The sequence below is a fragment of the Pontivivens marinum genome, from assembly GCF_900231835.1.
Classification (GTDB): Bacteria; Pseudomonadota; Alphaproteobacteria; order Rhodobacterales; family Rhodobacteraceae; genus Pontivivens; species Pontivivens marinum.
In genome coordinates this window covers 115,344-170,468 of the sequence record NZ_OCTN01000001.1, presented here as the reverse complement: position 1 = coordinate 170,468, position 55,125 = coordinate 115,344, and the positions used below count along the sequence as shown (strand labels likewise).

Annotated in this window: 58 protein-coding genes and 1 tRNA gene (2 of these 59 running past the window's edge); 35 read left to right on the top strand and 24 right to left on the bottom strand. The window is 59.7% G+C overall.

The window, feature by feature from the left end; genetic code table 11:
• Positions 1–656 carry the 3' portion of an NUDIX hydrolase gene (locus CR254_RS00810; RefSeq protein WP_097927911.1) on the top strand. Its footprint begins 10 nt before the window's first position, so the window shows 656 of its 666 coding nt (coding positions 11–666); its start codon lies beyond the left edge, outside the window; its stop codon occupies positions 654–656.
• 105 nt (positions 657–761) lie between these two features.
• Positions 762–929, top strand: coding sequence for a 50S ribosomal protein L33 (gene rpmG, locus CR254_RS00805; protein WP_097927910.1), 168 nt, complete (start codon positions 762–764; stop codon positions 927–929).
• A 180-nt stretch (positions 930–1,109) separates the two neighbouring features.
• Here the strand turns inward: rpmG and CR254_RS00800 are convergent, their stop codons facing one another.
• The 3 genes from CR254_RS00800 to CR254_RS00790 form a co-directional block, all read right to left on the bottom strand.
• Positions 1,110–1,895, bottom strand: coding sequence for a Bax inhibitor-1/YccA family protein (locus CR254_RS00800; protein ID WP_097927909.1), 786 nt, complete (start codon positions 1,893–1,895; stop codon positions 1,110–1,112).
• Positions 1,896–1,990: 95 nt separating this feature from the next.
• Positions 1,991–4,504: an ABC transporter permease gene (locus tag CR254_RS00795; RefSeq protein ID WP_097927908.1), complete on the bottom strand. Its 2,514-nt coding sequence runs from the start codon at positions 4,502–4,504 to the stop codon at positions 1,991–1,993.
• Between the two features lie 28 nt (positions 4,505–4,532).
• On the bottom strand, positions 4,533–5,222 hold the full coding sequence (locus tag CR254_RS00790; protein WP_097927907.1) for an ABC transporter ATP-binding protein: 690 nt from the start codon (positions 5,220–5,222) through the stop codon (positions 4,533–4,535).
• An 88-nt stretch (positions 5,223–5,310) separates the two neighbouring features.
• Between CR254_RS00790 and CR254_RS00785 the strand changes: the two genes are divergently transcribed.
• Entirely contained in the window at positions 5,311–5,919 is a 609-nt protein-coding gene (locus tag CR254_RS00785; RefSeq protein ID WP_245851331.1) for an arylesterase, read from the top strand.
• Positions 5,919–6,452: an RNA 2',3'-cyclic phosphodiesterase gene (gene thpR, locus CR254_RS00780; protein ID WP_097927905.1), complete on the top strand. Its 534-nt coding sequence runs from the start codon at positions 5,919–5,921 to the stop codon at positions 6,450–6,452. Before CR254_RS00785 ends, thpR begins: the two co-directional genes overlap by 1 nt.
• A 1-nt stretch (position 6,453) precedes the next feature.
• Here the strand turns inward: thpR and CR254_RS18340 are convergent, their stop codons facing one another.
• Entirely contained in the window at positions 6,454–6,633 is a 180-nt protein-coding gene (locus tag CR254_RS18340; RefSeq protein ID WP_425440243.1) for a DUF1127 domain-containing protein, read from the bottom strand.
• A 130-nt stretch (positions 6,634–6,763) separates the two neighbouring features.
• Between CR254_RS18340 and CR254_RS00770 the strand changes: the two genes are divergently transcribed.
• Positions 6,764–7,636 (top strand): LysR family transcriptional regulator, encoded by an 873-nt coding sequence (locus CR254_RS00770; protein WP_097927903.1) that lies wholly within the window; start codon positions 6,764–6,766, stop codon positions 7,634–7,636.
• 23 nt (positions 7,637–7,659) lie between these two features.
• Here CR254_RS00770 and CR254_RS00765 read toward each other — a convergent pair whose 3' ends face one another.
• A complete protein-coding gene (locus tag CR254_RS00765) occupies positions 7,660–8,619 on the bottom strand; it encodes an NADPH:quinone oxidoreductase family protein (protein ID WP_097927902.1) in 960 nt (319 codons plus the stop codon).
• 51 nt (positions 8,620–8,670) lie between these two features.
• Between CR254_RS00765 and CR254_RS00760 the strand changes: the two genes are divergently transcribed.
• Positions 8,671–9,705, top strand: a complete 1,035-nt coding sequence (locus tag CR254_RS00760) for a DUF2332 domain-containing protein (protein WP_097927901.1) — start codon at positions 8,671–8,673, stop codon at positions 9,703–9,705.
• Here the strand turns inward: CR254_RS00760 and CR254_RS00755 are convergent.
• Both CR254_RS00755 and CR254_RS00750 read right to left on the bottom strand, forming a co-directional pair.
• On the bottom strand, positions 9,702–10,283 hold the full coding sequence (locus CR254_RS00755) for a TIGR04282 family arsenosugar biosynthesis glycosyltransferase (RefSeq protein ID WP_097927900.1): 582 nt from the start codon (positions 10,281–10,283) through the stop codon (positions 9,702–9,704). The two genes, CR254_RS00760 and CR254_RS00755, sit on opposite strands and share 4 nt — an antisense overlap.
• Positions 10,280–10,963: a TIGR04283 family arsenosugar biosynthesis glycosyltransferase gene (locus tag CR254_RS00750; protein WP_097927899.1), complete on the bottom strand. Its 684-nt coding sequence runs from the start codon at positions 10,961–10,963 to the stop codon at positions 10,280–10,282. Before CR254_RS00750 ends, CR254_RS00755 begins: the two co-directional genes overlap by 4 nt.
• 74 nt (positions 10,964–11,037) lie before the next feature.
• On the opposite strand from CR254_RS00750, the gene ygfZ reads away from it, so the two are divergent.
• Positions 11,038–11,787: a CAF17-like 4Fe-4S cluster assembly/insertion protein YgfZ gene (gene ygfZ, locus CR254_RS00745; protein ID WP_097927898.1), complete on the top strand. Its 750-nt coding sequence runs from the start codon at positions 11,038–11,040 to the stop codon at positions 11,785–11,787.
• A gap of 4 nt (positions 11,788–11,791) precedes the next feature.
• Here the strand turns inward: ygfZ and CR254_RS00740 are convergent, their stop codons facing one another.
• From CR254_RS00740 to CR254_RS17975, 3 genes are all read right to left on the bottom strand, one after another.
• Positions 11,792–12,409: a type VI secretion system-associated protein TagO gene (locus CR254_RS00740; protein WP_097927897.1), complete on the bottom strand. Its 618-nt coding sequence runs from the start codon at positions 12,407–12,409 to the stop codon at positions 11,792–11,794.
• Positions 12,406–13,197: an inositol monophosphatase family protein gene (locus tag CR254_RS00735; protein ID WP_097927896.1), complete on the bottom strand. Its 792-nt coding sequence runs from the start codon at positions 13,195–13,197 to the stop codon at positions 12,406–12,408. The genes CR254_RS00740 and CR254_RS00735 overlap by 4 nt, the downstream gene beginning before the upstream one ends.
• A 141-nt stretch (positions 13,198–13,338) precedes the next feature.
• Positions 13,339–13,512, bottom strand: coding sequence for a hypothetical protein (locus CR254_RS17975; RefSeq protein ID WP_180955842.1), 174 nt, complete (start codon positions 13,510–13,512; stop codon positions 13,339–13,341).
• A 142-nt stretch (positions 13,513–13,654) separates the two neighbouring features.
• Here CR254_RS17975 and CR254_RS00730 point away from each other — a divergent pair, with 142 nt between their 5' ends.
• Positions 13,655–14,434: a YHYH protein gene (locus tag CR254_RS00730; protein ID WP_097927895.1), complete on the top strand. Its 780-nt coding sequence runs from the start codon at positions 13,655–13,657 to the stop codon at positions 14,432–14,434.
• A gap of 50 nt (positions 14,435–14,484) precedes the next feature.
• Here the strand turns inward: CR254_RS00730 and efp are convergent, their stop codons facing one another.
• From efp to CR254_RS00715, 3 genes are all read right to left on the bottom strand, one after another.
• Positions 14,485–15,048, bottom strand: a complete 564-nt coding sequence (gene efp / locus CR254_RS00725) for an elongation factor P (protein WP_097927894.1) — start codon at positions 15,046–15,048, stop codon at positions 14,485–14,487.
• Positions 15,049–15,130: 82 nt separating this feature from the next.
• Positions 15,131–16,855 (bottom strand): ATP-binding protein, encoded by a 1,725-nt coding sequence (locus tag CR254_RS00720; RefSeq protein ID WP_097927893.1) that lies wholly within the window; start codon positions 16,853–16,855, stop codon positions 15,131–15,133.
• An 81-nt stretch (positions 16,856–16,936) separates the two neighbouring features.
• On the bottom strand, positions 16,937–18,025 hold the full coding sequence (locus CR254_RS00715) for an Mrp/NBP35 family ATP-binding protein (RefSeq protein WP_097927892.1): 1,089 nt from the start codon (positions 18,023–18,025) through the stop codon (positions 16,937–16,939).
• Positions 18,026–18,374: 349 nt separating this feature from the next.
• Between CR254_RS00715 and CR254_RS00710 the strand changes: the two genes are divergently transcribed.
• Complete coding sequence (locus CR254_RS00710) at positions 18,375–19,628, top strand: DEAD/DEAH box helicase (protein WP_097927891.1); 1,254 nt, start codon at positions 18,375–18,377, stop codon at positions 19,626–19,628.
• Between the two features lie 108 nt (positions 19,629–19,736).
• A complete protein-coding gene (locus tag CR254_RS00705) occupies positions 19,737–21,728 on the top strand; it encodes a hydantoinase/oxoprolinase family protein (protein ID WP_219617965.1) in 1,992 nt (663 codons plus the stop codon).
• Here CR254_RS00705 and CR254_RS00700 read toward each other — a convergent pair.
• The gene (locus CR254_RS00700) at positions 21,725–22,876 is read right to left on the bottom strand and encodes a pyridoxal phosphate-dependent aminotransferase (RefSeq protein WP_097927890.1); all 1,152 of its coding nucleotides are present in this window, start codon (positions 22,874–22,876) and stop codon (positions 21,725–21,727) included. The genes CR254_RS00705 and CR254_RS00700 overlap by 4 nt on opposite strands.
• 219 nt (positions 22,877–23,095) lie before the next feature.
• Between CR254_RS00700 and cysS the strand changes: the two genes are divergently transcribed.
• Genes cysS through CR254_RS00680 form a run of 4 tightly spaced genes read left to right on the top strand, consistent with a single transcriptional unit; the run spans position 23,096 to position 27,659 of the window.
• Entirely contained in the window at positions 23,096–24,463 is a 1,368-nt protein-coding gene (gene cysS, locus CR254_RS00695) for a cysteine--tRNA ligase (protein WP_097927889.1), read from the top strand.
• Complete coding sequence (gene cimA, locus CR254_RS00690; protein WP_097927888.1) at positions 24,460–26,085, top strand: citramalate synthase; 1,626 nt, start codon at positions 24,460–24,462, stop codon at positions 26,083–26,085. Before cysS ends, cimA begins: the two co-directional genes overlap by 4 nt.
• A 33-nt stretch (positions 26,086–26,118) precedes the next feature.
• Positions 26,119–26,853, top strand: a complete 735-nt coding sequence (locus CR254_RS00685) for a class I SAM-dependent methyltransferase (protein ID WP_097927887.1) — start codon at positions 26,119–26,121, stop codon at positions 26,851–26,853.
• Positions 26,850–27,659, top strand: coding sequence for a phytoene/squalene synthase family protein (locus tag CR254_RS00680; protein ID WP_097927886.1), 810 nt, complete (start codon positions 26,850–26,852; stop codon positions 27,657–27,659). The genes CR254_RS00685 and CR254_RS00680 overlap by 4 nt, the downstream gene beginning before the upstream one ends.
• Here the strand turns inward: CR254_RS00680 and CR254_RS00675 are convergent, their stop codons facing one another.
• The gene (locus tag CR254_RS00675; RefSeq protein WP_097928849.1) at positions 27,660–28,883 is read right to left on the bottom strand and encodes an MFS transporter; all 1,224 of its coding nucleotides are present in this window, start codon (positions 28,881–28,883) and stop codon (positions 27,660–27,662) included.
• 82 nt (positions 28,884–28,965) lie between these two features.
• Here CR254_RS00675 and CR254_RS00670 point away from each other — a divergent pair, with 82 nt between their 5' ends.
• From CR254_RS00670 to CR254_RS00655, 4 genes are all read left to right on the top strand, one after another.
• Complete coding sequence (locus tag CR254_RS00670) at positions 28,966–29,607, top strand: HAD family hydrolase (RefSeq protein WP_097927885.1); 642 nt, start codon at positions 28,966–28,968, stop codon at positions 29,605–29,607.
• Positions 29,604–30,236 carry a DNA-3-methyladenine glycosylase family protein gene (locus CR254_RS00665; RefSeq protein WP_097927884.1) on the top strand — a complete coding sequence of 211 codons (633 nt, stop codon included), beginning with the start codon at positions 29,604–29,606 and terminating at the stop codon, positions 30,234–30,236. Before CR254_RS00670 ends, CR254_RS00665 begins: the two co-directional genes overlap by 4 nt.
• 21 nt (positions 30,237–30,257) lie before the next feature.
• Positions 30,258–30,905 carry an alpha/beta hydrolase gene (locus CR254_RS00660; RefSeq protein WP_097927883.1) on the top strand — a complete coding sequence of 216 codons (648 nt, stop codon included), beginning with the start codon at positions 30,258–30,260 and terminating at the stop codon, positions 30,903–30,905.
• A gap of 300 nt (positions 30,906–31,205) precedes the next feature.
• Entirely contained in the window at positions 31,206–31,793 is a 588-nt protein-coding gene (locus CR254_RS00655) for an HNH endonuclease (RefSeq protein ID WP_097927882.1), read from the top strand.
• Here CR254_RS00655 and CR254_RS00650 read toward each other — a convergent pair.
• Both CR254_RS00650 and CR254_RS00645 read right to left on the bottom strand, forming a co-directional pair.
• The gene (locus CR254_RS00650; protein WP_097927881.1) at positions 31,790–32,257 is read right to left on the bottom strand and encodes a disulfide bond formation protein B; all 468 of its coding nucleotides are present in this window, start codon (positions 32,255–32,257) and stop codon (positions 31,790–31,792) included. The genes CR254_RS00655 and CR254_RS00650 overlap by 4 nt on opposite strands.
• Positions 32,254–32,832, bottom strand: coding sequence for a YqaA family protein (locus CR254_RS00645; RefSeq protein WP_097928848.1), 579 nt, complete (start codon positions 32,830–32,832; stop codon positions 32,254–32,256). Before CR254_RS00645 ends, CR254_RS00650 begins: the two co-directional genes overlap by 4 nt.
• A 168-nt stretch (positions 32,833–33,000) precedes the next feature.
• Here CR254_RS00645 and CR254_RS00640 point away from each other — a divergent pair.
• Both CR254_RS00640 and CR254_RS18275 read left to right on the top strand, forming a co-directional pair.
• Positions 33,001–33,085 (top strand) — tRNA-Leu (locus CR254_RS00640).
• Positions 33,086–33,338: 253 nt separating this feature from the next.
• The gene (locus CR254_RS18275; protein ID WP_281252947.1) at positions 33,339–33,467 is read left to right on the top strand and encodes a hypothetical protein; all 129 of its coding nucleotides are present in this window, start codon (positions 33,339–33,341) and stop codon (positions 33,465–33,467) included.
• Positions 33,468–33,544: 77 nt separating this feature from the next.
• On the opposite strand, the gene CR254_RS00635 is transcribed toward CR254_RS18275, so the two are convergent.
• A complete protein-coding gene (locus tag CR254_RS00635; RefSeq protein ID WP_097927880.1) occupies positions 33,545–34,462 on the bottom strand; it encodes a LysR family transcriptional regulator in 918 nt (305 codons plus the stop codon).
• 98 nt (positions 34,463–34,560) lie between these two features.
• Here CR254_RS00635 and CR254_RS00630 point away from each other — a divergent pair, with 98 nt between their 5' ends.
• The 4 genes from CR254_RS00630 to CR254_RS00615 all read left to right on the top strand — a co-directional run bounded on the left by CR254_RS00630 (position 34,561) and on the right by CR254_RS00615 (position 38,337).
• Positions 34,561–35,340: a CmcJ/NvfI family oxidoreductase gene (locus tag CR254_RS00630; RefSeq protein WP_097927879.1), complete on the top strand. Its 780-nt coding sequence runs from the start codon at positions 34,561–34,563 to the stop codon at positions 35,338–35,340.
• Between the two features lie 59 nt (positions 35,341–35,399).
• On the top strand, positions 35,400–36,188 hold the full coding sequence (locus CR254_RS00625) for an SDR family NAD(P)-dependent oxidoreductase (RefSeq protein ID WP_097927878.1): 789 nt from the start codon (positions 35,400–35,402) through the stop codon (positions 36,186–36,188).
• Positions 36,189–36,299: 111 nt separating this feature from the next.
• Positions 36,300–37,214 (top strand): 2OG-Fe(II) oxygenase family protein, encoded by a 915-nt coding sequence (locus CR254_RS00620; protein ID WP_245851330.1) that lies wholly within the window; start codon positions 36,300–36,302, stop codon positions 37,212–37,214.
• Between the two features lie 136 nt (positions 37,215–37,350).
• On the top strand, positions 37,351–38,337 hold the full coding sequence (locus CR254_RS00615; protein ID WP_097927877.1) for a zinc-dependent alcohol dehydrogenase family protein: 987 nt from the start codon (positions 37,351–37,353) through the stop codon (positions 38,335–38,337).
• 64 nt (positions 38,338–38,401) lie between these two features.
• Here CR254_RS00615 and CR254_RS00610 read toward each other — a convergent pair whose 3' ends face one another.
• From CR254_RS00610 to CR254_RS00600, 3 genes are all read right to left on the bottom strand, one after another.
• Positions 38,402–39,850, bottom strand: a complete 1,449-nt coding sequence (locus tag CR254_RS00610) for a TRAP transporter large permease (RefSeq protein ID WP_097927876.1) — start codon at positions 39,848–39,850, stop codon at positions 38,402–38,404.
• 3 nt (positions 39,851–39,853) lie between these two features.
• Positions 39,854–40,645, bottom strand: a complete 792-nt coding sequence (locus tag CR254_RS00605) for a TRAP transporter small permease subunit (RefSeq protein WP_097927875.1) — start codon at positions 40,643–40,645, stop codon at positions 39,854–39,856.
• A gap of 92 nt (positions 40,646–40,737) precedes the next feature.
• Positions 40,738–41,790: a TRAP transporter substrate-binding protein gene (locus CR254_RS00600; RefSeq protein ID WP_097927874.1), complete on the bottom strand. Its 1,053-nt coding sequence runs from the start codon at positions 41,788–41,790 to the stop codon at positions 40,738–40,740.
• Between the two features lie 191 nt (positions 41,791–41,981).
• Between CR254_RS00600 and CR254_RS00595 the strand changes: the two genes are divergently transcribed.
• The 4 genes from CR254_RS00595 (at position 41,982) to CR254_RS00580 (ending at position 46,432) form a co-directional block, all read left to right on the top strand.
• A complete protein-coding gene (locus CR254_RS00595; RefSeq protein ID WP_097927873.1) occupies positions 41,982–42,734 on the top strand; it encodes a response regulator in 753 nt (250 codons plus the stop codon).
• Positions 42,735–42,868: 134 nt separating this feature from the next.
• Complete coding sequence (typA, locus tag CR254_RS00590) at positions 42,869–44,686, top strand: translational GTPase TypA (protein ID WP_097928846.1); 1,818 nt, start codon at positions 42,869–42,871, stop codon at positions 44,684–44,686.
• Between the two features lie 465 nt (positions 44,687–45,151).
• A complete protein-coding gene (locus CR254_RS00585; protein ID WP_097927872.1) occupies positions 45,152–45,535 on the top strand; it encodes a helix-turn-helix domain-containing protein in 384 nt (127 codons plus the stop codon).
• A gap of 87 nt (positions 45,536–45,622) precedes the next feature.
• Positions 45,623–46,432 (top strand): inositol monophosphatase family protein, encoded by an 810-nt coding sequence (locus tag CR254_RS00580; protein ID WP_245851328.1) that lies wholly within the window; start codon positions 45,623–45,625, stop codon positions 46,430–46,432.
• On the opposite strand, the gene CR254_RS00575 is transcribed toward CR254_RS00580, so the two are convergent.
• Positions 46,429–47,367: an alpha/beta hydrolase gene (locus CR254_RS00575; protein WP_145996684.1), complete on the bottom strand. Its 939-nt coding sequence runs from the start codon at positions 47,365–47,367 to the stop codon at positions 46,429–46,431. The two genes, CR254_RS00580 and CR254_RS00575, sit on opposite strands and share 4 nt — an antisense overlap.
• On the bottom strand, positions 47,360–47,650 hold the full coding sequence (locus CR254_RS00570) for an SCP2 sterol-binding domain-containing protein (protein WP_097927870.1): 291 nt from the start codon (positions 47,648–47,650) through the stop codon (positions 47,360–47,362). The genes CR254_RS00575 and CR254_RS00570 overlap by 8 nt, the downstream gene beginning before the upstream one ends.
• A 67-nt stretch (positions 47,651–47,717) precedes the next feature.
• Between CR254_RS00570 and CR254_RS00565 the strand changes: the two genes are divergently transcribed.
• The 6 genes from CR254_RS00565 to CR254_RS00540 all read left to right on the top strand — a co-directional run bounded on the left by CR254_RS00565 (position 47,718) and on the right by CR254_RS00540 (position 53,673).
• Entirely contained in the window at positions 47,718–48,263 is a 546-nt protein-coding gene (locus CR254_RS00565) for a tetratricopeptide repeat protein (protein WP_180955841.1), read from the top strand.
• Positions 48,264–48,289: 26 nt separating this feature from the next.
• On the top strand, positions 48,290–51,118 hold the full coding sequence (locus CR254_RS00560) for a helicase-related protein (RefSeq protein ID WP_097927868.1): 2,829 nt from the start codon (positions 48,290–48,292) through the stop codon (positions 51,116–51,118).
• A gap of 7 nt (positions 51,119–51,125) precedes the next feature.
• A complete protein-coding gene (locus CR254_RS00555; protein ID WP_097927867.1) occupies positions 51,126–52,064 on the top strand; it encodes an asparaginase in 939 nt (312 codons plus the stop codon).
• Positions 52,061–52,429, top strand: coding sequence for an RNA-binding S4 domain-containing protein (locus CR254_RS00550; RefSeq protein WP_097928844.1), 369 nt, complete (start codon positions 52,061–52,063; stop codon positions 52,427–52,429). The genes CR254_RS00555 and CR254_RS00550 overlap by 4 nt, the downstream gene beginning before the upstream one ends.
• An 87-nt stretch (positions 52,430–52,516) precedes the next feature.
• Positions 52,517–52,855, top strand: a complete 339-nt coding sequence (gene fdxA, locus CR254_RS00545; RefSeq protein ID WP_097927866.1) for a ferredoxin FdxA — start codon at positions 52,517–52,519, stop codon at positions 52,853–52,855.
• Between the two features lie 299 nt (positions 52,856–53,154).
• The gene (locus CR254_RS00540; RefSeq protein WP_097927865.1) at positions 53,155–53,673 is read left to right on the top strand and encodes a CarD family transcriptional regulator; all 519 of its coding nucleotides are present in this window, start codon (positions 53,155–53,157) and stop codon (positions 53,671–53,673) included.
• Between the two features lie 53 nt (positions 53,674–53,726).
• On the opposite strand, the gene CR254_RS00535 is transcribed toward CR254_RS00540, so the two are convergent.
• The gene (locus tag CR254_RS00535) at positions 53,727–54,482 is read right to left on the bottom strand and encodes an adenosylcobinamide-GDP ribazoletransferase (RefSeq protein ID WP_097927864.1); all 756 of its coding nucleotides are present in this window, start codon (positions 54,480–54,482) and stop codon (positions 53,727–53,729) included.
• An 86-nt stretch (positions 54,483–54,568) separates the two neighbouring features.
• Here CR254_RS00535 and cobT point away from each other — a divergent pair, with 86 nt between their 5' ends.
• Positions 54,569–55,125, top strand: partial view of a nicotinate-nucleotide--dimethylbenzimidazole phosphoribosyltransferase gene (cobT, locus tag CR254_RS00530; protein WP_097927863.1) — the 5' portion only. It continues 445 nt past the right edge of the window; 557 of the gene's 1,002 nt are visible here — the first part of the coding sequence; the start codon lies at positions 54,569–54,571; the stop codon falls past the right edge of the window.

The following is a 55,125-nucleotide window of genomic DNA, read 5'->3' as shown; positions in this document are numbered from 1 at the left end:
TCCCAATCCGCGATGCGGCCACCATCATCTTGCTGCGTAAATCCCCCGCCGGTCCCATGGTTTTAATGGGCCAGCGCGGGTCAAAGGCAGTGTTTATGCCAAACAAGTTCGTGTTTCCGGGCGGGGCCTTAGACCCAGCCGATCACGCGAACCTGCCCCATGCGACGGAGCTGCCCGATGCGGTGCAGGCTCGGCTTAGCACCCACTCGGACCCCTCGCTTTCTGTGCCGCTGGCGCGCGCAGCGATTCGGGAATTGTTTGAGGAAACCGGTCAGGCACTGGGTCAAACCGGTGTGCCGGCTGGCGATGTTCCCGCCGATTGGCAGGCTTTTTACGATTTGGGACTGGCGCCGCATCTGGCCGGATTGGACTTTGTATTCCGTGCCGTGACCCCCGCGGGACGCCCGCGCCGCTTCGATGCCCGATTCTTTGTTGCCGATGCGGCGGATCTGGCCAGCGATCCTGATGACTTTTCTAGCGCCTGTGATGAATTATCCCACCTGCACTGGGTATCCCTGCCAGAGGCCCGCAAATTGGAGCTGCCATTCATAACCGAGGTTGTGCTGGCAGAAATCGACGCGCGGCTTGCAAATGGCCCCCGTCCGGTGCCGTTCTTTTCACATGATGGGGATCGGTCGCACTTCCGTATGCTCTGAACCCTTGACACCACTAGGGGAGGGTGTAGGAAACGGGTTCAAGATTTAGGCGGTTTATGCCGCTGCCAACTGTATGGGGCCGTGCCCCGTTTTAGGAGATGGATCATGGCGAAGCCAACGACGATCAAGATCCGCCTGAACTCCACCGCGGGAACGGGCCACTTTTACGTCACTAAGAAAAACAGCCGTACGATGACCGAAAAGATGTCGGTCAACAAGTACGACCCTGTTGTGCGCAAGCACGTTGAGTACAAGGAAGGCAAGATCAAGTGATCTTGCTATCCTGATGGCTCAGCCACAGGTTTTCGAAAGGGTCGCACCACGGTGCGGCCCTTTTGCGTTGGTGCTACGCTATAGGTGATTGGGTTAAGCGGCGCTTACAGCGGCTGTAGCGGCCCATAGAAAAAGGGCCGCAGGTTTCCCCACGGCCCTAAATTCATTCTGTCGGTGCGATTACTCGCGATTGCCGAACAGCGACAGCAGCATCATGAACATGTTGATGAAGTTCAGATACAGGCTCAGCGCGCCGAGGATGGCGGACTTGCCCAGCATTTCGCCAGCACCCGGATGCGTCGCGTACATGATGTACTCGCTCTTCAGGCGCTGCGTGTCATATGCAGTCAAACCTGCGAACACCAAGACACCGATGGCAGAGATACCAAAGGCCAGCGCCGAGGAGGCGAGGAAAATATTTACGACGGACGCGATCAGGATGCCGATCACACCCATGATCAGGAACGACCCCCAACCGCTGATGTCGCGCTGCGTTGTGTAGCCGTACAGCGACAGACCGGCAAAGGCGGCAGCCGTGATAAAGAATGTCTGCACGATGCTAGCGCCCGTGTAGATCAGGAAGATCGAGCTGATCGATGCGCCCATCACTGCTGCAAAGGCATAGAACGTCAGTTGCAGTACCGGTGCCGACATCTTGTTCACGCCAGCCGAAATGCCGAAGACAAAGGCCAGAGGCGCAAACATCAGAACCCACTTCAACGGGGATGCATACAGCGCATAACCCAGATCGGTCAGATAGGTTCCCTCACGAATCGCAGCGGTCGCGTTGCTGGGGTCAGACGTGACGGCGAGCATAGACAGCGCCCACGCGACCAGTCCGGTCATAACCAGACCCACGGACATAGTGCCGTAAATCTTGTTCATATGCGCGCGCAGACCTGCGTCGATTTCCGCCGTGCGCACACCAGCCCGGGTTTGCGGCTGGACGTAATCGGATTGTGCCATCAATGACTCCTATAAAACGAGTGGCCAGAAAATTCCGACCTATTCCATACTAATATCGGTGACGTTCGGTTGCGTTTCAAGACAAACCGCACCTGTCAGTCCCGTGATCGCAGAACGCGCGCAGGTCGTGCGGCCAATGGTGCCCACGCAAATGCCAATCCAGCCAGCAAACTGGCTAGTGCGCCGCCAATAACGATCATCAGGGCGGATGCGCCTTGGAACGCGAATTCTGCCTCCATCACAAAGGTCATCACCGCCCAACCCGCCAATGCGCCCCCTGCGATGGCCACACATCCGGCGGCTATGCCCAGGATTGCACTGCGCAGGGCGAAGCTCAATAAAATGCGCGCTCGTGTCGCACCTACGGTTTTCAGAACGGCTGCCTCGAACACACGGCGTCTGGTGCCGGCAGCCGCTGCCCCGATCAGCACAACGAATCCCGTCACCAGCGTTGCCGCTGCGCCATATGAGGTTGCTGCTGCCAATCCGCCCAATGCCTCACTAACGCGGGATATCGCATCGCGTACCCCGATTGCGGTGATGTTCGGAAAGGCGCGGGACAATAGCCGCAGCAACGGCCCCTCGGCTGCCTCATCCGCATATAGCGTGGCGATATGGGTATGGGGGGCACCGGCCAATGCGCCCTCGTTCATCATGATGACGAAGTTGATGCCCAGATTGCCAAATTCGATAGCGCGAAAATTCGCTATCTCGCCCTCAATATCACGGCCCAGCACGTTGATGGTTAGTTTGTCGCCAATGGACAGACCCAGTTCTGCGCCTTCCTCAGCAGCGAAGCTTATCAGGGGCGGGCCTGCGTAATCGTCGGGCCACCATGTGCCCTCGACGATTTGGGCATCCTCGGGCTGGGCGCCGGCATAGGTCACGCCACGATCACCGCGCAGAACCCAGTGCGGGCCTGCGACCTCACTGGCTGTCTGTCCGTTGATCTGTGTCAGGATGCCGCGCAGCATGGGGGCGGTGTCGATCCGCGTGACGCCTTCCTCGGCCTGCGCGGTCGCCAGAAATTCGGGCAATTGTGCGTTTTGAATGTCGAGGAAAAAGTAAGCCGGCGCGATTTCCGGTAGGTCCTGCGAGATAGCATTGCGGGTATTCGCCTCGATCTGCCCAACAGCGGCCAGCACCGTCAGGCCAAGGCCCAGCGATAGTATGACCGAGGATGTCTCACCCCCCGGCCCACCAACCGCGCCCAGTGCAAGGCGCAGCTCAGGACGGCCTCGCATAATGCGTGCACGGGCGAGGCTGCGCGCGCCGATCCGCACCAGCCACGCCATAACGGCAAGGATAGCCAGCGCCGCCAAAATACCGCCCGCAGCGCCTAGTGACAGTTTCCAGACGCCCGAAAACCATGTTGCCAGCCCAACCAAGCCCAAGGCCAGCACAGCGATGACAATCATATATGGCACGCGGGGCAGGGTGACGCCCGCACCGGCCACATCCCGAAACAGCCCCGCCGCACGAATGTCCTGCGCACGGGCCAAGGGCCAGATCACGAAAATAGCGGCGGTCAGCAATCCGTACAGGGCCGCCTCAATCAACGGACCGGGATAGACGGTAAACACGGCGGGAACCGGCAGTTGCGCCTCGATCACCGGCCCCAATGCCAGTGGGACCAAGGCTCCTAGGATCAGGCCAAGCGTGACGCCGATCACGCTCAAAATACCGACCTGAATGAAATAGATGGCGAAAATCACGCGCCCCTCAGCGCCCAAGGTTTTCAACGTGGCAATCGTGTCGATTTTTCGGTCCAGATAGGAACGTACCGCAGCACTGACCCCCAAACCACCAACGGCCAGGCCGGACAGCCCGACCAGCACCAGAAACGCGCCCAGCCGCTCCACAAAGCGCGCAACACCCGGCGCGCCATTGCGGCTGTCACGCCAGCGCAGGCCACTATCGGCAAAGCGGTCCTCGGCTGCGGTTTCCAGCGCGTTCAGGTCCGTGCCCTGCGCCAGTCGCAACCGGTATTCCGTCTCGAACAATGTGCCGGGGGTGATTAGACCGGATGCTTCCAGCCCCTGCATGGTCACGATTGTACGCGGCCCTAGGCCGAAACCTGCACCCGCGCTGTCCGGTTCACGTTGCAACAGGGCCCGCAGCTCGAATTCCTGCTCTCCCAATTGGAAAGTATCACCAACCGTGATGTCCAGCCGCGCGGCAAGCACTGGCTGCATGACCGCGCCAGGCAGATCACGCATTTCCAACGCCTCAGCAATGTACATGGCCGGTTCCAGAATCACGGAGCCGTAGAGCGGGTACAGGTCATCCACGCCGCGCACTTGGGTCAGACCGCGTTCGTCGCCCACCACGGCCATCGAGCGGAAATCGACTGTCTCACTAACATCTAGCGCGATCTGATCCAGCCATGCGCGTTCCTCGTCCGAGGCAAAGCGATAGGTGAATTCCGCCTGCGCATCACCGCCCAGCAGGGCTGCGCCCTCCTGCGTTAGGCCCGCCTCGATCCCTGATCGCACCGACCCAACCGCCGCAATCGCCGCTACGCCAAGCGCGAGGCAGGTCAGGAAGATGTAAAACCCGCGTAGCCCGCCACGCAATTCCCGACGGGCAATCCGCCATGCGACGCTCATGCTGTGTGTCCAATTAAACGAAAGCAGTTCATTCCGCCGCCTCCGCCATTGTGTCCAGGCGCCCGTCGCGCAATCTGATCTGCCTGTCGCAGCGTGCCGCCAATTCGGGTGCGTGGGTTACCAGCACCAATGTCGCGCCGTGCCGATCACGCAGGCCGAACAGAACATCCATAATCGCCTCACCCGTTGGGCCGTCTAGATTGCCCGTCGGCTCATCCGCCAGCAGGATCGCGGGGCGTGGGGCGCTGGCACGGGCAAGCGCGACGCGCTGTTGTTCACCACCGGACATTTGTGCGGGGTAATGATCCAGTCGATGTTCCAGCCCGACGGCGCGCAGCTCATCCTCCGCCCGCTCAAACGCATTCTTGATCCCCGCCAGCTCCAGCGGAGTTGCAACGTTTTCCAAAGCTGTCATCGTCGGGATCAGGTGGAAGGATTGGAACACGACCCCCATATGTTTCAAACGGAAGCGCGCCAGCGCGTCCTCACCCAATGCGGTCAGATCGTGGCCCAATGCAGAAACAGTACCGCCCGTGGCGCGCTCTAACCCGCCCATGAGCATGAGGAGAGAAGATTTGCCAGACCCGCTCGGCCCGATCAGCCCGACTGTTTCGCCCGCTATCACGTCGATATCTATGCCGTGCAGGATATCAACCCGCCCAGCGTTTCCATCAAGCGCGAGACGCGCACCTCTCAGCGAGAGTACGGGGTCGGTCATCGTGCGGCTCCTGTCAGGTGTCGGCGCGGGGTCTATGGCTCGATATGTGGTGTCTGCGCGGATGCGCAATGCAACAATAGCAGTTTTAATGGCCTGCGGGATCACTACTGCGGCAAGTGCGGACACGATCACCGTCGCCGCGCTGGGCGACAGCTTGACGCAGGGCTACGGTTTGCCACCGCAGGACGGTTTGGTTCCGCAAATGCAGACATGGCTGGATCAGCAGGGTGAAGATGTGTCGCTGCTAAATGCCGGCGTTTCGGGGGATACAACGGCGGGCGGTCTGGCGCGTATCGACTGGACGCTATCGCCAGATGTGGATGCGCTGATCGTTGCGCTGGGGGGCAACGACGTGCTGCGCGGGATTGATCCGGCCAACTCCCTCGCGAATCTGGACGGGATCATGGCGCGCGCTGCTGCCGCCGATATCCCTGTGCTGCTGATCGGGATGCAGGCGCCGGGGAATTTCGGACCGGATTACAAGCAAAGCTTCGACGCCATATATCCTGACCTTGCCCAGCAATATGACGCCCTGCTGGTCGATGATTTCTTTGCGGGGATCGGCGTTAGCGACCTTAGCGCGGCGCGTGATCTGATGCAGGCCGACGGCATTCACCCGAATGCACAGGGCGTGGCGCAAATCGTTGCCGCGCTGGGGCCGCGGGTTCAGGAGCTGATCGCGGTGGCGGGGGAATAATGCGACTGTTTGCGGCGATCCCGCTCAATGATGAGGCTACGGACGCGCTGGACCTGATCGCGGAAACCATTCCCGTAGGCGACCCAACGCCCGAGGATCATTGGCACATCACCCTCGCTTTCGCGCAGGACGTGGAGGAGGAGGTCGCCGAGGAATTCGCGCTGAACATCGCACAGATCACCGTGCCGCGATTTGACTGGTCGATCAGCGGCTTCGGGGCATTCGGTGGGGATAGGCTGCGCCAGATCCACGCATTGGTTGCGCCGGATACTGCCCTGCTGGATGTGCATAAACGGGTGCGGCGTGCCGCGCGTGATGCGGGGTTAGAACTGCCCCATAAACGCTTCGTTCCGCACATCACGCTGTCTCGGCTGCGTGGTGCGCCGATGGACATGCGTGGTGCGGATTGGTTGGCCAAATATTCAACGCGAACATTGGGCCCATTTACGGCTGATGCCGTGGTGCTGTTCGAATCTGAGCTGTACCGCAATGCTCCGCGTTACAGCCCCATCATCACATGCCGGTTGGTCTAGTTCAGGCCCAGAAAGGCTTGGAGCATTCGTGGTGTACGTCGGCGCGGCTCAGGCCTAGATCGTCGAGCATTTTGTCGTCGAGACGCGAAAGGTGCACGCGCGAACGGCTGCATTCGTACCAGCTGACGAGGCGAGCAAACAGAGAGAGCGAGCGGGCTGCGCGGGGCAGGGTAGCGGTCATATACATCGTATGTTCCATTCAGGGGTTTGATCGTTTCGGGCGATCCCATTTCGTTCGATGATTGATTTAGGGTGCCGCATCGCCTAACACAAACGAATGAATGTGAAGTGACCCATCACGGAGATTGATGATGCCCCGGAATATAGACATGACTGCGCTACGCTCCTTTGTGACAGTTGCTGAATGTGGTGGCGTGACCCGTGCCGCGGGGCAATTACATCTGACGCAATCCGCAGTTTCGATGCAAATCAAGCGGTTAGAGGAGGCGTTGGGCCAATCCCTGTTAGACCGTTCCGGCCGTGGCGTTGCCCTGACCGCCCATGGTGAACAGTTGCTGGGCTATGGCCGACGCATGTTGCGGCTGAATGATGAGGTGTGGAGCCGGATGACTCATCACACTTACGAGGGTGAAATCGTGTTTGGTGTGCCGCATGACATCGTTTACCCGCATGTTCCCATGATTCTTCAACGCTTTGCCGTCGATTTTCCGCGGGTGAAGGTGCAGTTGATCTCATCCTATACACGCGGGCTAAAGGCACAGATGGCACGGGGTGAGGTTGATATCATCCTGACGACTGAGGCGGAGGTCGATGCCGGTGGCGAAACCTTGGCCAATCACACGCTGGACTGGGTGGGCGCGCCAAACGGTCAGGCGTGGAAGCAACGCCCCCTGCGCTTGGCATTCGAGTATGCCTGCATTTTCCGCGCTGGTGTTCAGTCCGCGCTGGATCGTGAGGATATCCCGTGGGAAATGGCGGTTGAGAGCGATTCGACCCGCACGGTTGAGGCATCGGTCAGTGCCGACCTAGCCATCCACGCCGTCGTGTCAGGTTCCACCCCACCCTATATGGAAACGATCCGCCACGCGGGGTCGCTGCCGCAATTGCCGCAGATTAATATCAATATGTATGTGGCCCCGGGCGCAAATGCCGACCTCGCGGCCAAGCTGGCCCGATCAGTGCGCGCAGCCTATGGCGCACCGGCGGCGCTCGCGGCGGAATAGGGCCCGCCGCGATTCAGGGGGGGCTAGATTTTCACCACAACCTTGCCTGTCGCCTTGCGCGTGATCAGCAGGTCTAGTGCCTGCGTCGCCTGCTCCAGCGGCAATTCATGGCTGACATGGGGCTTTAGCTTGCCCGCCAGATACCAGTTGAACAGCGTTTGGCCGCTGTTCATCAGGACTTCCGGTTTGAAGTTCGAATAAGCGCCCCAATACACGCCCAGCACGGTCAGGTTTTTCACCAGCAGGATATTCGCCGGAATTTGCGGAATATCGCCCGAGGCAAAGCCCAGCGGGATCAGCCGTGCCTCTGGATTACAGGCGCGCATGGCCTGTTTGAACAGATCGCCACCCACTGGGTCGTAAACGACGTCGGCGCCACCCAGCGCCTTAACCTGTTCGCGCAAATCACCATCATCGCTGTCGATCAGGTGGTCGGCACCGGCCTGCCGCGCGATCTCCAACTTTGCCGCACCACGGGCGCAGGCGATGACATTTGCGCCCATCAGCTTACCGATCTCGATCGCCGTCAGGCCAACACCGCCCGCCGCGCCTAGCACCAACAGGTTTTCACCCGCTTGCAGGCGTGCACGGTGGTCCAGCGCCACATGACTGGTGCCGTATACGATGGTGAAGGCAGCGGCGTGGGCATCGCTCATCCCATCGGGTACGGGGATGCAGGTGCGCGCATCAGCCAGTGCAACCTCGGCAAAGCCACCGGACCCGATCAGGGCCGAAACCCGCATTCCGACCTGTAGGTGCTTCACCCCCTCACCCACGGCGCGAATACGTCCGCAAATTTCCGCACCGGGTGCGAAGGGCAGGTCGGGTTTTTCCTGATATTTGCCGTGGACGATCAGCGTATCTGCAAAATTGACGCCACAGACCGCCACATCTATCGAAACTTGCTTGGGCCCCGGCTGCGGGATTTCCACCTCATCCATCTGCATTGGCTGGCCGAGTTCGTGGACGCGCATCGCTCTCATCGGTAATCTCCCCTGATATTTTTGAGTGAGGATAGAGGGAGGGTGCGCGTTATGCCCAGCGTGAACGCAACGTCAGACGATATTCGCGAGCATTTCAAATCGCAGGGCGCGAGCTGCACGCGGCTAGGCTCACCCTTTACCGGTCGCCTTTGCGCAGTTTTGGCTGAGCTGCTGACGCAGGAAACCGCGTTTGGCGCGCAGGTTCTGGGCTGGCAGGTGGACCCCCGCGCAGATGCACTGGCGCTGCGGGTGTGCGGTGGATTGCAGGCGTTAAGCTGGGAGGATGCGGAGTTGGCCGCCCTGTACCCGCCACATCAGGTTGCGGATGATGAGTTTACGCAGCGGCTGGGCGCATGGCTGCACGCATACGATTCTGCGCTGATCCCGTGGCTGGATAGCGCCCCCCAAACCAACGAGGTTTCACGCTCCGGCGTTCTGCTGGGCGGTTTGCTGCATTTGGCGGATAATGTGGAGATCGAGTTGTTGGAAATCGGGTCGTCCGCTGGCCTGAACCTGTTTCCCGACTGCTATGCCTATGATCTGGGCGAGGGGCGCAGCTGGGGCGACGGGCCTGTGCGGATCGTTACGCCGTGGGCGGGAAACCTGCCGCCCTTGAACCGGCAATTGCGGGTCGTGTCGCGTGCGGGTTGCGACATCGCACCAATTGACCTCAGCGATCCTGCCGCGCGGATGCGATTGCGTGCTTATGTCTGGCCCGATCAAACGGCCCGTATCGCGCGGTTCGAGGCAGCAGTCGCCCATGCTACAGCGGCGAAACCTGATATTGCTCAACAGGGCGCGGCGGAATTTCTGGAGCAGCGGTTGGCTGATCCCGTTCCGCAGGGCCGCTTGCGCGTCATCCAACACTCGATCATGTGGCAATATATGCCGTTAGCGGAACAGGAGCGGGCCGAGGCCGCAATCCGCGCCGCCGGTGCCCGCGGCGGGGCGCGCCTCGCGTGGTTGCGGTTGGAGGCGGACGCCCAGACCGGCACGGCGGCAATCCTGCTGACTCATTTCGGGCAGGGTGAAACGGTGGAGCTGGGGCGCGGTGATTTCCACGGGCGCAGCGCGCACTGGACCTAGGCGACGGGCAAATCCTTGACCGTGTCCACATCGCGTAGGCTGGCAACCAGTGCGATGGAATGATCCGGCAGCGTTGCGCGCGTATCTGCCAGCGCATGTTCTGTGGACCAACGCACATTTTCGAACAGCGTTGGCGGGATGGCGCGGGTGCGCTTTAGCCCGATCAGCCAATAGCCACCATCGGGGGCGGGGCCGAAAACGGCGTCATGGGATTTCAGCGCGGCCAGAGCCTCCGCAATGCGCGGGGGGGTGATGCCGGGGATATCTGCGCCGATAACCATCACAGGACCGGCAGGCATGTCGCGCAATGCACGGGCCATCCGGTCGCCCAGATTCCCACGGCCCTGCGCATGGCGGGGCAGGTGAACGGGCCAATTGCGGCTTTCCAACCCTTCACGATCGGGCGCGACGGCCAGCACGGTGTGCCAGCGCGGATCGGTGCTGAGCCTGCGGATCAAGCGGCGTGTTTGATGGCGAAACCACCATGCGGCGGCAACTGGTCCGATGTCAGCGCCCAGCCGCGTTTTTACCCGACCGGGGCGCGGCTCCTTAACGAATATAACCAGATGCGGCTTCACTTTACGCTCACATATCGTGCGGCCAGACGTTCGGGGGAAACGCCCACGTAATAAAGGGCCAAGGTGGTCAAATTGCGCCACCCGCGTCGCAGCCACCCGTCACGCTCGTATCGCTCTGCCGATGTGTTCGCAACAGCATCCAGCGGCGACAGGCGCAGGCGGCGGACCAAGGCGACATCTTCCATCAAGGGAACTTCGTCATAGCCACCGGCGGCGCGATACACGCTTTTGCGCACCAGCAATCCCTGATCGCCATAGGGCAGGCCGAACCACCGCGCCCGCAGGTTTGCCCAACCGGCAACCAAGCGGCCCGCAGGCGACGAGGTATTGAACCGTAGGCGGAACCAACCGGCGCAGTCAGGTTTGGTATTCATGTGATCGCGCACGGCCTGCGTCCAGTTTGCGCATAGCTGCGTGTCGGCGTGCAGGATCAGCAACCATTCGCCATGAGCGGCGGCGCATCCGGCGGCCAGTTGCGTGCCACGCCCGCGAGGTGCGGTAATCAGGCGAGCGCCTACCTCATCCGCGACCTCTGCCGTGCTGTCGGTCGATCCGCCATCGGCAAAGATCAGCTCGGCAACCAGCCCCTCGAACAGGCCGTCGCTCAATGCGGATAAAGACGGGCCTAAATTCGCAGCCGCGTTTAGTGTCGGTATAACAATGCTTATCGGTGCGGCCATATTGTGGAACGCTCCTGTGACTCTGTGTTTCAGTACCTATATGGGTCGGGGACGCTGCATGAAAGGATACAAAGATGACGCATGCTCTTGCCGATCGGCAGATACTGGGCCTGACCGGCGCAGATACGCACGACTTTTTGCAGGGTCTTATCTCGAACGATATAGCAAAGGTGGATGCGGGGCCGGTCTATGCGGCGCTGTTATCACCGCAGGGAAAGTATCTGGCTGACTTCTTTGTGCTGCGTGAGGGGGATGGCCATCTCCTTGACGTTGCGGCAGAACTGGCGCCAGCGTTGTTGCAACGGCTGAACATGTACCGCCTGCGGGCCGATGTGCAGATCGCACCGGTTGAAATGCAGGTCGCCGCGTTGGCGGATGAGGTGCCGGGCGCGGTGCGTGATCCCCGTGATGCCGGAATGGGATGGCGCAAATATGGCAGCGCAGATGGCATGAACCGCGCCGATTATGATGCCCGCCGCGTTGCAGCGCTGGTTCCTGAAACAGGCGTGGAGCTGATTCCCAACGAATCCTATCTGCTGGAGGTCGGGTTCGAGCGCCTGTCCGGCGTTGATTTTCGTAAGGGATGCTATGTCGGGCAGGAGGTCACCGCCCGTATGAAGCACAAAACCGAACTGCGCAAAGGATTGGCGCGCGTGTCGGTTGAGGGGCCTGTGCCGCCAACCGGCACCGAAATCCTGTCTGGTGATCGTGTGGCCGGAACCCTGTACACTACGGCGAACGGTCAGGGCATTGCCTATCTGCGGTTCGACCGCGCCATCGGCGCAATGCAGGCGGGTGAGGCTGTGCTGCACCGGATCGACTGAACCGCTAAAGTTCCCAGTTGCAGGCGCTGGTCAGTGGCTCAATCGCCTGCGCCAGCCCCTGCACGTTAAACACCGCGGTAATCGGGCGTTGATCGTAAGGGGTTATTTCTGCGGTCAGTTGCTGCGCCTCTGCCAATTGCCGCAGCAACGTACCACCCCATTCGGGGGTAAAGGTCGCCTCGACATCATCCGAAATCGGCCACTGGCCCGTTTCGGGCGGGCCATCATCAATGGTCAGGGTCACATGCTTGATCGCATCATCCCCCTGTGCGCCATCAGCGCCCAGATATTCATGCCACTGGATGAAAACTTCTGTGCTGTTGGCGCGGCACAGCGCGACCAGTTGTACCGGTTCGCCAAATCCGGATGTGCCGCTATCCGCTGTCAGGGTCAGCGCCTGTAATGGCGGGCCACCTGCGCTGTCGGGACGGGTGCTGTGGACCCAGCTATTATTGCTAACCACGGCAATATCGAAATTAGGTGGGATCGCGTCATAGCAATCCAGCCGGTCAAGGCGCGAGGCGATGCCCGCGCATTGGCTAATTGCCTGTTCCAGCGGCGCGCCCTGCTGCGCCTGCGCACCAAATGCGCCAAGCATTAGCAGAGCGGCCAGCCGGATCATGTATTGCGGATGATCTTTGCGAAGCGGTCAAAGACCGGCTCGTTCGCTGCAATGACCGAACCGCTTTCGATGATGCTTTCATCCAATTCGATGGGGCCGGTCAGGCCACCAGCCTCTTTAACCAGAATCAGGCCCGCTGCGATGTCCCACGAATTCAGGTTACGCTCCCAGTAACCGTCATAGCGGCCAGCAGCCACATAGGCGAGGTCCAGCGCGGCCGAACCCCAGCGGCGTACACCGGCGCAATGAGGCATCAGACGGCTCAAATCACGCAGCGTCTCGGGCAGGTCGCCGGTGCTCGCGAAGGGGATACCGGTGGCGAAAACCATCTCGATCATCTCACGACGGCCGGAAACGCGCAGACGGCGATCATTCAGCCATGCGCCGCCGCCCTTCTCCGCCACGAACATTTCGTCCTTGATCGGGTCATAGACAACGCCAGCGACGATTTCGCCCTTATGCTCCAGCGCAATAGAAATCGCCCAGTGAGGCATGCCGTGCAGGAAGTTTGTTGTGCCGTCCAGCGGATCAACGATCCAGCGACGGGTCGGGTCGGTGCCCGCGATGGAACGTGATTCTTCGCCAACCCAACCGTAATTGGGACGTGCAGACATCAATTCGTTCTGAATGGTTTCTTCGGCTTTAAAATCCGCCTTGCTGACGAAATCGCCTGCACCCTTCATAGAAACCTGAAGGTTTTCGACCTCACCGAAATCTCGGATGAGTTGCCGCGCGGCCTTGCGCGCAGCCTTGATCATGATGTTGATGTTGGCGGAAGCGACGGACATAGGGCACCTGACAGCGAATGGAACAAGGCGGCGGGGTACTCTGCCACGACACTTTATGCAATAGGGCTAACGGTGTTGCCACCTGGTCTGCATCCCGCCCCCACAAGGATGCAGACCGCCGCGCCCCCATCGCTGCACAGGTTATTGGCCCTGTGCAGTACCTGTGTAAGAGAAAATTTCGACCATAGTGTCCAGGATCATTTCCGCGGGTTGTTGCGGCATTTGCAACACAACCACCACCGCGCAAAGGATCAGCAGGCTTGCTGCGATTGCAGTCAAAACGCGCTCCACCTTGGCAAACTTTTCCACTGACATCTGTATCTCCTCGTTCAGTGCAGAAGCTACGGAGCATCTTCGAGGAAAGTTTCAGATTAATTTCGAGGTTTTTAAAAAAATACCGACGGAGCATTCCCCGCCGCTGCGTATCACCGGCAAGACATTGATTTGGGGACGCATCATGGCTGAAGTTTTGAACACAAAAATATTGGCAAAGGCCGGAATCGCCTGTGGCGCAGCGGTTTTATATTTCGCCGCCGTAGGGGCCCACTCCGCGGGTGAGGTCGTGGTGCAGGGCGATGATATCTGCATCGTTTCGGATGGTTTGCCGGATCATGAAACCGGCCAATTCCCGAATCGTGGCAATCCAAACGCCATTCGCGCCCGCGATTACACGTTCTGCGTTGATGCGACGCCCGTGAAAAACGATCAGCCCAGTACGCGCGGCACAATTGGTATCAGCCTGAATGGCGTTGCTATCCGTCCGGGCACAGCGGATTGGTACGATGCCAGTTCCCCACGCGGATTTTCGCGGGACAACTCCTCGGGCTGGAATCTTGAGGGGATCGGGGCTGCGCAAAGCTTGGGCATGGACGAGGCGAACGCCCATGTCGGGCCGGATGGCCTGTATCATTACCACGCGGTGTCCAACCTGCTGATGGCGGGAATGGACGGTACGCAACTGGGCTATGCCGCTGACGGGTTTGAAATCCACTATGTTGGCGCGGCTATGACGTCGAGCTGGCAGTTAAAGTCCGGCACGCGCCCCACAGCACCCGGTGGCGCCTATGACGGCACCTATGTGCAGGATTATCAGTATGTTGAGGGATCAGGTCTGCTGGATGAGTGTAATGGCGGTTACCTGAACGGTGACTACGTCTATTTCGCCACCGATACCTACCCGTTTTATCCGCGTTGCCTATGGGGCGATGCGGAGCCGGAAGCGCGCCCACGTGGGTAGCGGTGCGCTGGTCTGCCCCCGCCAATTATGTGGCGGGGGCATGGATGTGCTTAGGCACGCTCAACATATTCCATCGTTTCCGTAGAAACGACGATGGCCTCGTCCTGTGCGACAAAGGGCGGAACCATGACGCGCACGCCATTGTCCAGCACCGCAGGCTTGAACGAGTTTGCGGCGGTCTGGCCCTTAACGACAGGCTCCGTCTCAACGATTGTGCAGGTCACACGCTCAGGCAGGGACGCATTCAGCGGCTCGGCCTCGTGATATTCAACCTTGATGGTCATGCCGTCCTGCAAGAAGGGACGACGCTCCCCCAGGATCTCGGCTGAAATTTCGATCTGCTCGAATGTCTCATTGTCCATGAACACCAACATGCCGTCAGTTTCGTACAGGAACTGCTGGTCCTTCTGCTCCAAACGCACACGCTCGACCTTATCGGCGGAACGGAAGCGTTCGTTCAGTTTGGAACCGTTGCGCAGGTTCTTCATCTCGACCTGTGCGAATGCACCGCCCTTGCCCGGCTTTACGTGGCCGACCTTTACGGCGACCCACAGGCCACCATTATGCTCCAGCGTATAGCCGGGGCGAATCTCGTTTCCGTTGATCTTGGCCATGTCCGGCGTCCTTCAGCTCAATTCGGGTTTGCATGCGTTAGCAAGGGGCCACAATTAGCGCAAGCCTACTGCAACACCGCGATCACGCCGCATAGTTGCGCAGCAGGCTTTCCAACAGACGTGGCGTTAGGGGTTTGATCAGCACATCACGCGCGCCCAATTCGCGGGCACGGTCCATCTCCGCCTCGGTCGCGCCGGCGGTGATCATGACAATCGGTGGGGGCGGACGGCGGAACGTGCTGACCTTCTCCAACACCCACAATCCGTCCGTATCGGGCATGTGCATGTCCAGCAGCACCAGATCAAAGGCTTGGTTTCGCATCAGCTCAACCGCCTGATCGCCGCTCATCGCCTCATCCACTTGCGCGCCCAAGGCCCGTATATAAGTGGCGGCAACCATCAGATTTGTCGGGATGTCATCAACGACCAACACACGCAGGCCAATGGCAGGGGTGGCATCGCGAGGGTCACGGGGGGCCTCTGCCTGCAATGCCTTCGCGCTGATGGTCAGGGTGAAAATCGTGCCCTGACCGGCAACCGATTTAAATGTCAGGTCGCCGCCCATCATTTTGGCAAGCTGCCGCGTGATGGTCAGCCCCATGCCCGACCCGCCAAAGGTGCCCATGATGGTGTCATCAGCCTGCCCGAACGGGTCGAAAACGCGGCTTGCTGCGTCGGGGGGCATGCCGATACCGGTATCCTGAACGTCAATTACCAGTCGCGTGGGGGAGCCTGTGCGGTCATCCCAACGGGCCGAAATCCGAACGAAGCCACTGGCTGTAAATTTGATCGCATTCGACATCAGGTTGTTCATGCACTGACGGAACCGCTGGGCGTCAATCTCAATCGCCTCAGGGATATCGGGGTCGAAATCGATCAGGCATTGCAGGTTCTTATCCTCGGCAATCGGTCCCCATAGACGCTCAACCCCTGCAATCAGGTCCGAGCTATCCTGACGGGCGGGGGAGATCGGCATGCGATCTGCCTCCAACCGTGAGATGTCGAGGATATCATTGAGCATTTCCAGCAGGGTCGATCCACTCTCGGCGATGGTCTCAACCTTGCGCCGTTGATCCTCGTTCAGCTCAGTGCTGCGCAGGATTTCCGCCATGCCCAGGATGGCATTTAGCGGCGTGCGAACCTCATGACTTACATTGGCGAGGAAGCTGGTCTTGCTCTCGGACGCGCGCCGCGCCTGATCGCGGGCTGTGCGCAGCCGTTGCAACATATCATCGTAAAGGCCCATCGCAACGATCACCAGAACCGAGGTGAACAGCACGGCCATCCCGTGGCGCATTGAAATCGTTGCGATAGAACCGGGCGATTGGATTGTCCGCTCAATGGGCAGACGTGTCAGATCGGCGGTCGCAATCAGGGCGATCACCAGCAGTGAGGACCCTGTGATAACCAGCACGCCTTTGCGTTGGAACAGCATGCCCCCGATGCAGACAAATATCGGCAGATAGCCGACAAAGCCGAAGGCGATCCCCTCCTGCGGGGTCAGACCGATAGCCAGCACCACTGCAATGGTCAGTATGAAAAAGAAGTTTCTCGCCAGATTCAGACGCATGCCCAAATGCATAGCAATCGGGATCGACAGATAGGTCAGGGACCCGAACATGACCGGCAGCACAACTGCCTCTGGCTGTCCCAACGCGAAAACCAGCATTAGACAGATCACAGAGGTACTGATCGAAATGGTGATCGAGGCCAGAATCAGGATGCGACGGGCAAGCTCTACCCGCTTACCCGAATTGCGTCCCGTGCCAGTATCGGCGGAAACTAGACTGTCAAACCGTTGTACCATCAGCAAAAATATGTATCGCGAAAGGGGCCGTAATGGGGCGAGAATTGGGGTATTTCAGGCGCCCATAGGTTGTGGCCGCTCTCAGACCAATCCTCCATCGATCAGACGTCGGGCGATCTGGGCAAAGGTCTTGCTCTCCGCACTATCAGGGCGGGACGCAACGACGGGTGCGCCACCATCTCCACCCAGCCGGATGTCGATGTTCAACGGGATTTCACCCAGGAATGGCAGGCCCAGTTTCTCCGCTTCGGTGCGCGCACCGCCATGGCCGAAGATCGAGGTCTCCTCGCCACATTTCGGGCAAACGAATGTGGACATGTTTTCGATCATGCCCAGCACCGGAGTTTTCGTCTTGCGGAACATGTCCAGTGCCTTGCGCGCATCCAGCAGGGCGATGTCCTGCGGGGTGCTGACAACGATTGCGCCGGTCAGCTCCGCCTTTTGCGACAGGGTTAGCTGAACGTCGCCCGTGCCGGGGGGCAGGTCCACCAGCAGCACATCCAGCTCGCCCCACGCAACTTGCCCGAGGAACTGCTGCAAAGCGCCCATCAGCATCGGGCCACGCCAAACGACGGCCTCGTCTTCCTTGAGCATAAAGCCGATCGACATCAGCGTGACGCCATGGGCGCGCAGGGGGATAATGGTCTTGCCGTCCTCGCCTGAACCGGGGCGGCCATTGATGCCGAACATCCGCGGTTGCGAGGGGCCGTAAACGTCGGCATCCAGCAGACCAACCCGCTTCCCTTGTTGGGCCAGCGCAATGGCGAGGTTTGACGAAACGGTCGATTTCCCCACGCCCCCCTTACCTGATGCGATGGCGATGATGCGATTGATGCCTGTGATTTTCTGCGGTCCCGCCTGCGGGGTAGGGTGACGCCCGATTTTCAGGTTGGGCGGCGGGGCCTTCGCGGCCTCACCCGGTGCGGCATGGGCGGTCAGGACGACGGACACGGCGCCTGCCTCGGGCAATTCTGCCACGGCATTTTGTGCGGCCAGGCGCGTGGGTTCAGCGTTTTGCGCCAGTTCTACCGGCATTTCTAAAACGAATCGCACGTCGCCATTTGTCACGCTCAGCGCGCGAACACGGTCCGCACTGACCAGATTGCCCTGTCCAGACGGGTCGGCAATGGCGGAAAGGGTCTTGAGGATGCTGTCGCGGTCGAGGGGCATGATGCAGTCCGATCAGTCAGAAGCGGTGGAATAGTATAGATCGTTCATCCCGCCCATCGCCACAACCCCGTTCCGCAACGGTATGTCAGCGGGGCTTGCCTTCGCACGTGCAGCGGATTATGTGAGCGATACCGTAACGCGGACCATATGTCCGTGCCGTGGGTTCGGCTCCACGGATCAACCGAACGACCCACGCGATGGCTTAACTGCCCGGCCCGCCTATTCCGCCCGTTTTCGTGGCGGCACCCCGACGTTTCCGTGGGGGCGGCCCAGACCCGAACATCGCCCGATTCACACGCGCTGCGATTGTCGTGGCGATGCTGCATTTGTGCGGCACCATAGGATATACATGACCGACCTAACTTTTGCTGATTTCGGACTGGCACAACCCATCGCCGAGGCACTGGCCCGCGCGAAATTTGAAAAGCCAACCGCAATTCAGGCGCAGGCGATCAAGCCACAGCTGGAGGGCCGCGACATTCTGGGTCTGGCCCAGACCGGCACCGGTAAAACGGCCGCTTTCGCCCTGCCAATCCTGCACCACATTCTGGCCATGCCGGGTCGCGCCGCACCGGGAACTGCCCGTGCGCTGATCCTTGCCCCAACGCGGGAACTGGCAGTGCAGATCCTTGACGAATTCCGCCGCTTTGCTGGTGGTGCGCGGGTATCCACCTGCCTCGTGCTGGGCGGTGTTTCGCGCAACGTGCAGATCCGCAATCTGGGCCGTGGCGTTGACGTTCTGGTTGCGACGCCGGGCCGCCTGCTGGATCTGGTTGATGATCGTAAGGTGCGTCTGGACGAGGTACGCTTCGTTGTTCTGGATGAGGCTGACCGTATGCTGGACATGGGCTTTGTTCAGCCAGTGCGCCGCATCGTTTCCATGCTGCACCCGCGCCGCCAGTCGGCGATGTTCTCGGCCACTATGCCGTCCGAGGTTTCGGGGCTGGCGGGTAGCTTCCTGAACAATCCTGTGCGGGTCGAGGTTGCACCACAATCCACCGTCGTGACCAAGATCGAGCAAACGGCCGAGCTGCTGGACGGCACGGCCAAGCGTGCTCGTCTGGCCGAACTGATGGGCGGTACAGGGGTTGAGCGCGCAATTGTGTTCGCACGGACCAAGCGTGGCGCGGATCGCGTTGCCCAAAACCTTGAGAAAGACGGGATCAAGGCCGAAGCTATCCACGGTAACAAGGCGCAGAACGCGCGTCAGCGCGCCCTGAACAATTTCCGTCACGGCACGGTTAAGGTTCTGGTCGCAACCGACATCGCCGCGCGCGGCATTGACGTGCCGGGTATCACCCATGTCATCAACTATGACCTGCCGGATGAGCCTGAGAACTACGTACACCGCATTGGTCGCACCGCACGGAACGGCGCAGACGGTATTGCGATCACGTTGTGCGCCCCTGACGAAGTGAAAAAAATGCGCGCTGTTGAGAAAATCACCGGCGAGCGTCTGCTGGCTGGCGGCATCCCTGATGGCGAAAGCAAGCCTCGCGGCAACCGTCGCGGCGGTGGCGGTGGCAAACCCGGTGGTGGCGCTGCGAAGCAAGGCCGCCCGAACCGGCGTCGGCGCGGTCCCTCGCGGGCAAATGCTGCATAAGATTGAAGGGCCGGGGATCACTCTCCGGCCTTTTTCTTTACGGCTGGGTCTTGCAAAAAATACGCGCCGCAGATTTCTATCCGCAATATTCGCGGAAAGGCACTTTCGATGACCCTGATGCTCGGGCTGGACACTGGCGGCACCTATACGGACGCCGCGTTGATTGACGAGGCACGGCTGGACGCGCGGGGCGGCGCTATCGTGGCCAAGGCGAAATCGCTGACCACCCGTGATGACCTGTCCCGTGGCATTGGTGCCGCTGTTGATGCGGTTCTGGGCGATACTGATCCGGCGCGGGTCAGCCTCGTCGCGTTATCCACCACTTTGGCCACAAATGCATTGGTTGAGGGGCAGGGCGCCCCCGCCGCGTTGATTTTCGTGGGATTCACGGCGGCGGATCTGGCCCGTGGCGATCTGGCCCAAGTGCTGGGCGATACGCCGGTCATCTCCGCAAGCGGCGGTCATCGCAGTGGTGGCGATCTGGCGGCGCCACTGGATTTGGACGCTATCCGCACTGGCCTGCACGCCATCGCGGGGCAGATCAGTGCCGTGGCAATCTGCGCCCTGTTCGCCGTGCGCAACCCCGCGCATGAGGTAGCGATACGCGATATGGTGCGCGCTGAATTCAACCTGCCTACAACGTGCTCGCATGAGCTGAGCGCCAAGATTAATGGCCCCAAGCGTGCGGTGACGGCTCTGCTGAACGCACGGCTGATCGCGATGATCGACCGGCTGGTTGCCTCGGCTGAGGGGTTGTTGGTTGATCGCGGCATCACCGCGCCGCTGATGGTCGTGCGCGGCGATGGCGCGCTGGTTTCGGCGAATTTTGCACGGATGAAACCGATTGAGACGATCCTGTCGGGACCGGCGGCCAGCCTTGTCGGCGCGGCGTTCCTGACCGGACTACAGGCGGGCATCGTGGCGGATATCGGGGGCACGACAACGGATGTTGCGGTGCTGTCCGATGGCCGCCCCCGCATTGATCGTGACGGCGCGGCGGTCGGCGGCGTGCGCACAATGGTTGAGGCTGTTGCGATGCGGACCCACGGGCTGGGTGGTGATAGCGAGGTGACGCTGGCGCAAAGCGGCCTGATACCCGAGATTCATCTCGGCCCCCGCCGCGCCATTCCGATCTGCCTGCTGTTGCATGAACATCCAGACTTGCGCGATGTATTGCGTGCCCAATTGCACAATCCACGCCCGATGGCGACGGATGGGCGTTTTGTCGTCGGTTTACGGCCCGATCTGCTGCCAAACGGGGAGCTGCGCGATCTGGCGCAACGCTGCATTCCGCCGCGCCCCTCGGCGGAGTTCACTCTGCAACGCGGTGGTGAACGGCTGGTCGCGCGGGCTGTCGCGCAGGGGGCGGTACAGATCGCGGGCTTTACCCCGTCGGATGCAGCGCATGTTTTGGGGCTGCATTCGGCGTGGGATGTTGGCGCGGCACAACTGGCCGCTGACCTGTTCGCACGGCAGCGGGGCGGCAATGGCTTGGCGATGTTCGCGGATGGCGCAACGGCATCACGGGCGGTGCTGGACCGGCTGATCCGCCGCTCTGCCGAACTGGTTCTGGACACCGCCTTTGCCGAGGACGGGATGGGCGGCATTGACCCGGCCCGCGATGCTGTGGTCCGCGCCGCGCTGGGTGGGCATAGCGGATTGCTGCGTCCCAAATTGGACCTAACGGTGCCGCTGATCGGGCTGGGGGCGTCTGCTGCGACGCATTACCCCCATGTTGCCGCATTGCTGGATGTGCGCGACGCCACGCCCGCCGATGCGGATGTGGCAAATGCGGTGGGGGCCGTTGTCGGACAGGTCCATACCGCCTTTGAGGTGACGGTAAATGTCCCGCAGGAGGGACGGTTCGATGTACTAACCCCGGACGGGGTGCGCACTTTTACCGATGAGGGGGCTGCCCTCTCCCACGCTTCAGACATTGCCGGGCAGCACGCATTGGCACAGGCGCGACTGGCCGGAACCGACGATGTCGCCCTAACCCTACGCACCCGGCGCCGCAGCGCGCAGATCGAAGGGCGAGAGCAGTTGATCGAGGCGGTCATCCGCGCCAGCGCCAGTGGCCGCCCCCGCCGCGCTCGCTAAAGCAGGCTGGCCGCGTGGTCTGTCAGCGTGCGCAGGGCGCGCACCAGATCCTCATCCGGTAGGGTCAGCGACACACGTAAATGCCCTGCTGCGGCCTGTCCGAACCCCTCACCGGGCATGACGGCGATGTGGTGAGTGTCCAGCAGGCTTTCGGCAAAGGCATTACCGCTCAACCCCGTGGCGCGGATATCCAGCATCACATACATCGCACCCTGTGGGGCGGACATGCGGACACCATTCGCGCCCTGTAGGGTCTGCACCGCCAAATCACGGCGCCGCCGATAGCGGGCGGTGGTTTCCTCGGCAATTGCGTCGCCTTCGCGCAGGGCAAAGGCGGCGGCCTCCTGAATAAAACCGGGCACGCCATAGGTTGTGGCGATGGCCAGCTCGAACACCGCGCTCACCAGAAATTCGGGCGCGATCAGCCAGCCCAGCCGGAAGCCGGTCATCACGTGGCTCTTGGACATCGACCCAATCACGATGGTGCGCTGCGCCATGTCTGGCAGGGTGCGTGGCGAGATATGTTCACCCTCCCAAACCTGCGTGTCGTAAACCTCGTCCGAGATCAGCCAGACATCATGCTTGATGCACAGCGCGGCGATCCGTTCCATCGTTTCACGCGGGTAAATCGCACCGGTGGGATTGTTGGGGGAGTTGATCAGCAACACCTTCGCATCGTGCAAAACACGGTCCAGATCATCGAAATCCGGCTGGAAACCGGCATCGGGCAGGGCGCGCGCGATAACCGGCTGCCCACCGGCCGCGCGGATCGTAATGGGGTAGGTCGCGTAGTAGGGATCAAGGATCGCAACCTTGTCACCGGGATCAATCGTGGCCATCAGCGCCTCGAACAAAGCAAACTGACCGCCCGGCGTGACAAAGACGTTCTCAACACTCGCGCCAGCGCGATCCGCAATGGCGGCACGTAGCGGGGCCATGCCGGGGATGGAGGCGTAGCCGGTATTGCCTCGGCGTGCGGCCTGCGCCATGTGGTCGATGATCGGCTCTGGCGTGATCGTCTCATGATCGCCGATGCTCAGCATCGTGACGTCGATCCCTTGCTCACGCAGTTTTTGCGCCTTTTCAAAAATTGCCCATGCGTTGTTTCCCACCTCGGGGATTGAACGAATACGGTTTGATATCTTCATGACCCACCTCCGGCGCGGAGGGTGCAAATCGCCGCACAGATGCGCAAGGGGTTGCAGCCCACGATATTGTGTGGCTACATTCGGGCATGACCAACCAAATGCAAATTATTCGGTGCTGCATTATCCGCTGACATATCGTCCGCGCGGGGTTTCGTCGTTTTCTATCAGAACCTGACCTGTTAAGCCCGCGCTGGGTTCCCCTCTGCGCAAGGCCTAACCATGACCAAGATTGTACTTCACGACACCAAGACCAAGCTGAAGAAACCGTTGGAGCCTGTGGTTCCCGGTAAGGTGGGCATGTATGTCTGCGGACCCACGGTTTATGACCGCGCGCATATCGGCAATGCCCGTCCCGTAGTCGTGTTCGATACGCTGTACCGGCTGCTGCGGCAGGTCTATGGCACCGATAACGTGACCTATGTACGCAACTTTACCGACGTGGATGACAAGATTAACGCCCGCGCGGCCGAGAGTGGACGCAGCATCTCCGACATCACCGAGGAAACCATCGGCTGGTATCTGGACGATATGGGCGCGATGGGCGCGTTAGAGCCGGATGAGGCCCCCCGTGCCACGCAGAGCATCGACGCGATGATCAAAATGACCGAGGAGCTGATTGCCAAGGGGCACGCCTATGCCGCCGAGGGGCATGTGCTGTTCTCGGTCAAGAGCGATCCCGAATATGGCTCGCTTAGCCACCGGAATGTAGACGATATGATCGCAGGCGCACGGATCGAGGTTGCGCCTTATAAGCGGGACGCGATGGATTTCGTGCTGTGGAAACCATCCGACGCCGACACCCCCGGTTGGGACAGCCCATGGGGTCGTGGTCGCCCCGGCTGGCATATCGAATGTTCAGCCATGGCGCGCGAAGTCTTTGGCGAGCGGTTCGACATTCATGGCGGCGGTAACGATCTGATGTTCCCGCATCATGAGAACGAGGCCGCGCAAAGCCGCTGCGCCCATGGCCATGACGGTATGGCCTCGATCTGGATGCATAACGGCATGTTGCAGGTTGAGGGCGCGAAGATGTCCAAATCGCTGGGCAACTTCTTTACCGTCAAGGACCTGCTGGATAAGGGCATTCCGGGCGAGGTGATCCGCTTTGTCCTGCTGTCCACTCACTACCGCGCCCCGCTGGACTGGACCGAACGCGGCGTTAGCGAGGCGGAGAAAACCCTGCGCAAGTGGCGAACGCTGACCGTGGGCATCGAGCCCGCAGCCACTGTGCCCCCCTCCGTGATTGCCGCGCTCTCCGATGACCTGAACACAGCGGGGGCGATTGCCGCGTTGCATGGTTTGACGGGCGATCCTGCGGGCCTGCTGGCAGGGGCGTCGATGCTGGGTTTCCTCAGCGATGCGCTGGGCGAATGGGCTGATGCGCCCGAGGTTGGCGATGCTGGCGCGATGATCGAGGCGCTGATCGCAGCACGGACGGAGGCGCGAAAGGCGAAGGACTTCGCCCGCTCCGACGCGATCCGCGATGGTTTTGCAGCCGCTGGCGTGATCGTAAAGGATACTGCTGATGGCGCGACATGGGAACTCGCCCCCGACTTTGACCCCGCAAAATTGGAGGGTTTGGTATGACCCGCGAACCCCTTTCGCTATTCGACACAACCCTGCGCGACGGTCAGCAAACCCATGGCGTGGATTTCAGCCTGGATGACAAGCGACGGATCGCGCAGGCCTTGGACGATCTGGGCCTTGGCTATGTTGAGGGGGGATGGCCCGGTGCCAACCCAACCGACAGCGATTTTTTTGACGCTGCGCCCAAGTTGAAAAATGCGACCTTCACCGCCTTTGGCATGACCAAGCGGGCAGGGCGATCCGCCGCAAATGATGACGTGCTGGCCGGTGTTCTGAACGCCGGTACGCCCGCCGTTTGTCTGGTAGGTAAGAGCCATGATTTCCACGTCACCACCGCGCTGGGCATCACGCTGGACGAAAACCGCGAGAATATTCGCGAGAGCTTTGCCCATATTGTTGCGCAGGGGCGTGAGACACTGTTCGATGCCGAGCATTTCTTTGACGGGTACAAGGCCAATCCGGATTACGCGCTGGCCTGTCTGCACGAGGCATATAATGCCGGTTGCCGCTGGATCGTGCTGTGCGACACCAATGGTGGCACCTTGCCCGACGAAATCGGGCGGATCGTGGGGGCGGTAATCGCGTCGGGCATTCCCGGTGCGAACCTTGGCATCCACACCCATAACGACACCGAAAACGCGGTCGCAGGCTCGCTGGCCGCTGTTGATGCAGGTGCGCGTCAAATCCAGGGAACCCTGAACGGATTGGGGGAACGGTGCGGCAATGCCAACCTGATCTCCCTGATCCCGACCTTGCTGCTCAAGGAACCCTATGCCAGCAAATATGATATCGGCATCCCGCGCGAAAAACTGGCCAGCCTGACAACGGTCAGCCGCATGTTGGACGATATCCTGAACCGCGTGCCCAACCGCCATGCCGCCTATGTTGGTGCATCCGCGTTCACGCATAAGGCGGGCTTGCATGCATCGGCGATCCTCAAGGACCCGACGACCTATGAGCATGTCGTGCCCGAGGAAGTTGGCAATGCCCGCGTTGTTCCCATGTCCAATCAGGCGGGCCAATCCAATCTGCGCAAGCGGCTGGAGGAAGCCGGCATCGCGGTTGAGAAGGGCGATCCGCGTCTGGGCCAGATCCTGGATGAGATCAAGCGGCGCGAGGATCAAGGATACGCATATGACAGCGCCAAGGGCTCGTTCGAGCTGATCGCGCGCGGTATCCTCGGTCAATTGCCGCAATTTTTTGATGTGGAGCGCTACCGCGTGATCGTCGAAAAGCGCCGCAATGCCAAGGGCGACAAAATCACCGTGTCCGAGGCCGTGGTCGTCGTGAATATCGCGGGTGAACGTATCATCTCCGCCGCGGATAGCTTTTATGCGGATAGTGAGGCGGATCAGGGTCCGGTTCACGCCCTATCCGCCGCGTTGCAGCGCGATTTGGGCCAATATCAAAGCCTGATCGACGATATGAAGCTGGTGGACTTTAAGGTGCGTATCACCAATGGCGGAACCGAGGCTGTGACCCGCGTGTTGATCGACAGCGAGGACGGGCAGGGCCGCCGCTGGTCCACTGTCGGCGTGTCCGCCAATATCGTCGATGCCAGTTTTCAGGCGCTTAGCGACGCGGTGACGTGGAAACTGATCCGCGATGGCGCGAAAGCATGATGGGCCTGCGCGGGTATTCAAGAAGGTGACGCCGTGACCGAACCACATCCGATATTCGTACTGCATCAGGGGCTTCTGCGTGAGGCCCCCGGTTCGGACGAAACGACCCTGCGCGCGCTGACGCTGGCGCGGGCGCAGGGCGATGCGCGGATTGCGGATATGGGATGTGGACCGGGTGCGGCCAGCCTTGTGGCATTGCGCGCTTTGCCCGAGGCGCAGGTGATCGCCATTGATCACCACGCCCCGTATCTGGAGACGCTGGAACATCGTGCCGCCGCCGCTGGTTTGGCCCGCCGCCTTGAAACCCGCGTGGCTGATATGGCCGCACCGAGGATTGCGGCAGGCAGTCTGGACCTGATCCTATGCGAAGGCGCGATGTATTTCATGGGGATTGAGGCCGCGCTGCATGCGTGGCGCCCCCTGCTGGCAACAGGCGGGCGGGTCGTGTTTTCCGAGGTAGTCTGGATCAAACGCACCGTACCCGAAGAGGCCCGCCTGTTCTGGATGGAATATCCCGAAATGACAAATCGCGACGGTGTGCGTGACCGTGTCGCCGCCGCCGGTTGGCGTGTGGTGGATGATTTCGTGCAACCGCGTGAGGATTGGGAGGTCTATCTCGGCCCTCTCGGCACGCGGGTGGAGGCATTGCGCCCCGAGGCGGATGAAACCCTGCGCGGCGTGTTGGATGGCGCACGGCAGGAGGTTGATCTGTTTGCACGGCATTCAGACGCCTATGCCTATGCAGTATTTGTGGTGGAGCCGATATGAGCTGGCATGATTGTGCGTCTTTGGTTGAAAAGGCCGACCCTGATCGGTTTTTGAGCGCGATGACCGCGCCGGAGGAAGGGCGCGCCGCGCTGTTCCCGCTCTACGCCTTTAACGCCGAGGTCGCGCGTGCCCCGTGGGTCACGTCAGAACCGGCCTTGGCAGAAATTCGTCTGCAATGGTGGCGTGATGCCATCGCGGAAATCTATGCCGGCAATACTCCGCGTCGGCATGAGGTGGTTGAGCCGCTGGCCGAAATTATCCGCTCCGCCAACCTGCCCCGCTGGCCGTTTGAGGCGCTGATCGATGCGCGGGTCTTCGATATCTACGCTGACGGTCATCTGGGGCGCCCAGCATTCGATGCCTATCTGGACGCGACCAGCGGTGGCCTGATGCGACTGGCCGTTATGGCCTGCGGTGATGACGCGGCGGAGCTGTCGGGCCATATCGGGTGGGCGCAGGGGGCGGCGGGATTGATCCGTGCCTTGCCCGCATTATGGGCCGCTGGGCGCGATCCGCTGCCCATTGCAGGTGATTTGCCGCGACAGGAGTTGCTGAACGGGAAAATGCCGGATGCCGCCGCAGATGCCATTCGCGCAGTTGCGCAGGACGGCTTGCAGCGATTGGCGAATGCGCAGCGAGCGGCGATCAGCGATAGTGCCAAGGCTGCTTTGCGTGCCGGTTGGCGCAGTCAGGCGACCCTACAGGCCGTTGCGCGTGACCCTGCGGCGATCTTCTCCGGCTTGGAAACCTCGGAGTTTCGCCGCAAGGGGGGGCTGCTGCTGCGCACCATGACGGGGCGCTGGTGACTAGATCTCGCGCCGCATCACATAGGTGATCAGCACAGCACCCGCCAGCACCAGGAACGGCACCATCGCGTAGTTTACCGCCGACCAGCCCAGCAGGACATCGTCCGCGCCTACGCCATTCATCAGGCCACCGGATGCGAAGCTGGCAACTGCCACCATGCCAAAGACGAGGAAGTCGTTGATGCCCTGCACCTTGGCCCGTTCCTCGGGTGCATGGGCCGAGGTAAGCATCGCCGTCGCGCCGATAAATCCGAAGTTCCAGCCCAGTCCCAGCAACACCAATGCGATGAAGAACTGGTTCAGCTCCACCCCGTTCAGCGCGACGACTCCCGCGCCGAGCAATAGGAACAGGCCAATCGCGATGATCTTCTCCGCGCCATAACGGGCGATCAGGTTGCCGGTAAAGAAGCTGGGCGCAAACATGGCCAGCACGTGGAACTGCACCACATGCGCCGCGTCATCCGTCGTGAACCCGCATCCAACCACGGCCAGCGGGGTCGAGGTCATCATCAGGTTCATCAGGGCATAGGACACCATGGCGCAGATGATCGCGGTGTAAACGCGCGGTTGCTTGAGGATTTCCATCAGCGGGCGGCCCGTACTGTCGCCAACTTTACGTGGAGCAGGGCGTGGCGCGTCCAGGAACAGGAACAGTCCCGCGCCGATAATGTTCAATACCACAATCGCGACATATCCGCCGGCAAAGGGTACTGGGGCCAGCGCATCGCCAAAGAACACCACCAGCTGCGGGCCGATGATCGCGGACAGCAAACCGCCCGCCATGACCCACGAAATCGCCTTGGGGCGCAGATCCTCGCTGGCGACATCTGTGGCGGCGAAACGGTAAAAACCTTGCGCACTCATATAGATACCGGTCAGGGCATGGCCGACCAGCAACAGCGCAAAACTGCCCTGATATAGCGCCATTACGCTAATCGCCGCGCCAATGCCACCAGCCGTCACACCGGTTAGAAACCCTGCGCGGCGGCCATATTTGCCCATCAGCATCGACAGGACGGGCGCGGAAAACATTGAAACCAGAACCAGAATGCTGATCGGCACCGTCGCCAGCAGCTTGTTAGAGGCAAGGACCTGCCCCGCAAGCCCGCCCAGCACAAAGGTAATGGGCATTTGCGCACCCATAATCCCCTGCGCCGCGACAAGGACACGGACGTTGCGCATCGTGCGCTTATCATCGACAAGTGGGCGGGTTGGTTCGGTCATGGCTGTCATACGTGTTGTTTTGACGTGATGGCGCGTGAAGCGCAACGAATCTTGCGTATGGATACATTCAAAAGGCGGGCACATGATACAGGCCGTAATTTTCGACTGCGACGGCGTGCTGGTGGACAGTGAGCATCTGACAAACCGCGTGATTTGCGAAAACCTAGCCGCGCGCGGACTGGAATGGACCGAGGATGTCATCATGGATCGCTTCGTCGGCGGCACGATGACGGCGGTCGGGCAGGCGGCGGCGCAGGCCGGTGCGCGGATCGAGGAAAACTGGGTCAGCGCGATTTATGAGGAAATGTATGCCGTTCTGGCGAAGGAAGTGACCGAAGTCGCAGGCGTTACCGATCTGCTCAACTGGCTGGATGCGCAGGGAATCCCCTATGCTGTCGGCTCGAACGGTACGATGCGTAAGATGCTTGTCACGCTGGGCCGCTGCGGTTTGACGGACCGATTGGACGGGCGTTTGCTATCCGCGCAGGAGGTTGGGGCCTCGAAACCCGCGCCGGATGTCTACCTCGCCGCGGCGAAGTTGTTGGGCGTGGAGCCATCGCAGGCCGTGGTGGTTGAGGATAGTGCGACCGGCGCGCGCGCTGCCCGTGCCGCCGGTATGACCTGCTATGGTTACGCGCCCGAGGATGATGGCGCAAAACTGGCCGCTGTTGGTGCTGTGCCATTCCATGCAATGCGCGACTTACCCGCGCTGCTGCGGCCATGAGTGTTGGTCGGATAGTTCAGACAGATCAGGATGTTGTGGAGGGGATGGCGTGGCTATCCGCCCACGATTCCCGCTTTGCCCAGGCCTATGAACAGACAGGTCCGTTGCCCCTGCGCCTGCGCGATGACGGATATCCGGCGATGCTATCCGCGATCGTTAGTCAGCAATTATCGGTTGCCGCGGCGCGTGGTATTTGGGGCCGGTTGCAGGCTGCCGGTGCCTGCACGCCACAGGGAACCGGTGCGTTGAGCGATGAGGAGCTGCGGGCCTGTGGCCTGTCGCGGCCCAAGATTAAATATGTGCGCGGCCTGCTGGAGGCCGATGTTGATTTCGCTGCCCTACGCACCCTGCCGGATGACGAGGTTGTGGCGCGCTTGGTCGCGCTAAAGGGTGTCGGCGTTTGGACGGCCGAGATTTACGCGATGTTCTCGCTAGGGCGGGCGGATGTGTTCGCGCCCGGTGATTTGGCCCTGCAAGAGGGCGCGCGGATATTGTTCGATCTGCCCGAGCGGCCAAAGGAAAAGCCGCTGCGCGAAATGGCAGAGGCATGGTCGCCATGGCGTTCGGTGGCGGCAAGGTTGCTATGGGCCTATTATCACGTAGTGAAGTCCCGAGAGGGTATAGTCTAAATTTATGAACGAAGGGTTCACATGACCAAATTGACCGGACCACGCCGCGATGCGGCCTCGGGCGAGGCATCTGCGCTCGTTATTTTGCTGCACGGATTCGGGTCCGACGGCAACGACCTGATCGGGTTGGCTGATCCGTTGGCGCCACATTTGCCTGATGTGACCTTTGTCGCGCCGAATGCGCCACAGAAATGTTCCGTTAATCCAATGGGATATCAGTGGTTTCCGATCCCGTGGATGGATGGCTCCAGTGAGGTCGAGATGGGGCAGGGATTTGCATCCTCCACCGATATTCTGAACGCCTATCTGGATGAAATGGCTGAGGAATTTCCGGCGGAGCGCACCATTCTGATCGGGTTCAGTCAGGGTACTATGATGTCGCTGCATGTCGGGCCGCAGCGTGCGGCGCAACTCGCTGGTGTTATTGGTTTTTCCGGTCGTTTGATGCGGCCCGAAGGGCTGTCTGGTGCGGTGTCGAAGCCACCTATCCAGTTGATCCACGGTGACGCGGATGAGGTTGTTCCGCCCAGCAGCATGCCTGAGGCAGAAAAGGCGCTGAAAGCGGCCGGTTTCGACGTTTCCAGCCATGTCAGCCCCGGTGTCGGGCATGGAATCGCCCCCGATGGGCTGTCGTTGGCATTGCATCGTATTCGGGGTTGGTTGGCCTGAAACGGCGGGCTGCTTTCCGGCTGGAAAGTGGCTGCTATGTGGCTGCGCACTAAAGCAGTCGGGATTTTGCGATGTGGCGGAGCTTTGATAAGGCTCCGCCACAGGTGTATTTGCGCATAAATTATGGGTACTAAGTACAGTGTCACCATGCCGTCATGGCGGGCGACTATACGGTCGGGGACGATGCCCCGCATCTAGAGGCTTGATCGGTTTCGAGGGGTAGATATAGTTTGCGCACTGGGACGGGCTTGTCCCGTCTCCGATGCCCTGATGGGCGGGAAGGGACGGGAGCGGAGTCCGATGACCGAGACCTCATTTGCAACGAATTTTGTACGCTCGCCGGGCAATCTGCGAGAGCATCCAGCATTGGTGCTGAACGCGGATTACAGGCCGTTGAGCTATTTCCCATTATCGCTGTGGCCCTGGCAGGAGGCGGTTAAGGCCGCGTTTCTGGATCGGGTGGATATTCTGGCTGAATATGACGCGGTGGCGCACAGCCCCAGTTTCGAGATGAAGCTGCCCTCGGTCGTGGTGCTGAAGGATTATGTACAGCCTGCGCGGCGTGCCGCCTTTACCCGATTTAACCTGTTCTTACGCGACGGATTCACCTGCCAATATTGCGGCAGTCAGGGCGAGATGACCTTTGACCACGTGATCCCGCGGGCCCGTGGTGGGCGTACAACGTGGGAAAATGTGGTGGCGTCCTGTGGGCCGTGTAACCTGCACAAGGGGTCCAAGACGTTGGAGCGGGCGGGAATGGTTCTGCGCAAGGTGCCGCGTCAGCCAACACCCGGTGAATTGCAAAATGTCGGGCGGCGGTTTCAACCCAACTTCATGCATAAAAGCTGGATTGATTTTCTGTATTGGGATGCGGAGCTGGACGCCTAGTCGTCAGTATTTGACGCCGCGACCCAGATCCCGCCCAGCACCAGCGAGAACAGTGCGTTCCAACCGGCCATAGAAATGCCGAGGAAGACCCAAGCGGCCTCATCACAGCGCACAACGCCCAGCGGGCCGTCGAGGTTGAGCAGGTCGCCGCCGCCCATACCGCCAAGGGTGTTGCCGGTGCCCGCGCAGGAGGTAATCCCCTCCCACCAATTCCATTCCACGCCTGCATGGAACGCGCCGATGCCCGCGCCGATCAGAACGGCCAGTGCGGCCAGTCGTGCGGCATATTTGCGCGCGGCAGGGATAAAGGCGAACACGCCCAGCACGATCGCAATTGCGTGCGGCCAGCGCTGCCAGATGCACATCTGGCACGGCGCCAACCCGCCAACATATTGGAACAGTAGCGCACCACCCAGCAGAGCGATGGAGCCGAGAAGGCCGATAGTGACTAGAAAGCGGCTCATAGATACCTCACGGCAAAAAATCCAGCGATGAGCAGCACCATGAACAGGGTGAACATCAGGCCCAAACGCTTCTCAATAAAGGTGCGGATTGGGGGGCCGAACTTCCACAGCAGACCCGCCATAACGAAAAAGATGATCCCCCGTGCCGCGATGGAGGCAATCAGGAACGTGCTGAAATCCAGCGCCGTTGCACCCGATGCAATGGTGATAATCTTGTACGGAAATGGCGTCAGTCCCGCGAACAGGACGATCCATGCGCCGTGCTCGTTATAGTTCCCGGCAAATTCCGTGAACAGCTCGGCCTTGTGATAGAATTCGAGGATGGGCAGGGCGACGCTGTCAAACAGGGCCGCGCCGATCCAATAGCCCAGAATGCCGCCTGCAACACTGGCAACCGTGGCAATCAATGCGATGCGCCATGCGGCCTGTGGTTTGGCGATGACCATCGGGATCAGCAGCGCATGTGGCGGGATCGGAAAGAACGAGCTTTCGACAAAGGCGACAACGGCCAGCACCCACAGGGCCCAAGGGCTCTCTGCCAATGCGATGGTAAAGTTATACAGCTTACGGATCATGCGCATAGCGGTAGCAGGGCGGTTGAACCCTGTCTATCGGGCTGTTTCAAATCGTTGAAATTTCGGTGGGGTGGGCTTGCGACGGCAAAAATATTTCGAAATTTGTGCCGCAAAGCGTGGCAGGTGCTTGACGCTGCATTCAAGGTCAGGCTATCGGAAGGGCACTGGGCCCGTGTGGCGGAACTGGTAGACGCAGCGGATTCAAAATCCGCCGCCGCAAGGCTTGCCGGTTCGAGTCCGGCCACGGGTACCAGAGCTTTGTTCTACCATTCACAACGTTGAAATTTGCCGCTTATTTGTCCCAAGCGCCAATGGCGTGGGACACTTTGACTATAATCTGATGCCAGAGATTGCCTGTATTGCATCCGCTGCGAGTCGGGACCGGGCAGCACTCGATCTGAATGGGCGTTCGTGCGCATTTGGGATGTCAAAGCGGACTGTTTACCGGTGTGTCCATAGCCAGGAGCAGTTGTTCCAGACGCTGATGCATCGATATACAGGAGCAGTTGACGGATATGTGGCGTGCACAGGCACGCATATTCATGTCGCTGGATATCATGAACGCCAACTCAGCGTCATTCGAGGAAATGCTGGAGCAGGCGGCGGATGGCTTGCTGGACATGCGAAACTCATGACAGGCGGAGGGGATCGGTGCGATGATCGAAAGCACCGTCAACATGATGTTAAGCTATTACGGCCCCTCGCGGCGGGCCTAATCTGTTGGTGGTGCGTTCCAGATTGCGTCCTTGCCGATATTGTCGATCAGGAAATCGATGAATACGCGGACCTTGATCGAGACAACGTTGCTTTTGGGATAGATCAGCCACAACGCCGGATTGTTCGCCATTTCGTAATCCGGCAACACGCGCTGCAAGGTGCCGTTGGCCAGTTCCTGATGGACCAACCACAGTGAATTGACGGAAATACCTGCGCCCTGCAACGTGATCTTTTTCTGGGTTAAACCATCGTTCAACACCATTCTATGCGCGGCGCGTTTCGGGCTGAACTCTGCAACAGTCCCGTCTGATTTTAACAGCCCCTTTGGGTCGAGGTTGCTAAAAGCAATCAGCCGATGTGCGGGCAGGTCGGTGGGCGCAATCGGGGTGCCGTGCCGCTTCAGATAGTCCGCGGACGCGCACAGGATGCGCCTGTCATCGGCCAGTTTGCGCGCGGTTAGGCTGCTATCCTCCAGCACCGAGTTGCGCAGGGCGAGGTCATAGCTGCCCTCGATCAGGTCGAATTGCGTGTCTGACAGGTGCAGGTCCAGAGTCAGATCGGGATGTTTATCCATGAATGCAGGCAGCAGTGGCGCGATGTAGAGTTGCGCAAATGTGCTGGGTGCCGCGAAACGTAATGTGCCGCTGACCTTGGTTTTACCCCTGCCCAAGGCGGCGAGGGCTTCCTCCTCCTGCGCGATCATTTCCCGTGCATAGGGCAGGAAATCCTGTCCTTCTAGTGACATAGACACCTTGCGCGTAGATCGGTGCAGCAGGTCAGCGCCGACAAAGCGTTCCAGCTTTGCAATCCGCGTGCTGGCCACTGCGGGGGTCATGCCCAGCGTGCGCCCAGCCGAGCTGATGTTGAGTGTCTCACATGTCAGTACGAAAAGGCGGAGGCTTTGAATGTCCATATTTTATATTTTTTCGATATACTGAAATCAAATCTGGCCAGTTTTTATAATTTCTGAGGGTGCTAAGTCAATCTACGAGACGAAACGTGGAGAGATCGATGACCCAGATTGCGACAGTGAATTACCTTGTGCACAAAGCTGAACGCCAAGCGTTCGAGCTGGATGCAGGCGGGATCACGGGAAATCTGATTTCGCCGGAATTGGCCCCGACGCAGGTACGGGTCGCGGATGTGCGTGCGATGGCCGGTGCCACCGGTTTTGCGAATGACTCCGTGGGTTTCGCAAATTTTCCAACACAGGTGCGATCCTATGAGGGTGGGCGCGATTGGCAGCAGACCTATGATGCGGAGATTTCGCAGCTTTTGACGCAGGAAATCGGCGCGAAGGACGTTGTCGTTTTCGATCATACGGTGCGGGTTGATCGGGCTGATGCCGGCCGAAAGCCCGCTCGAAATGTGCATAGTGATTACAGTCAGCACGGGGCCGAGCAACGCTTGATCGACATATTGGGTGCTGAACAGGCCGCCATTTGGGCCAAGGGGCGATACGCCTTTGTCAATGTTTGGCGTCCGGTCGGGGCGCCGATCAACTCCGCTCCGCTGGGGTTCATTCTGCCCTCTAGCGTGATGGCGGAGGACTGGATTCTGATTGATCTGATCTATCCTGATCGCATGGGTCAGATTATGGGCGTGGCCGCGAATGCGGATCATCAGTGGATTTATATGTCCACGATGACACCGGATGAGGTCGCCTATTTCAACATTTACGACAATCAGGGGCGCGCCTCTATCGGGCATAGCGCGCTGGATATGATCGAGAATCCAGACGTTCACACCATTCGCCGCAGTATCGAAAGCCGGACCGTGGTGCGGCTGTAGCGCCGCCAGCGGATTGTTATAGCTCCGATTTCGGGGCGCACAGATTGAAGGAATATCAAATGACCAAAGCTATCCTCATCACCGGCTCCACCGACGGTATCGGGTTGCTGACCGCACAGACCTTGGCCGCGCAGGGGCACACGATTTTGCTGCATGGTCGCAGTCAGGCTAAACTGGATGCCGCGCAGGAAAAGGTCGGGGGCAACACCCACGCCTATACCGCCGATCTATCGCGGATGGCTGATGTGCACGCGTTGGCCGCGATGATCCGCAGGGATCACGCGCAGCTTGATGTCATCATCAACAATGCGGGCCTGCTGAAAAGCCCCGTAACCGTCACGCAGGATGGGTATGATGTGCGCTTTATGGTCAATACCTTTGCGCCATATGTGCTAACCCGTGCGCTGCTGCCGATCATGGCGAAGGACGGGCGCATTGTGAACCTGTCCTCGGCAGCGCAGGCACCTGTTGATCTGAAGGCTTTGCACGGCCGCAAGCAGTTGCCGGACTTTGACGCCTATGCGCAAAGCAAGCTGGCGATCACGATCTGGTCGCAGGAAATGGCCCGCGAATTGCCTGATGGTCCGGCGGTTCTGGCAGTTAATCCCGGCTCGTTGTTGGCATCCAAGATGGTCAAAGAGGGCTTTGGCATGGCGGGCAATGACCTAAATATCGGGGCGGATATTTTGCGAGAGGCAGCGCTAGGCGCATCATTTTCGGGGAAATCTGGCACTTATTTCGACAATGATAGCGGCCAGTTTTCCCAACCCCACTCAGCGGCCCAAGACGCTGGTCACATCACGGCGGTGATGCAGGGCATCACGGATGCCGTGGCCGCGTTGGGCTGATCCACACATCCATTACCGACGGCACGCCGCCCCATTAGTGCGGCCAGTGCGTGCCGTAACTCCACCGAAAATCAGCGCGGGGTTTTGACCGGCGCCCATATTGAGAGAAAAATGATGCAAGCTACCGCACTTGAAAACGCCCGCGCGATTGAACGGCCAACACGGGCTGAAATGTTGCAGCGAACGCCATCTGTGCACAGGTTCTGGGAGCAGAACCGTGAGTTGTTCCAAGAGGCATGGGCGGGATGGGAGCAGACCGATGCGGCGCGCGAACTGACCCTTGATGCCTCGCTATACGATCCGGCATTACGCACCGCTGTTGAGCAAGCATGGCAGGACCCGTCCAAGGAGGGCGCGGTTAAGGATCTGTGGCAGGAGGTATTCCCCGGTGTTTACCAGACGCAGTTCTTTGATCCGGCGCAGCTAGAGGTATTGCGCGATTACCTTGGCAAAACCGCGGATGCGCAAATTCCGCTGCGGCCGCCCTATGGCATTTCGCTGAACCGTGGCGGGGCGATGCTGGATCCACGGTCCGAGGGATATCTGGCCGCGCCGAATTTCCAGGCGTTTTATCAGGGCTTGATGGATGCATATATGCGGCCAATCTCGCGGCTGCTCTTTCCGGATATCGTTGGCTACGACACGCAGACCTTCGGGTTCTCGATCCAGTGGCAGGCTGATGCGGATACCTCGCTGCGTGCGCATACCGATGCGTCCTCGGTGACGTTGAACATCAACCTGAACCTGCCGGGTGAGGAATTTTCGGGGTCCGGCGTTCGGTTCTTTGACAGGGAAACGCGCAAGGTTAGCGAGCTGAGCTTCGCGCCCGGTACGGCCCTGATCCACCATGGCAGTGTGGCGCATGAATCCATGCCCATCACGCAGGGTGAGCGGTCCAATATCGTGCTGTGGCTATATGGCGATCATGGGCAAGTGCCCCGTCATGGCGCGCCGCATCAGGCGATTGATGCCCGCACGCGCTGGTCTGTACCGGCGGCTAAAAGCGACGGCTTCGCCCCGTTCTGAGGGCGGCGTGCCCTCTATAGGACCGTAGCTGCTAATTATATGCAAAACCGGAAAACTGAATGTCTGATTGGGTAAATTTACCTGCGATCAGAATAATATAAACCGTCCCCATCACACATTCCCAAGGATACTTCCCATGAAAGCCACGACCATTACAGCTTACGGCGAGAACGCTAAATTCGAAGCGGTGGACCTACCAAAACCCGAAGTGACACAGGGCCACGTCGTCGTTCGCGTTGCAGCCAGCAGCGTTAACACGATTGATACGATGATCCGCGCAATGGGCACCGATTTGCCGCTGTCACCTGCGCTGCCCGCGGTTTTGGGCATGGATTTCGCCGGAGTTGTCGATGCCGTGGGTGAGGGCGTAACAGGCTTCGCCGTAGGGGATGAGGTTTATGGCTGCGCTGGCGGCTTGGCCGATTTGCAGGGTGCGCTGGCCGAGTTCATGCTGGCCGATGCGAAGCTGATCGCACACAAACCAAAAAACCTGACGATGCGTGAGGCGGCTGCCATGCCTCTGGTTGGTATCACCGCTTATGAGGGCTTGCAGCGCGCAGGGATCGCGGCGGATCAAAAAGTGCTGGTTCAGGGCGGGGCAGGTGGCGTTGGTCATCTCGCCGTGCAATTGGCCAAGCATTTTGGCGCTGATGTTTATGCAACCGGCACCGGTGCTGCGCAAATGGATGTGATCACGGGATATGGCGCGACGCCGATTGATTTCGCCGTTGAGAAGGTCGCGGATTATGTTGCGGCATATACGGGCGGCAACGGTTTCGACGTTATTTTCGATACTGTTGGTGGCGGCAACATGACGAACTCGTTCGAGGCTGCGGCGCTGAATGCCAACATCGCCTCGACCGTTGCGCTGTTGGAGATTGATCTGACGCCTGCGCATTTTAAGGGGCTGTCATTGCATATCATATTCATGCTGTTGCCAATGCTGCACAATCACAAGCGGGAACAGCACGGTGCGATCTTGGCCAAGCTGGCGCAGATTGTCGATGCGGGGGCGCTGAAGCCACTATTGGACGATCAGCAATTCGACGCCAATTCGGTCGGTGCGGCCTATGATCGTCTGGCAAGTGGTCAGGCGATCGGAAAAGTGGTCGTAGACGTTTAAGCGTCACTGGCCAGGCCGTTAACGGGCGCTCCGCAACATAGCGGAGCGCCCAATGATTTAGGAGCTAGTTGCCATAGGCCACACTGGGTAGCCACGTTACCAGCGCCGGAAACTTGAACACGATGAACAGTCCCAGCAATTGCAGCAGCACAAACGGGATGATGCCGCGATAGATGTGGCCCAGCGTGATGGATGGCGGGCACACTCCCTTTAGGTAGAACAGCGCAAAGCCGACCGGTGGCGTCAGGAACGAGGTTTGTAGGGTCACCGCCACGAGGATGGCGAACCAGACGACCTCTGGGTCGCGCACTTGGTTAAAGCCCTCGATGTCCAAGCCCAGCTCCAGAATGATCGGCAGCATCAGGGGCATGATGATCAGCGTGATCTCGATCCAATCCAGCAGGAAGCCCAGCAGGAACACGATGAACAGGATGAACAGGATAACCGCGTAGGGCTCATCAAATGCACCTGTCACCAGCGCCTGCACGATCTCATCCCCGCCATAACGCCGCAGGATGAAGGCAAAGAAGTTCGCCGCCAGAAAGATACCCACGATATAGCCGGTGGAGTTCATGGTGGAACGTCCGACCTCCTTCAGCACCTTAAAGCTGAGGCGCCCATTAGCGAAGGCCAGCGCGGTTGCACCTGCTGCGCCCAGGCCTGATGCCTCGGTCGGGGTGGCGAAACCGGCAAAGATTGAGCCAAGCACCAGCAGGATCAGCAGCATTGGCGGCAGGACGGCCAGCAGGACCTCCTTGATTACCGGCCAACCCACATCGCCTGTTTTTTCAGGCACGGGCATCGCGGACGGGTTCAACAGGCCGTAAATCACGATAAACGCGATGTAGAGCACACCCAGCAGTAGCCCGGGGAACAGCGCTCCCATGAACAGATCGCCCAGCGAGATTGCTAGCTGGTCCGACATAATCACCAGCATGATCGATGGCGGGATCAGGATGCCCAACGTTCCGGCGGAGGCGATGGTGCCTGTCGCGATCGGTTTCGAATAGTTCTGCGCCATCATCGCGGGCAGGGCCATCACGCCCAGCAGTGTCACGGACGCGCCGATTACTCCGGTAGAGGCGGCGAGGATAATCCCGATCAGCAGCACCGTCAGGCTAAGCCCACCGCGCAGGCCGCCGAAGAGCTTTTGCATCGCATGCATCATCCGCTGCGCCACGCCGGACTGGTCCAGCATCAGGCCCATATAGATAAACATCGGCAGCGCGACCAACACAGGGTTCTGGATCAGGCCACCAAAGATACGCCCGCCCACCGCGCCAAGGCGGCGATAATCGATGCCGATGCGATCAAATTCGATCACATCACGGAACAGTTGCCGCGACGGGTCGAGGAACAGTTCGGCAATCAGGGTAAAGATCAGGCTGACCCCGACCAGCGCATAAGCCACAGGCACGCCGGAAAACAGCAGCCATATAAAGGTGAGGAACATTGCCAACACAGAGATCTGGTTGACGTCGAGATAGGGGGCAATTGCTTCGAGGAGGAACATGGATCAGCTCTTTCGGCGCAGGGCATAGGCCGCGCCAATCAGCAGCGGGGTGGCGATGAAGGTGAAGAGCATGGTCCACAGGACCTCGACCCCCAGAACGGTGGTGGTGTCAAAAATCGGCTCGCGCGTGATGCGGCGTGCCTCAAGCTCGTCCGACCCAAACAGGCGGATCACCCAGTATAGGGAGTAGTAGATGCCCAGATTGATCAGGAACATGGTTGAGGGCAGGGCAAACAACATTTGCTTCCACAGGTGGGGCACTGTCAGGCGGCGCAGCTCGCGGTAATAGGCGGCCCATGTGGCGATGCCGACAAATAGAAAGGTCACATTGCTGACCGACTTCAGCAGGTACAGGTGGTGCAGGCCATTGGGGCTGCTCGATCCCTCACCCGACGCGACGGAGGTCACGGCGTAGTGGAACGACACATCCCATGCGAGGATGATGAACGGCAAAAATAGCCAAGCGAGGCCGAAAACCTCGATCCTTGCCTTTTTCTCGGGCGCGAAATTGGCGTGGAAAATATCGACGCGAACATGGCTTTTCGTGGTCACGGCAAAGGCGACGCCAATGATAATTGCAACGCCGTAGATCCACCATTGCAGGTCGTCCAGCCACGCCTGATTGTGGCCTAGCGAGCGCAGGATCACCTGCGAACAGATCGCGATTACCAGAATTGGCCACATCCACGATGCAATATTGGAAACCGCTACGACAAAACGGTCGATGGGGGTTTGTTCCGCGCGCGCAATCTCGCCCGGATCGGTGATGGCGACGAAGTCATCTTCGGAGGTCATGGTTGCTGTTCCTGATCGGTAAATGCCGTTGAAAAAGGGCGGCCCCGGTGAGGCCGCCCCTGATCCGTCAATGCACTATCGGGCGATGCCGATCAGTTGCGTGGACGTGGCAGATAGATGTTGTCGCTCCAGACGGAATATCCTTCACGGAACTCACCCAGATCGGCCCAAACCTCAGCGAAGAACTCGTCCTCGGCAGCCAGATCGGCAGCAACCTCGTTCCATGTCGTCTCAAACAGGTCGAGCATTTCTGGCGACCAGTTTTCAATGGAAACGCCGTTTTCCTCGGTGTTCTCACGCATGGCGTCGAAGTTTGTCGCCTCACCCTCGGCATAGTTGTCGGTGATGTTGGCGAGGCAGGCGACCTCGATCTGGCGCTGGGCGCGATCGTCCAGATCCTCCCAGACGTCCTTGTTGATCAGCAGCTCGAACATCGTTGCGGGCTGGTGCCAGCCGGGGAAGTAGTTGTATTTCGCGATGTTATAGAAACCGAGGCGGGCATCGATCCGCGGCATGGAGAATTCGGTCGCGTCAATCGCGCCACGCTCCAATGCGGGGAAGATATCGCCACCGGCCAGCAGGGATGTGGACACGCCCAGACGCTGCATAACCTCAGCACCCAAGCCGAAGAAGCGCATGTTCAGGCCCTCAAGATCCTCAACGGATGTGATCTCGTTCTTGAACCAACCGGAGGTTTCGGGCGCAATGATGCCGCAGGGCTGAACGTGAACGTCATAGCCATTGTCGTCATACATCTGCTGGAACAGCGCCTGACCGTCATCATACAGCATCCATGCGAGGAATTCGCCTGCCTCGGGGCCGAACGGCACAGCGGCGAACAGCGACGCGGCCGTCATCTTGCCCTGCCAATAGCCGGAGGTCGTATAGGCAGCATCGATCGATCCGTTGGATACGGCGTCCAGCGCCTCCAGCGTCGGGACCAGCTCACCGGGGTTGAAGTGCTCGAACTCCACGGATTCCGAAATGCCGTTGATCTTCTCAACGAAATTTACGCCGGCCGTGCCGAGGATGGGCAGGTTTTCGGAAAAGGCAGATGTCATTTCGAGCGTTTGCTGCGCAGACACAGCAGTTGCAGCCATCGTTGCACACAGGGCTGTCCCCGCAAGAAGCCGAGTAAAGGTCATGGTGTATCCTCCCTAAGGATCTAAAGAGCGTTGTCGCTTGGTTTTTTTATTGCGACCCCAATAGGGGTAACAGCGTACCTCGTTGCGTCAAGCGTTTTGGTCAATTTGTCAGACCAAAGCGGGCTTCGTAGCGTTAACCAAATATTTTCCCTGTCCCGTGAAGGTGATTCCAGCGTTGGAGGAGAATCCCCATGGACATGTTTGAAAATGACAATCGCGCCCCCGGTGCGCGATATTCTGGAAATGTGGTCGGTATACGCTTCCGGCCTGAGCGTAACGAGCCGGTGCTGCCCCGTGTGCATAGTAGGCCGAATGTTCTGATTATTGAGGATAGTGCAGCAACCGCTGACACGACCGGCTTGCTATTGCGCGCGGCTGGCGCACGGGTGCGGTGGGCGGATTGCCTGCAATCAGCGGAACGGCATTTGCGTGGCTTTGCGCCGGAAACGGTGATCGTTGATCCGGGTTTGCCGGATGGCAGTGGGCTGGAGCTTGTCCGCCGGTTGGTGCTGCTGGGCAGTGCCCGACCGCGGATAGTTGTGATTTCGGGCGATGAAAGTTTGCATGAGGCCGCGTTGAACGCCGGCGCTGATCAGTTCTTGGCCAAGCCGGTTCCAGCAGCGGTGTTATTGCGTGAAATCGTGGTTGATCCGACCGGCCTGAAGCCCAGTATTTCGGGCGCGCAACCTGTTGCACCGTCATTGCTGGCTGATTTGCAGCGTGCGCGGTTACAGGTTTTGCGGGCGGCATTGTCGGGAAAAGCGCAGGAAATGGACTATCCGGTGCAATTTTTAACATCTCTTGCGCGCAGCGGCGAAATGGCGGAGCTTTCCCGACTGCTGGATAGGCTGTCAAACGGGCTGGATGGCCCGCGTGAGTTGGCTGCGGGCCTTGCGCGGCTGATAGATGTACAAGCCGCCAGAGAGGTGCCTGTACGGGCCTGAAATGGCCCAAAGAGCGTAGCGCAAGTCCTGCATTGGGGGCATGGCGCCATGTTGCGGTGCAATCTTTGCTGGCCATGGGCGCGAAAATGATGTTGAACGCGCGCGATAGTTTCCCGCACCGATCGGATACCCAAATGGACCTTCGCAACATCGCGATCATCGCGCACGTGGACCACGGCAAGACGACGCTCGTCGATGAGCTGCTCAAGCAGTCCGGCTCCTTCCGCGCCAATCAAGCCGTCGCCGAGCGCGCGATGGATAGTAACGACCTGGAACGTGAGCGGGGGATTACCATCCTCGCCAAGGCGACCAGCGTCGAGTGGAACAACATTCGCATCAACATCGTTGATACGCCAGGCCACGCCGATTTCGGTGGTGAGGTTGAGCGTATTCTGTCGATGGTTGACGGCGTTGTGTTGCTCGTGGACGCCGCTGAGGGGCCAATGCCCCAGACGAAATTTGTAACCTCCAAGGCGCTGGCCCTCGGCCTGCGCCCGATTGTGGTTCTGAACAAAGTAGACAAACCCGACGCGGAGCCTGACCGGGCACTGGACGAGGTTTTCGACCTGTTTGCGAACCTCGATGCTGATGAGAATCAGCTCGATTTCCCGGTTCTTTATGCTTCGGGCCGCAATGGCTGGGCCGACGATACGCTGGAAGGCGATCGTAAGGACCTGGACGCACTATATAAGATGGTCGTTAAGCACGTTCCCGCACCTGCACAGATCGCACGTCGTGAGGAGCCATTCACCATGCTGGCGACCACGCTGGGCGGTGACCCGTTCCTTGGCCGCATTCTGACCGGTCGTGTTGAGAGCGGAACCCTGCGCGCAGGTACGCAGATCAAGGCGTTGAGCCGCGACGGCAAGGAACTGGAGCGTTTCCGCGCAACCAAGATCCTCGCGTTCCGTGGCTTGGGCCAGCAACCAATCGACGTGGCAGAGGCGGGCGATATCGTTTCCATCGCGGGGATGAGCAAATCGACCGTGGCTGATACGCTATGCGACACCTCGATCACCGAGGCGATCCCGGCACAGCCAATCGATCCGCCAACTATTACTGTTACCTTCGGCATCAATGACAGCCCGCTGGCCGGTCAGGATGGCGATAAGGTTCAGTCGCGCGTTATTCGCGACCGCCTGATGAAGGAAGCTGAGTCCAACGTCGCGATCAAGATTTCGGACACGCCCGGTGGCGAAGCGTTCGAAGTTGCCGGTCGCGGCGAATTGCAGATGGGTGTTCTGATCGAGAACATGCGTCGCGAGGGCTTTGAGCTGTCCGTTTCGCGCCCGCAGGTTCTGTTCCGTGAGGAAGAGGGCAAGCGTCTGGAGCCAATCGAGGAAGTCACCGTCGACGTGGACGAGGAATATTCCGGCGTTGTGGTTGAGAAGCTGGCACAGCGTAAGGGTGAGCTTCAGGAAATGCGGACCGCCGGTGGTGGCAAGACCCGCATCGTGGCGACTGTACCGTCGCGCGGCCTGATCGGTTATCACGGCGAATTCCTGACCGACACGCGCGGTACGGGCGTTCTGAACCGCGTGTTCCATTCGTGGGCCGAGTATAAGGGTAGCATTCAGGGTCGCCGTCAGGGCGTTCTGATCTCGATGGAGACAGGAACCAGTGTACCCTACGCGATCTTCAACCTTGAGGACCGCGGCAAGTTCTTCATCGGTTCGGGTGAGAAGGTCTATCAGGGCATGATCTTGGGTGAGCACAACCGGGACAACGATCTGGAAGTGAACCCGCTCAAGGGTAAGAAGCTGAGCAACGTTCGCGCCTCGGGTAAGGATGATGCGGTTGTTCTGACCACGCCAATCCGGATGAGCCTGGAAGAAGCGATTGCGTATATCGACAATGACGAGCTGGTTGAGGTTACACCTTCGTCCATCCGTCTGCGTAAGCGCTATCTGGACCCGAACGAGCGTAAGCGGAATGCGCGCAGCGCGGGCTAAGCTAAAATTTTAGGTATTTAGGACGGGCCCGCCATGTGCGGGCCCGTTTGCATTTGGGATTAATCGCCACAAAATGGGGCCACTCAACCTGATGGGGAGTGATCTAGCGCGTCGTTTCGATTTTGAGCGCTAGATATAGTGGTGATAGGGCGATCGAGATCAATTTTCGACGGTGAGCTGATCGAACGGGATGTCAAATGTGCTAAGCAGCGTGCAATCGCATTTTGCAATAAACTTAAGGTTGTGTGCGTATTGCATTGCATATTGCGAATATGCTCTGTTTTGAATGTGGCCAAAAGGTGTTTTCCCGCTGAGCGTGTGTTAAATAATTGTCGCGCTGGCGATATTTTGCTCACTTCAATTTTGCTGATCTGCCCGATTTCGCCTTATTTTCAACTTGGCACGCTTCTTGCATATACTGTCATAAGTTTGGGTGGCGAAACAGTTAGGGCAAGGGAAGATATAATGAAACATCCCGTAGATGTGCATGTAGGCAAACGTATTCGCCACCGCCGTTGGATGGTTGGCATGACCCAGCAGCAATTGGGTGATCTGGTTGGTATTAAATTCCAGCAAATCCAGAAGTATGAAACCGGCATGAATCGCGTTAGTGCTTCGCGTCTGTGGGATATTGCGCATGCAATGAATGTAACGATCAACTTTTTCTTCGAAGGACTTGATGCTGATGCGCGCGACGCTGCAATGGCTGATATGGAAACGACCAGCGAAAAGGGTGATTTGATGGTAGATCGTGAGGCACAAGAACTGGTGCGCTCCTATTATTCCATCCCCGAGGAACAGCGCCGCCGTTTGTTCGATCTGGCCCGAGTGTTAAGCGACGTGGCCTGAGCCCATGCCCCGTGCGCGGCTTGACCGTGCGGGGGGGATGTGAAATTTCCCAGTGGTGCCACTACGGCTCCGCTAGGGGAGAACGATATGTCCGATGCCACGACACTCAATGCGAATCTGGAAATGGAGTTGCGAGAGGTCGGGCATGCGCTGGCTGATGCCGCGCGCGGTGCGATCCTGCCTTATTTCCGCTCTCTGGATATGAGCGTTGATAACAAGCTGGCCGACGGTTTTGACCCCGTTACCGCAGCGGACCGCGCTGCTGAGCGGGCGATGCGGGTTGTCCTTGCCAATCTGCGTCCTGATGACGGAGTCGAGGGTGAGGAGGAAGCGCCGACTCCCTCACGCAGTGGATTTACATGGGTTTTGGACCCGATTGACGGCACGCGGGCCTTTCTGGCCGGTACTGCCACATGGGGCGTTTTGATCGCTGTAAATGCTGGCGCGGCCCCTGTTTTTGGCATCGTGGATCAACCCTATATGGACGAGCGCTTCGTTGGCGGGTTCGGGCGGGCTGAACTGCATCACGGTGGATTTGTGCGGCCATTGAATACGCGACCAGCGCGGACGCTGGATCAGGCGCTGCTGATGACAACTTTCCCCGAGGTGGGCACCGCAGAGGAACGCGCCGCGTTTGAGCGTGTGCGCGATCAGGTGCAACTGACCCGTTACGGGCTGGATTGCTATGGCTATGCGCTGATCGCATTGGGCAGCATTGATCTGGTTATTGAGGCGGGCCTGAACTCATATGACATTCAGGGACCAATGGCCGTTATCGAGGCTGCCGGCGGCATCGTGACCGATTGGCAGGGTGGTCCGGTGCATCGTGGCGGGCAGGTCATCGCCGCCGCGAATGTTGAGATTCATGCGGCGGCGCTGGAATTGCTGCGCGGCTAAAGGGTTTCCTCAACCGTTGCGATATGGCGGCTGATGGAGGTCCAGAACGGATCGCGCAGTTCGGGACGCTCCATCCACAGCTCATGCTGGGCGTCCTGCACCTTGACGAAAACGGCGTTATTCATGCGCTCTAACTGGCTGACCACAGCGGAATAGCTGACAATGCTATCATTGGTTCCGCAACCGGCGAGGATCGGAACCTGCGGTAGGTCGGTGTCGAACAGTGAGTCCATCTCATCAAATGCGGCGGCCAGCCATCCGACCGACGGTGCGCCGAGGGCGAGTTGCGGCAATTCGCGGGTCAGCATTGTGATCCGCTCAAATTGCTGCCGGTCGGTGGTTAGGGGATTGCCCTCGAATTTGCGCAATGTCACATGCGGCGCGGTTTTGGTGCCGGGTGCGAAATCCTGACCACGGCCAAGGGTGCGCAGCGTGCGCAGCAGGTAGGGCGCGATGAATCTCTGCGCCACGGGCATGTGCAGTCCCCACATCGGCGCGGAGAAGTTGGCGGATGCGACGGGCAGTCCCTCGATCAACGCGCGCAGGCCAATGGCGCCGCCCATCGAATGCGCGAACAGATGCAGAGGGCGGGGCAGGTCGGCCACCGCGCCTAGTATGGCACTGACATCGTGTTGAAACTCGGAGAAGTGTTTGACGTGACCCAGCGCGGTTGTGTCATTGATGCGCGTCGATAGGCCCTGACCGCGCCAGTCAATGCAGGCCACGGAAAAGCCCATGCCGATCAGGTGGGCGATAACCTGCGCGTATTTCTCGATATATTCGGTGCGGCCTGGAAAGATCAGGGCCGTTCCGCGTGTTCCAGCGGACCACGTGGCGACGCGGATGCGCATCCCGTCGGTCGTGGTGTGAAACGTCGCGGTGCCCCCTGAGGGGCAACCGGACAGTTCTGAATGCAGGGGGGCGGGATCAGCCAAGAACCGAGCCCAGCTTCATTGCGAGGCCCATATCGCCCTCGACCTTCAGCTTACCACCCATAAAGGCGGAGGTCGGGTTCAATTCACCGCTGAGGATGTCCTGAAATGTGTCTGCATCCGCGATCAGGGTGCAATCTGCATCGGAATCATCAGCGTTTACGCCGCTATCATCGATGCGTACCGCGCCTTCATCCTCGATCACGAATTTGATGGAGCCGGCATCGAAACCGTCGCCGATTTTCTCACGCAGGGCGGTGACGGCCATATCAACGATTGCACTCATGTCGTTATCCTTCATCTGCTGCAAGGGAGCCCTCGCAATTGTAAATATCGGTGTTACTTTAGCTAGCATGAGACAGGTATCAATCGCTCTGACCGGCCTTGCCGTGGCGTTATGTTTGGCGGGCCCTATAACCGCACAGGATCGTTCGCTTTCTGAGCTAATGGACGAGCTTGCGCAACCCGATGCGCAGGATGTGCAGGGTTTGCAGGATGAAATCCGGCGACGGTGGGCGCGGTCGGGGTCTGCTGCCGTGGATTTTCTGGTCGTGCGTGGGGATGAAGCATTGGAGCAGGGCAACCTGATCCGCGCTGTGGAACATTTCACCGCCGCGATTGATCACGCCCCTGATTTTGCCGAGGCATGGAACGGACGTGCCGCTGCCTATTACCTGCAAGGGGAATATGGGCTGAGCATTGCGGATATTCGCATTGCGCTGGCATTGAACCCGCAGCATTACGGGGCAATGACCGGTTTGGCGCTGATCCTGGAATATATGGGGGATACTGCGCGTGCATATACGATCTATCAGATGGCCGATGCATTGAATCCGCATCAGCCGACCGTGACCGAGGCGCTGGACCGATTGGGTCGTGCCTTGGGCCGTGACGCTTAATTCTCTCGAACAAAGACCGGATTTTTATGACCCGCGACCGCACTGTTACGGCTGTTCTCGGCCCTACCAATACTGGCAAAACACATTACGCGATTGAGCGTATGCTGGGCCATCGAAACGGGATCATGGGGTTTCCCCTGCGATTGTTGGCGCGTGAGGTTTATGACCGCGTTGTGGCGGTGCGCGGCCCCTCGGTCGTGGCGCTGCTGACAGGTGAGGAGCGGATCGTGCCGCCGCGCGCGACCTATTGGATCTGCACGGTTGAGGCGATGCCGCCCATGGCGCTGGATTTTCTGGCGGTGGATGAAATCCAGCTATGTGCTGATCCTGATCGCGGATATGTCTTTACCGACCGGCTGCTGAATGCGCGCGGCCTGCATGAAACGCTGTTTCTGGGCGCGGACACGATGCGCTCGCGGATTGCCAATCTGATCCCCGATGCTCGTTTCATTCGGCGTGAGCGGATGTCAAAGCTCAGCTATGTCGGCCCGAAAAAGACCAGCCGCATGCCACCACGCTCCGCCATTGTCGGGTTTTCCGTCGATGGGGTTTACGCGATGGCGGAGCTGTTGCGCCGTCAAAAGGGTGGTGCGGCTGTCGTGATGGGCGCGCTGTCGCCGCGGACACGTAATGCGCAGGTGGAGCTGTACCAGAACGGTGATGTGGACCATCTGGTGGCCACGGATGCAATCGGGATGGGGCTGAACCTCGACATCAATCACGTTGCCTTTGCGGGCACGGCAAAATTTGACGGGCGGCGGTTTCGCCACTTGATGCCGAACGAGCTGGCGCAGATTGCTGGACGGGCAGGGCGCCACATTAATGACGGCACATTCGGCACGACCGGTGAGGCAGAGCCGCTGGACCCCGATGTCGCCGAGGCGATTGAGGAGCACCGCTTTGCCCCGATACGCAAGCTGCAATGGCGTAATTCACGGCTCGAGTTCGGCTCGGTAAAGGCGCTGTTATCCTCGCTAGAGGTGTCGCCGCAGCATCCCGACCTGCAACGCGCGCGTGAGGCGGATGATCTGGTGACGCTGCGTACATTGTGGGGCCAGCCCGAAATGCATGACAAGGTCCGGCAGGGCCCGGAGGTGCGATTGTTGTGGGATGTGTGCCAAGTTCCCGATTTTCGCAAAGTTGCCCCCGCGGAACATGCCAATCTGTTAGCAAATATTCATGAATTTCTGCATGATGGTGGTACAATCGCCGATGATTGGCTGGCACATCGCGTAAAACGCATAGATAAAACGCAGGGCGACATAGATGCGATTAGCAAAAGGCTCGCTTTTGTGCGCACTTGGACGTATGTGGCGCAGCGCAAGGGATGGTTAAGCGATCCTGAGCATTGGCGCGGGGAGACCCGTGCGGTAGAAGACCGATTGTCAGATGCGCTGCATGCAGCCCTGACACAACGATTCGTCGACCGGCGCACATCTGTGCTTATGCGCCGGTTGAAGCAGAAGGAGGGCCTCGTGGCCGACGTGAACGACAAAGGTGAAGTCAGTGTAGAGGGCCAGTTCGTGGGCCGTCTGTCTGGGTTCCGTTTCCAGCTAGACCAGACCGCAACCGCTGAAGAGGCGAAAACCTTGCGATCAGCGGCGCTGGCCGCGTTGCAGCCGCAATACAACCTGTCCTCCGACAAGTTCTACAATGCGCCTGACAAGGAAATCGACGTCACCGAACAGGGTGGGTTGATGTGGGGCGAGCATGCCGTAGGCAAGCTGGTTAAGGGCGCAGACGCGTTGAGCCCGCAGATCGAGGTCTTCGTCGATGACGAGGCTGGCGCGGATGTCGCGGAAAAGGTTAAGCGGCGTCTTGGCCACTGGCTGGACCGCAAAATCGCGGCCCTGTTCGAGCCACTGATCGCCCTGCGCGATGATGAGGCGATGACCGGCTTGGCCAAGGGTATTGCCTTCCGCATCGTTGAAAACATGGGTGTTCTGCCCCGTGGCGAGGTGGCGCAAGACGTCAAATCGCTGGAGCAGGATGCACGCGGCATGCTGCGCAAACATGGCGTTCGCTTTGGTCAGTTCACGCTGTTCCAGCCGCTATTGCTAAAGCCCGCGCCGACCCGTTTGCGGTTGGTTTTGTGGAGCCTGATGCAGGGCTTGCAGGAATTCCCCGAGGCACCTCCCCCCGGCTTGGTAACTGTACCGGCTGTTAAGGATGCGCCGCATGGCTATTACGCGATGGCGGGTTACCGTCTGGCAGGTGAGCGGGCGATCCGCATCGACATGCTGGAACGTCTGGCCGATATGATCCGTGGTCAAGACACGCGCGGTGGGTTTGAAGCCAATCCCGACATGCTGTCGATCACCGGCCTGACGCTGGAACAGTTCGCCGATCTGATGGGTGGTCTGGGCTATAAGGCTGAAAAGGCAGAGCGGGCCAAGGTTAAGCCTGCCCCTGCCACACCTGCTGATAAGCCTGCCGATGCTGTGGATCCCACAGCCGAGGTTGTAGCAGAGCCCGCAACAGAATCAGCTGAGCCTGTGGCAGATGCGATCCCCGCAGATGCCGCTCCCGCCACAGCCGAGGTTGCTGTTGAAGCAACGCCCGAGGAGATGGAGGTGTTCTACACCTTCACTTGGGCGCCAAAGCCACGCGGAAACCGCAATGCTGGTCCACGTCGCGATTCCGGTGCTGAGGGTGAGCGTTCGGGCAAGCCTGCCGGTGGGCGTCCCCAGAACAAGGGGCGTGGGCGCAAGCCGGGCGGCAAGGGTGCTGCTGGCGGCGATAAGGGGCGTGGCAACAAGCCGCAAACCCACACCTCGCGTCCACCCCGTGCGGAAAAGCCTGTCGATCCCGACAACCCGTTCGCAGCGCTGATGGCGCTCAAGGACAAGAAGTGATCCGCTGATGCGGCCGGTCTGCGTCCTATATACGGGTGGTACGATCGGAATGATTCCGGGGGCGAGCGGTCTCGCCCCCGATTTAGAATTTGAGGCGACATTCCGCGCCGCCGTACCCGAATTCGATTTCGAATGGGTGCAAATTCCCGAACCCTATGATTCTAGCGTAATGACGCAACGTGACTGGGTGGCGATTGCCGACCTGATCCGTGGGCGTGATTGCGGCGTTGTTGTGCTGCACGGCACCGACACGATGGCCTATACCGCTGCGGCATTGTCATTTCTGCTGGGCGACCTGCATGCGCCGGTCGTGCTGAGCGGATCGCAAATACCGATGCAATCGGCCGATAGCGATGCGGTGGCAAATGTCCGACTGGCACTACAGGTGGCGCGTGAAAGCCCGCGTGCCGAGGTGATGATTGCCTTTGGCGGCAAGGTTTTACGCGGCAATCGTGCGGATAAACGACATGCGCAGGATTTTGACGCTTTTGTCAGCCCCAACCTGCCACCGCTGGATTGGCGCGTCGCGGATTTGCAGGCTGTGCCACGGGTGGGCACGCAGGTTGAGCCGGTTGGTTTGATCAAATTACATCCCGGAATTGGCGGCGCAATCGTCGATAGCTTTGCTGACCTGTCGGGCTTGGTGATTGAGGCATTCGGTTCCGGAAATGTACCGGGCGAGGGGACGTCGTTCCACGCGGCCTTGTCGCGCGCGCGGGCGCGAGGGCAGGAAATTGTTGTTGTAACACAATGCGGTGCAGGCCGTTTGGCCGCTGGCGCATATCAGGCAGGGCAGGCTGTAACCGCGCTGGGGTTGATCTCCGGCGGGGATATGGTGACGCCTGCGGCGGTTGCCAAATTGGGCTGGCTGTTGGCGCAGGGATTGCGCGGGCCGGATCTGGCTGCGCAGATGGCCGCCCCCTTTGCCGGTGAATGTTCGGCATGAGCGAGACGCTGCGCATCGACAAATGGCTGTGGCACGCGCGGTTCTATAAAACGCGGACATTGGCGGCGAAGGTGGTGCAAACTTCGGGCTGTCGTGTTAATTCTACGCGGGTGAGCAAGGCCGCCAGTCCGGTGCGGGTGGGCGATGTTCTGACCTTTAGCAAAGATGATCACATTCGGATTATTCAGGTCGATGGCTTGGGCGAGCGGCGTGGACCGGCGCCCGAGGCACAGGCGCTTTACACCGATCTGGACCCGCCACAGCCCCGCGAAAAACCTGTTGTGCCCGAACGTGTCGGCGGTCGCCCGACCAAGCGGGACCGTCGCGCGACTGACGCACTATTGTCCCACGATCCAGAGAGTTGATGCGCCAGACCTTGCGCCATGCGTAAACGGGGTCTATCTCCAGCCGAACACTGACAGACTTTCTGCTGCGCCGAGGACATTCCGACAATGACATATGTCGTTACCGACAACTGCATCGCCTGCAAATACACAGATTGCGTGGAGGTTTGCCCCGTAGATTGCTTCTACGAGGGGGAAAACATGCTGGTGATTCATCCGGATGAATGCATTGATTGTGGTGTATGTGAACCGGAATGCCCGGCCGATGCGATCCGTCCGGATACTGAGCCTGACATGGAAAACTGGGTCGAGTTTAACCGGAAATATTCCGAGGCATGGCCGGTCATCATTACCAAGAAGGACCAACTGCCTGAGGCAGAGGCCCTGGACGGTACGCCTAACAAACTCGAATCGCACTTCTCCGAAGCACCGGGCGAGGGTGGCTGAGCGATTCGCCGCCGATTCGGTCTTTAAGTGTTCCGGGTTGACGTCGCAGCGTCATGCTGCAACTTTAGATTGAATATCGCGCCCTTTTGACGCGCGCGAAGCAACATCATGGGCCCGCGCAAATTGAAATTGCGCGGTAAACGTGTTATGTAAGCGTCATACAAGTGGTGAACGGCCAGTCACATGGGGCAGGCGAGCATTTCCGATCAGTATGGGTAACAGCCGAACGCGTGGCCTTCGCCGGGTGTCGCGGCTGTGACTGTCTTTTTGGACCCACGACCATTGCAAGGGATATGAGTATGACAAAGGCAAAGACGGGCTACGACTTCCACCCCAACGATTTCATCGTATATCCGGCACATGGTGTTGGCCGGATCACGGCTGTCGAAGAGCAGGAAATCGCAGGAATTTCAATGGAGTTGTTCGTCATTTCCTTCGAGAAGGACAAGATGACATTGCGCGTTCCAACGGCCAAGGCGACCTCGGTCGGCATGCGCTCGCTGTCCTCCCCGGTTGTTGTTGAAAAGGCGCTTGATACGCTCAAGGGTCGTGCACGCGTGAAAAAGGCCATGTGGTCGCGTCGCGCACAGGAATACGAGCAGAAGATCAACTCCGGCGATCTGATCTCCATCGCGGAGGTCGTGCGCGACCTGCACCGCAATGATGACCAGCGTGAGCAGTCCTATTCCGAGCGTCAGCTTTACGAAGCCGCGCTGGAGCGTCTGACACGTGAGGTTGCAGCCGTGGATGGTGTGGATGAGGGCATCGCCCAGACCAAGATCGATACCGTTCTTGAGGCACGTGCCGCCGCTGCCTAAGCATTTCGACATCGTTACGACGGGGCCGTCCTATGGGGCGGCCCTTTTTCGTTTCAGCCCAGTGCCAGCAGCAGGCCAAACAGGCACCCGATTTCGGCCAATTGCTGCACACCACCAAGGATATCGCCTGTTTGCCCGTCAATCTTGCGCATTGCCAGCGCGATCAGGGGTAGGGGTAGCAGGATCAGTGGGATCAACGCGATGGGGGCGAATATGGCGATGGGGGCAATCCCCAATGCCAGCCCCAGAGTGACGGTCATACGTTGCGGCTGACCGGTGGATGCGGACAGTCCGTCACTGCGTGCAGGTGGCATCCACGCCATTGCGGCCAGCATTGCCGCGCGCGACGCCGCACCGCTGAACATCATCGCGATAATAATCGTAGCCCCCTGAAAATCCGCCAGCGTTTGCCATCGTACCCCCAGTGCCAACATCAGGGCGACGGCGCCATAGGCACCGATGCGGCTGTCTTTCATGATGTCCAGCGCGCGGGATTTGTCGCGCCCACCGCCCAGCCCGTCAGCGCAATCTGCCAAGCCGTCCTCGTGCAATGCGCCAGTTGTCAGAGCTAAAACGGTCAGGGCTATGCCAGCGGCGACGGGGGCTGGCAATCCTATCAGCCCCGCCAGCCATGCGACTATGCCAGCCGCTGTGCCCAGAATGGCCCCCACCAGTGGCCATGCCCATCCTGCCTGCGCACCACGTTGCCCCGCACGGATGTGGTCCACCGGAACCGGCAACCGCGTCAGCAGGCTAAAGGCAGTAAGCAGGTCGTGCAGCTGAACCGCGCGGCGGGATGTGTTGTTCATGATGTTCCTGACGGCGCGGAGGGGTTTGCGTGGATTGGGTCGGGTCGTTATGCCTTGGCTGATATCGTCAGCCAAGGACTTTGCCCATGACCACGACATTCTCCGACCTTACCGCGCGGATCGCGCAACGCCCAGCCGTGGATTCGGGAGCAGTTGCCGCGGCGCAGCAGCGTAACGGGACATTGACCAAGCCCCCCGGGGCGTTGGGCCGGTTGGAGGAGTTAGCAATCTGGTATGCTGGGTGGCGCGGGCAGGCGGCCCCTAGGGTAACATCCCCGCAAGTGATTGTGTTTGCAGGCAATCACGGTGTGACCGCGCAAGGGGTTTCAGCCTTTCCACCTGAGGTTACGGTGCAGATGGTCGCGAATTTCCAGCACGGCGGCGCGGCCGTGAACCAGTTGGCCAAGGATGCAGGCGCGCGGATGGACGTGCATGCCATTGATCTGGATCGCCCGACCGCTGATTTCACCCAAGGCCCCGCGATGAGCGTCGAGGAATGCGCGGCCGCGTTCATCACCGGCTGGGATACGGTGGATGCTGAAGCGGATTTGCTGGTCGTTGGCGAGATGGGGATCGGCAACACGACCAGCGCAGCCGCGATTGCAACGGCGCTGCTGGGCGGTACTGGTGCGGATTGGGTCGG

Bases quoted from the DNA above. Each gene is read 5' to 3' on its own strand.
- CR254_RS00550 (WP_097928844.1), top strand. From the start codon at position 52,061: ATGAGCGAGACGCTGCGCATCGACAAATGGCTGTGGCACGCGCGGTTC.
- CR254_RS00605 (WP_097927875.1), bottom strand. From the start codon at position 40,645: ATGACCTCCGAAGATGACTTCGTCGCCATCACCGATCCGGGCGAGATT.
- CR254_RS00675 (WP_097928849.1), bottom strand. From the start codon at position 28,883: ATGACCGAACCAACCCGCCCACTTGTCGATGATAAGCGCACGATGCGC.
- CR254_RS00650 (WP_097927881.1), bottom strand. From the start codon at position 32,257: ATGAGCCGCTTTCTAGTCACTATCGGCCTTCTCGGCTCCATCGCTCTG.
- fdxA (WP_097927866.1), top strand. From the start codon at position 52,517: ATGACATATGTCGTTACCGACAACTGCATCGCCTGCAAATACACAGAT.
- CR254_RS17975 (WP_180955842.1), bottom strand. From the start codon at position 13,512: ATGTCAGTGGAAAAGTTTGCCAAGGTGGAGCGCGTTTTGACTGCAATC.
- CR254_RS00735 (WP_097927896.1), bottom strand. From the start codon at position 13,197: ATGTCCGTCGCTTCCGCCAACATCAACATCATGATCAAGGCTGCGCGC.
- CR254_RS00535 (WP_097927864.1), bottom strand. From the start codon at position 54,482: ATGAACAACACATCCCGCCGCGCGGTTCAGCTGCACGACCTGCTTACT.
- CR254_RS00800 (WP_097927909.1), bottom strand. From the start codon at position 1,895: ATGGCACAATCCGATTACGTCCAGCCGCAAACCCGGGCTGGTGTGCGC.
- CR254_RS18340 (WP_425440243.1), bottom strand. From the start codon at position 6,633: ATGACCGCTACCCTGCCCCGCGCAGCCCGCTCGCTCTCTCTGTTTGCT.
- CR254_RS00740 (WP_097927897.1), bottom strand. From the start codon at position 12,409: ATGATCCGGCTGGCCGCTCTGCTAATGCTTGGCGCATTTGGTGCGCAG.
- CR254_RS00620 (WP_245851330.1), top strand. From the start codon at position 36,300: ATGATGCAAGCTACCGCACTTGAAAACGCCCGCGCGATTGAACGGCCA.
- CR254_RS00635 (WP_097927880.1), bottom strand. From the start codon at position 34,462: ATGGACATTCAAAGCCTCCGCCTTTTCGTACTGACATGTGAGACACTC.
- CR254_RS00615 (WP_097927877.1), top strand. From the start codon at position 37,351: ATGAAAGCCACGACCATTACAGCTTACGGCGAGAACGCTAAATTCGAA.
- CR254_RS00730 (WP_097927895.1), top strand. From the start codon at position 13,655: ATGGCTGAAGTTTTGAACACAAAAATATTGGCAAAGGCCGGAATCGCC.
- rpmG (WP_097927910.1), top strand. From the start codon at position 762: ATGGCGAAGCCAACGACGATCAAGATCCGCCTGAACTCCACCGCGGGA.
- CR254_RS00700 (WP_097927890.1), bottom strand. From the start codon at position 22,876: ATGAAGATATCAAACCGTATTCGTTCAATCCCCGAGGTGGGAAACAAC.
- CR254_RS00625 (WP_097927878.1), top strand. From the start codon at position 35,400: ATGACCAAAGCTATCCTCATCACCGGCTCCACCGACGGTATCGGGTTG.
- CR254_RS00580 (WP_245851328.1), top strand. From the start codon at position 45,623: ATGTCCGATGCCACGACACTCAATGCGAATCTGGAAATGGAGTTGCGA.
- CR254_RS00750 (WP_097927899.1), bottom strand. From the start codon at position 10,963: ATGGCCGCACCGATAAGCATTGTTATACCGACACTAAACGCGGCTGCG.
- ygfZ (WP_097927898.1), top strand. From the start codon at position 11,038: ATGACGCATGCTCTTGCCGATCGGCAGATACTGGGCCTGACCGGCGCA.
- CR254_RS00665 (WP_097927884.1), top strand. From the start codon at position 29,604: ATGAGTGTTGGTCGGATAGTTCAGACAGATCAGGATGTTGTGGAGGGG.
- cimA (WP_097927888.1), top strand. From the start codon at position 24,460: ATGACCCGCGAACCCCTTTCGCTATTCGACACAACCCTGCGCGACGGT.
- CR254_RS00645 (WP_097928848.1), bottom strand. From the start codon at position 32,832: ATGATCCGTAAGCTGTATAACTTTACCATCGCATTGGCAGAGAGCCCT.
- CR254_RS00770 (WP_097927903.1), top strand. From the start codon at position 6,764: ATGCCCCGGAATATAGACATGACTGCGCTACGCTCCTTTGTGACAGTT.
- CR254_RS00540 (WP_097927865.1), top strand. From the start codon at position 53,155: ATGACAAAGGCAAAGACGGGCTACGACTTCCACCCCAACGATTTCATC.
- efp (WP_097927894.1), bottom strand. From the start codon at position 15,048: ATGGCCAAGATCAACGGAAACGAGATTCGCCCCGGCTATACGCTGGAG.
- CR254_RS00630 (WP_097927879.1), top strand. From the start codon at position 34,561: ATGACCCAGATTGCGACAGTGAATTACCTTGTGCACAAAGCTGAACGC.
- thpR (WP_097927905.1), top strand. From the start codon at position 5,919: ATGCGACTGTTTGCGGCGATCCCGCTCAATGATGAGGCTACGGACGCG.
- CR254_RS00715 (WP_097927892.1), bottom strand. From the start codon at position 18,025: ATGCCCCTCGACCGCGACAGCATCCTCAAGACCCTTTCCGCCATTGCC.
- CR254_RS00655 (WP_097927882.1), top strand. From the start codon at position 31,206: ATGACCGAGACCTCATTTGCAACGAATTTTGTACGCTCGCCGGGCAAT.
- CR254_RS00670 (WP_097927885.1), top strand. From the start codon at position 28,966: ATGATACAGGCCGTAATTTTCGACTGCGACGGCGTGCTGGTGGACAGT.
- CR254_RS00790 (WP_097927907.1), bottom strand. From the start codon at position 5,222: ATGACCGACCCCGTACTCTCGCTGAGAGGTGCGCGTCTCGCGCTTGAT.
- CR254_RS00765 (WP_097927902.1), bottom strand. From the start codon at position 8,619: ATGAGAGCGATGCGCGTCCACGAACTCGGCCAGCCAATGCAGATGGAT.
- CR254_RS00710 (WP_097927891.1), top strand. From the start codon at position 18,375: ATGACCGACCTAACTTTTGCTGATTTCGGACTGGCACAACCCATCGCC.
- CR254_RS00680 (WP_097927886.1), top strand. From the start codon at position 26,850: ATGAGCTGGCATGATTGTGCGTCTTTGGTTGAAAAGGCCGACCCTGAT.
- CR254_RS00585 (WP_097927872.1), top strand. From the start codon at position 45,152: ATGAAACATCCCGTAGATGTGCATGTAGGCAAACGTATTCGCCACCGC.
- CR254_RS00595 (WP_097927873.1), top strand. From the start codon at position 41,982: ATGGACATGTTTGAAAATGACAATCGCGCCCCCGGTGCGCGATATTCT.
- CR254_RS00785 (WP_245851331.1), top strand. From the start codon at position 5,311: ATGGCCTGCGGGATCACTACTGCGGCAAGTGCGGACACGATCACCGTC.
- CR254_RS00600 (WP_097927874.1), bottom strand. From the start codon at position 41,790: ATGACCTTTACTCGGCTTCTTGCGGGGACAGCCCTGTGTGCAACGATG.
- CR254_RS00705 (WP_219617965.1), top strand. From the start codon at position 19,737: ATGACCCTGATGCTCGGGCTGGACACTGGCGGCACCTATACGGACGCC.
- typA (WP_097928846.1), top strand. From the start codon at position 42,869: ATGGACCTTCGCAACATCGCGATCATCGCGCACGTGGACCACGGCAAG.
- CR254_RS00560 (WP_097927868.1), top strand. From the start codon at position 48,290: ATGACCCGCGACCGCACTGTTACGGCTGTTCTCGGCCCTACCAATACT.
- cysS (WP_097927889.1), top strand. From the start codon at position 23,096: ATGACCAAGATTGTACTTCACGACACCAAGACCAAGCTGAAGAAACCG.
- CR254_RS00795 (WP_097927908.1), bottom strand. From the start codon at position 4,504: ATGAGCGTCGCATGGCGGATTGCCCGTCGGGAATTGCGTGGCGGGCTA.
- CR254_RS00570 (WP_097927870.1), bottom strand. From the start codon at position 47,650: ATGAGTGCAATCGTTGATATGGCCGTCACCGCCCTGCGTGAGAAAATC.
- CR254_RS00660 (WP_097927883.1), top strand. From the start codon at position 30,258: ATGACCAAATTGACCGGACCACGCCGCGATGCGGCCTCGGGCGAGGCA.
- CR254_RS00565 (WP_180955841.1), top strand. From the start codon at position 47,718: ATGAGACAGGTATCAATCGCTCTGACCGGCCTTGCCGTGGCGTTATGT.
- CR254_RS00610 (WP_097927876.1), bottom strand. From the start codon at position 39,850: ATGTTCCTCCTCGAAGCAATTGCCCCCTATCTCGACGTCAACCAGATC.
- CR254_RS00555 (WP_097927867.1), top strand. From the start codon at position 51,126: ATGCGGCCGGTCTGCGTCCTATATACGGGTGGTACGATCGGAATGATT.
- CR254_RS00720 (WP_097927893.1), bottom strand. From the start codon at position 16,855: ATGGTACAACGGTTTGACAGTCTAGTTTCCGCCGATACTGGCACGGGA.
- CR254_RS00760 (WP_097927901.1), top strand. From the start codon at position 8,671: ATGCCCAGCGTGAACGCAACGTCAGACGATATTCGCGAGCATTTCAAA.